The sequence below is a fragment of the Streptomyces beigongshangae genome, assembly GCF_019710745.1.
GTDB lineage: Bacteria > Actinomycetota > Actinomycetes > Streptomycetales > Streptomycetaceae > Streptomyces > Streptomyces beigongshangae.
Map to the genome: position 1 here is coordinate 1 of NZ_JAHKJW010000059.1, position 45,709 is coordinate 45,709.

Annotated in this window: 38 protein-coding genes and 3 pseudogenes; 20 read left to right on the forward strand and 21 right to left on the reverse strand. The window is 71.5% G+C overall.

The genetic code is table 11. The features are described 5' to 3' along the window. The 5 genes and pseudogenes from KM933_RS32005 to KM933_RS32025 all read left to right on the forward strand — a co-directional run. A pseudogene (locus tag KM933_RS32005) lies at positions 1–235 on the forward strand (hypothetical protein); the annotation flags it as partial. 15 nt (positions 236–250) lie between these two features. Beyond that, positions 251–1,198, forward strand: a complete 948-nt coding sequence (locus KM933_RS32010) for a glycosyltransferase family 2 protein (RefSeq protein ID WP_221358833.1) — start codon at positions 251–253, stop codon at positions 1,196–1,198. Then, a complete protein-coding gene (locus KM933_RS32015) occupies positions 1,195–2,478 on the forward strand; it encodes a polysaccharide pyruvyl transferase family protein (protein WP_221358835.1) in 1,284 nt (427 codons plus the stop codon). The genes KM933_RS32010 and KM933_RS32015 overlap by 4 nt, the downstream gene beginning before the upstream one ends. Next, a complete protein-coding gene (gene rfbC, locus KM933_RS32020) occupies positions 2,475–3,026 on the forward strand; it encodes a dTDP-4-dehydrorhamnose 3,5-epimerase (RefSeq protein ID WP_221358837.1) in 552 nt (183 codons plus the stop codon). The genes KM933_RS32015 and rfbC overlap by 4 nt, the downstream gene beginning before the upstream one ends. Positions 3,027–3,033: 7 nt before the next feature. Then, a complete protein-coding gene (locus KM933_RS32025; protein WP_221358839.1) occupies positions 3,034–4,386 on the forward strand; it encodes a glutamate-1-semialdehyde 2,1-aminomutase in 1,353 nt (450 codons plus the stop codon). Between the two features lie 24 nt (positions 4,387–4,410). Here KM933_RS32025 and KM933_RS32030 read toward each other — a convergent pair whose 3' ends face one another. Next, the gene (locus KM933_RS32030; RefSeq protein ID WP_221358841.1) at positions 4,411–5,079 is read right to left on the reverse strand and encodes a phosphatase PAP2 family protein; all 669 of its coding nucleotides are present in this window, start codon (positions 5,077–5,079) and stop codon (positions 4,411–4,413) included. 304 nt (positions 5,080–5,383) lie between these two features. On the opposite strand from KM933_RS32030, the pseudogene KM933_RS39875 reads away from it, so the two are divergent. Then, positions 5,384–5,552: pseudogene (locus tag KM933_RS39875) on the forward strand (IS3-like element ISMyma3 family transposase); the annotation flags it as partial. A gap of 375 nt (positions 5,553–5,927) precedes the next feature. Here the strand turns inward: KM933_RS39875 and KM933_RS32035 are convergent. The 4 genes and pseudogenes from KM933_RS32035 to KM933_RS32050 all read right to left on the reverse strand — a co-directional run bounded on the left by KM933_RS32035 (position 5,928) and on the right by KM933_RS32050 (position 9,390). Then, a complete protein-coding gene (locus KM933_RS32035; protein ID WP_260334462.1) occupies positions 5,928–6,641 on the reverse strand; it encodes a nitroreductase in 714 nt (237 codons plus the stop codon). A 333-nt stretch (positions 6,642–6,974) separates the two neighbouring features. Then, positions 6,975–7,571 carry a TetR/AcrR family transcriptional regulator gene (locus KM933_RS32040; protein ID WP_221358843.1) on the reverse strand — a complete coding sequence of 199 codons (597 nt, stop codon included), beginning with the start codon at positions 7,569–7,571 and terminating at the stop codon, positions 6,975–6,977. A 258-nt stretch (positions 7,572–7,829) separates the two neighbouring features. Continuing rightward, positions 7,830–8,588, reverse strand: a pseudogene (locus tag KM933_RS32045) (NADPH-dependent F420 reductase); the annotation flags it as partial. A gap of 175 nt (positions 8,589–8,763) precedes the next feature. Next, positions 8,764–9,390, reverse strand: coding sequence for a TetR/AcrR family transcriptional regulator (locus tag KM933_RS32050; RefSeq protein WP_221358847.1), 627 nt, complete (start codon positions 9,388–9,390; stop codon positions 8,764–8,766). Between the two features lie 682 nt (positions 9,391–10,072). Here KM933_RS32050 and KM933_RS32055 point away from each other — a divergent pair. Continuing rightward, positions 10,073–11,677 carry a DHA2 family efflux MFS transporter permease subunit gene (locus KM933_RS32055; RefSeq protein WP_221358849.1) on the forward strand — a complete coding sequence of 535 codons (1,605 nt, stop codon included), beginning with the start codon at positions 10,073–10,075 and terminating at the stop codon, positions 11,675–11,677. After that, a complete protein-coding gene (locus tag KM933_RS32060) occupies positions 11,674–13,014 on the forward strand; it encodes an NtaA/DmoA family FMN-dependent monooxygenase (protein WP_308013608.1) in 1,341 nt (446 codons plus the stop codon). The genes KM933_RS32055 and KM933_RS32060 overlap by 4 nt, the downstream gene beginning before the upstream one ends. A 270-nt stretch (positions 13,015–13,284) precedes the next feature. Here KM933_RS32060 and KM933_RS32065 read toward each other — a convergent pair whose 3' ends face one another. From KM933_RS32065 to KM933_RS32100, 8 genes are all read right to left on the reverse strand, one after another. Then, positions 13,285–14,181 carry a shikimate dehydrogenase gene (locus KM933_RS32065; protein ID WP_221358851.1) on the reverse strand — a complete coding sequence of 299 codons (897 nt, stop codon included), beginning with the start codon at positions 14,179–14,181 and terminating at the stop codon, positions 13,285–13,287. A 99-nt stretch (positions 14,182–14,280) separates the two neighbouring features. Next, positions 14,281–16,293 carry an oxidoreductase gene (locus tag KM933_RS32070; protein ID WP_221358852.1) on the reverse strand — a complete coding sequence of 671 codons (2,013 nt, stop codon included), beginning with the start codon at positions 16,291–16,293 and terminating at the stop codon, positions 14,281–14,283. Positions 16,294–16,364: 71 nt separating this feature from the next. Beyond that, positions 16,365–17,099, reverse strand: a complete 735-nt coding sequence (locus KM933_RS32075; protein ID WP_308013609.1) for an ABC transporter ATP-binding protein — start codon at positions 17,097–17,099, stop codon at positions 16,365–16,367. Continuing rightward, positions 17,096–18,934: a branched-chain amino acid ABC transporter ATP-binding protein/permease gene (locus tag KM933_RS32080; RefSeq protein WP_221358854.1), complete on the reverse strand. Its 1,839-nt coding sequence runs from the start codon at positions 18,932–18,934 to the stop codon at positions 17,096–17,098. Before KM933_RS32080 ends, KM933_RS32075 begins: the two co-directional genes overlap by 4 nt. Continuing rightward, entirely contained in the window at positions 18,931–19,800 is an 870-nt protein-coding gene (locus KM933_RS32085) for a branched-chain amino acid ABC transporter permease (protein ID WP_221358856.1), read from the reverse strand. The genes KM933_RS32080 and KM933_RS32085 overlap by 4 nt, the downstream gene beginning before the upstream one ends. 7 nt (positions 19,801–19,807) lie before the next feature. Continuing rightward, the gene (locus tag KM933_RS32090; RefSeq protein ID WP_221358858.1) at positions 19,808–20,968 is read right to left on the reverse strand and encodes an ABC transporter substrate-binding protein; all 1,161 of its coding nucleotides are present in this window, start codon (positions 20,966–20,968) and stop codon (positions 19,808–19,810) included. Between the two features lie 116 nt (positions 20,969–21,084). Next, complete coding sequence (locus KM933_RS32095) at positions 21,085–22,836, reverse strand: thiamine pyrophosphate-binding protein (protein ID WP_221358860.1); 1,752 nt, start codon at positions 22,834–22,836, stop codon at positions 21,085–21,087. After that, positions 22,833–24,335 carry an aldehyde dehydrogenase family protein gene (locus KM933_RS32100; protein WP_221358862.1) on the reverse strand — a complete coding sequence of 501 codons (1,503 nt, stop codon included), beginning with the start codon at positions 24,333–24,335 and terminating at the stop codon, positions 22,833–22,835. The genes KM933_RS32095 and KM933_RS32100 overlap by 4 nt, the downstream gene beginning before the upstream one ends. Positions 24,336–24,548: 213 nt before the next feature. On the opposite strand from KM933_RS32100, the gene KM933_RS32105 reads away from it, so the two are divergent. The 10 genes from KM933_RS32105 (at position 24,549) to pqqE (ending at position 34,125) form a co-directional block, all read left to right on the forward strand. Next, positions 24,549–25,319 carry an IclR family transcriptional regulator gene (locus KM933_RS32105; RefSeq protein ID WP_308013610.1) on the forward strand — a complete coding sequence of 257 codons (771 nt, stop codon included), beginning with the start codon at positions 24,549–24,551 and terminating at the stop codon, positions 25,317–25,319. A gap of 52 nt (positions 25,320–25,371) precedes the next feature. Continuing rightward, on the forward strand, positions 25,372–26,589 hold the full coding sequence (locus KM933_RS32110) for a CaiB/BaiF CoA transferase family protein (RefSeq protein ID WP_221358866.1): 1,218 nt from the start codon (positions 25,372–25,374) through the stop codon (positions 26,587–26,589). Then, positions 26,586–27,398 (forward strand): citryl-CoA lyase, encoded by an 813-nt coding sequence (locus KM933_RS32115; RefSeq protein ID WP_221358868.1) that lies wholly within the window; start codon positions 26,586–26,588, stop codon positions 27,396–27,398. Before KM933_RS32110 ends, KM933_RS32115 begins: the two co-directional genes overlap by 4 nt. A gap of 192 nt (positions 27,399–27,590) precedes the next feature. Beyond that, positions 27,591–29,738, forward strand: coding sequence for an outer membrane protein assembly factor BamB family protein (locus KM933_RS32120; protein ID WP_221358870.1), 2,148 nt, complete (start codon positions 27,591–27,593; stop codon positions 29,736–29,738). Between the two features lie 97 nt (positions 29,739–29,835). After that, complete coding sequence (locus KM933_RS32125; protein WP_221358872.1) at positions 29,836–30,828, forward strand: ThuA domain-containing protein; 993 nt, start codon at positions 29,836–29,838, stop codon at positions 30,826–30,828. 96 nt (positions 30,829–30,924) lie between these two features. Next, entirely contained in the window at positions 30,925–31,068 is a 144-nt protein-coding gene (gene pqqA / locus KM933_RS32130; RefSeq protein ID WP_221358874.1) for a pyrroloquinoline quinone precursor peptide PqqA, read from the forward strand. A gap of 9 nt (positions 31,069–31,077) precedes the next feature. After that, on the forward strand, positions 31,078–31,977 hold the full coding sequence (gene pqqB / locus KM933_RS32135; RefSeq protein WP_221358876.1) for a pyrroloquinoline quinone biosynthesis protein PqqB: 900 nt from the start codon (positions 31,078–31,080) through the stop codon (positions 31,975–31,977). An 83-nt stretch (positions 31,978–32,060) separates the two neighbouring features. Then, positions 32,061–32,753, forward strand: coding sequence for a pyrroloquinoline-quinone synthase PqqC (gene pqqC, locus KM933_RS32140; protein ID WP_221358911.1), 693 nt, complete (start codon positions 32,061–32,063; stop codon positions 32,751–32,753). Further along, complete coding sequence (gene pqqD / locus KM933_RS32145; RefSeq protein WP_221358886.1) at positions 32,750–33,016, forward strand: pyrroloquinoline quinone biosynthesis peptide chaperone PqqD; 267 nt, start codon at positions 32,750–32,752, stop codon at positions 33,014–33,016. Before pqqC ends, pqqD begins: the two co-directional genes overlap by 4 nt. Next, positions 33,013–34,125, forward strand: a complete 1,113-nt coding sequence (gene pqqE, locus KM933_RS32150; RefSeq protein WP_221358887.1) for a pyrroloquinoline quinone biosynthesis protein PqqE — start codon at positions 33,013–33,015, stop codon at positions 34,123–34,125. Before pqqD ends, pqqE begins: the two co-directional genes overlap by 4 nt. A gap of 163 nt (positions 34,126–34,288) precedes the next feature. Here pqqE and KM933_RS32155 read toward each other — a convergent pair whose 3' ends face one another. Then, on the reverse strand, positions 34,289–35,575 hold the full coding sequence (locus KM933_RS32155; RefSeq protein WP_221358890.1) for an acyl-CoA dehydrogenase family protein: 1,287 nt from the start codon (positions 35,573–35,575) through the stop codon (positions 34,289–34,291). Positions 35,576–35,693: 118 nt separating this feature from the next. Then, the gene (locus tag KM933_RS32160) at positions 35,694–36,065 is read right to left on the reverse strand and encodes a four-helix bundle copper-binding protein (RefSeq protein ID WP_221358892.1); all 372 of its coding nucleotides are present in this window, start codon (positions 36,063–36,065) and stop codon (positions 35,694–35,696) included. A gap of 359 nt (positions 36,066–36,424) precedes the next feature. Between KM933_RS32160 and KM933_RS32165 the strand changes: the two genes are divergently transcribed. After that, positions 36,425–37,765 carry a glycoside hydrolase family 43 protein gene (locus KM933_RS32165; protein ID WP_260334470.1) on the forward strand — a complete coding sequence of 447 codons (1,341 nt, stop codon included), beginning with the start codon at positions 36,425–36,427 and terminating at the stop codon, positions 37,763–37,765. A 74-nt stretch (positions 37,766–37,839) separates the two neighbouring features. Here the strand turns inward: KM933_RS32165 and KM933_RS32170 are convergent, their stop codons facing one another. Continuing rightward, entirely contained in the window at positions 37,840–38,652 is an 813-nt protein-coding gene (locus KM933_RS32170) for a pectate lyase (RefSeq protein WP_221358895.1), read from the reverse strand. A gap of 446 nt (positions 38,653–39,098) precedes the next feature. Here KM933_RS32170 and KM933_RS32175 point away from each other — a divergent pair, with 446 nt between their 5' ends. After that, entirely contained in the window at positions 39,099–40,016 is a 918-nt protein-coding gene (locus KM933_RS32175) for a hypothetical protein (protein WP_260334463.1), read from the forward strand. On the opposite strand, the gene KM933_RS32180 is transcribed toward KM933_RS32175, so the two are convergent. From KM933_RS32180 to KM933_RS32200, 5 genes are all read right to left on the reverse strand, one after another. Then, complete coding sequence (locus tag KM933_RS32180) at positions 39,950–40,501, reverse strand: EF-hand domain-containing protein (protein ID WP_221358897.1); 552 nt, start codon at positions 40,499–40,501, stop codon at positions 39,950–39,952. The genes KM933_RS32175 and KM933_RS32180 overlap by 67 nt on opposite strands. A 73-nt stretch (positions 40,502–40,574) precedes the next feature. Further along, a complete protein-coding gene (locus KM933_RS32185) occupies positions 40,575–41,123 on the reverse strand; it encodes an EF-hand domain-containing protein (protein ID WP_221358899.1) in 549 nt (182 codons plus the stop codon). 560 nt (positions 41,124–41,683) lie between these two features. After that, a complete protein-coding gene (locus tag KM933_RS32190) occupies positions 41,684–44,590 on the reverse strand; it encodes a helix-turn-helix transcriptional regulator (RefSeq protein WP_221358901.1) in 2,907 nt (968 codons plus the stop codon). Positions 44,591–44,660: 70 nt separating this feature from the next. Continuing rightward, positions 44,661–44,867 carry a hypothetical protein gene (locus tag KM933_RS32195; protein WP_221358903.1) on the reverse strand — a complete coding sequence of 69 codons (207 nt, stop codon included), beginning with the start codon at positions 44,865–44,867 and terminating at the stop codon, positions 44,661–44,663. A 165-nt stretch (positions 44,868–45,032) separates the two neighbouring features. Then, a partial coding sequence (locus tag KM933_RS32200; protein ID WP_308013611.1) for a lanthionine synthetase LanC family protein occupies positions 45,033–45,709 on the reverse strand: 677 nt, incomplete at its 5' end.

Genomic DNA, 45,709 nt, shown 5'->3' on the forward strand with positions numbered 1-45,709 from the left:
GGCCGCGGCCGGGCTGCGCGCGCTCGCCGCGGCCCGGCGCAGCCTGCGCTGCCAGCTGTTCGCCTCCGCCTGCTACGTCGGCGGCGGGCTCGGCGGAGCCGCCCTGGGCGGCACGGTCGGCTCCGCCTGGGGCGTGGCCGCCGCGACCGCCTGCGGCTCGGCCGCGTGGTGGCTGCAACTGCGCGCCGCCCTCCGCGAGCGCCGTCAGAACCCCCTTCCCGAAGTGATGACGTGAGGACGTGAGGACTCCATGACCGCCCACCCCAGGCTGAGCGTCGGCCTGCCCGTCTACAACGGCGAGGAGTACCTCGCCGAGGCGTTCGACGCCCTGCTCGGCCAGACCTACGAGGACTTCGAGCTGGTCGTCTCCGACAACGCCTCGACCGACGGGACCCAGGAGATCTGCCGCGCGTACGCGGCGAAGGACGCGCGTGTCCGGTACATCAGGCTGCCCCGGAACATCGGCGCCGCGCCGAACCACAACTACGTGTTCACCGAGTGCCGCGGCGAACTGTTCAAGTGGGCCTCGCACGACGACCTCTACGCCCGGGACCTGCTGCGGCGCTGCGTCGAGGCGCTGGACGAGCGGCCGGACGTGGTCCTCGCGCACAGCGGCCAGGCGGTCATCGACGAAGCCGGCCGGGTGAAGGTCCCGTACGAGTACTCGCTGGCCACCGACTCGCCGCACGCGCCGGAGCGCTTCCGCAGCCTGCTGTTCGAGCCCGGCGGCGACGACTTCTACGGCGTGCTGCGGGCCGACGTGCTGCGCCGGGTGAAACCGCACGACAGCTACCATCACGCGGACCGCACGTTCGTCGCCGAGATCACCCTGCACGGGCCCTTCCACCAGGTGCCGGAGCTGCTGTACTTCCGCCGCGACCACCCCACCCGCGCCGAGCGCGCGAACCCCTCCAAGCGCTCCCGGTGCGTCAACCTGGACCCGCGCCGGGCGGGCCCGCTGCACCCGACGCCCCGGCTGCTCGCCGAGTACGTCTGGGGCTTCGTCTCGGCGGTCCGGCGGGCGCCGCTGTCCGCGGCCGACCGGCGCGCCTGCTACCGCCACCTCGCCGCGTGGGCGGCCAGCCGGGCCCGGCCGGGCGCCGGTGAGCGGGTCGAGGACCGCGCCCCGGTCGACCCGGCCCGGCTGACCGTCTCCGTCGACGCCCTCGTCGCGGGCCGGGAGGGGAGGCGGGCATGACGTCCCCGGACACGACGGACAGGACGGACGCGACGGACGCGGCTCCGGTACGCGTCGGGGTGTTCGGCCTGCTCGGCTCCGGCAACCTCGGCAACGACGGGTCGCTGGAGGCCGTGCTCGGATACCTGCGCGCCGAGCACCCGGACGCGGCCGTGGACGCGCTGTGCGGCGGACCCGAGGCCGTCACGGCCCGGTACCGGATCCCCGCGACACGGCTGCACTGGTACCGCGGCGAGTACCGGACCGCGTCACGCCTGGGCGCGGTCGCGGGCAAGGGCCTGGGCAAACTCGTCGACGTCTTCCGCACCGCCGCCTGGGTGCGCCGGCACGACGTGGTGATCGTGCCGGGCATGGGTGTCCTGGAGGCCACGCTGCCGCTGCGGCCGTGGGGCTTCCCGTACTCGCTGTTCCTGCTCTGCGCGAGCGGCCGGCTGCTGCGCACCCGGGTCGCACTGGTCGGCGTCGGCGCCGCCCCGATCGGGGACCGGGCCACCCGGGCCCTGGTGCGCCGGTCGGCGCGGCTGGCCGCGTACCGCTCGTACCGGGACGCCCAATCCCGGGACGCGCTGCGGGAGATGGGTGTGGACACCTCGCGCGACGGGGTCCACCCGGACCTGGCGTTCGCCCTGCCGCAGCCGCAGCCGAGCGCGCCGGCGGGCTCGCCGGGTCCGGTCTGCGTCGGCGTCATGGACTTCCACGGCGGCAACGACGACCGCGCCAGGGCCGAGGAGATCCACCGGCGCTACCTCGACGGGACGACCCGGTTCGTGCGCGCGCTGGTCGAGGAGGGCAGGCGGGTCCGGCTGCTCACCGGGGACGCGTGCGACGCGACGGTGGTCGCCGCGATCCTCGACGCGGTGGACTCGCCGCTGGTCACCGCCACCGGGGCGGCCTCCCTGGCCGACCTGATGAAGGAGACGGCGGCCGCGAGTGCCGTGGTGGCCACGCGGTACCACAACCTGGTCTGCGCGCTGAAGGCCGGCACACCTGCCCTCGCGCTCAGCTACGCGGCCAAGAGCGACGCGCTGATGGCCCGGATGGGTCTCGGCGCGTACTGCCACCCGGCCCGCGAGGTCGACGCCGACCGGCTGCTGGAGCAGTTCCGGGAGCTGGAGGAGCGGTCGACGGAGCTGCGGCGGACCCTCGCCGAGCGGAACGCGGCCGTCACCCGGGAACTCGACGGCCAGTTCGCGGAGTTGACCGCGGCCCTGTTCCCGGAGGCGGGCCGAACCCCTGCGCACGACCACGCCCACACACACGCCGTACGGAAGGCCCCATGAGAGCGACCGAAGTGCCGGCGATCGCCGGCGCGTACCTGTTCGAGCCGACGCCGTACGCCGACGAGCGCGGCTTCTTCTGCCGCACCTTCGACGCCGACGTGATCCGCTCGGTGGGCCTCGACCCGCACGCCTTCGTCCAGGACAGCGTGTCCCGCTCGGCCCGGGGGGTGCTGCGCGGCCTGCACCTGCGCTCCGGCGCCGGCGAGGCCAAGCTGGTGCGGTGCTCGTACGGGAGGATCTTCGACGTCGTCGTGGACCTGCGGCCGGACTCGCCGACGTACCGCAACACGGCTTCCTTCGAGCTGTCCGACGAGACGCAGACGACCCTCTACGTCCCGGCCGGGTGCGCGCACGGCTTCCAGGCGCTGACCGCGACCGCCGACACCTCCTACCGCATCGACCGTCCGCACGACCCGGCCGAGGACGTGACGATCGCCTTCGACGACCCGGAACTCGCCATCGCGTGGCCGCTGCCGGTCACCTCCGTGTCCCGGCGGGACCGGGAGGCGCCGGGTCTCGCCGTGGCCCTGAAGCAGAGGGAGGACTGAGGCCGCCATGGGAACCGAAGGCACCGAAGGCGCTGAAGGGACGCGCGAGTTCGCGCTGCCCCGGTCGAGGGCGGCCAACGAGCGGCTGCACGCCCTGGTCCCCGGAGGCGCGCACACCTACGCCAAGGGCGACGACCAGTACCCCGAGCACCTGGCCCCGGTCATCAGCCACGGCCGCGGCGCCCACGTGTGGGACGTCGACGGCAACCGCTACATCGAGTACGGCTCCGGTCTGCGGTCGGTCAGCCTCGGCCACGCCCACCCACGGGTGACCGAGGCGGTGCGGCGCGAGCTCGACCGCGGCAGCAACTTCGTGCGGCCCTCCGTCGTGGAGGTCGAGGCCGCGGAGCGCTTCCTGACCACCGTGCCGACCGCCGAGATGGTGAAGTTCGCCAAGAACGGCTCCGACGCCACCAGCGCCGCGGTGCGCCTGGCCCGCGCCGCCACCGGCCGCCCGCGGGTGGCCGTCTGCGCGGACCACCCGTTCTTCTCCACCGACGACTGGTTCATCGGCACCACGCCGCTGTCCGCGGGCATCCCGGCGGCGACCACCGATCTCACCGTGGGGTTCCCGTACGGGGACCTGGCCGCCACGGAGGAGCTGCTCACCCGGTACCGGGACGAGGTCGCCTGTCTGATCCTCGAACCCGCCACCCACACCGAGCCGCCGCCCGGCTACCTCGCCGGGCTGCGCGAGCTGGCCGACCGGCACGGCTGCGTCCTGGTCTTCGACGAGATGATCACCGGCCTGCGCTGGTCCGAGGCGGGTGCCCAGGGCCTGTACGGCGTCGTCCCCGACCTCTCCACGTTCGGCAAGGCGCTGGGCAACGGGTTCGCCGTCTCCGCGCTGGCCGGGCGCCGCGAGCTGATGGAGCGGGGCGGGCTGCGCCACTCCGGTGACCGGGTGTTCCTGCTGTCCACCACGCACGGTGCGGAGACGCACTCCCTGGCGGCGGCCATGGCCGTGCAGACCACCTACGCCGAAGAGGGCGTCACCGCGCGGCTGCACGCCCTCGGCGAGCGGCTGGCCGCCGGTGTCCGGGACGCCGCCGCCGCCATGGGCGTCGGCGACCACGTCGTCGTCCGGGGGCGGGCCAGCAACCTGGTCTTCGCCACCCTCGACGGGAGCGGGCGGCCCTCGCAGGAGTACCGCACCCTGTTCCTGCGCCGGCTCCTCGTGGGCGGGGTGCTCGCCCCGTCGTTCGTGGTGAGCAGCGCCCTCGACGACACCGACATCGACCGCACCGTCGACGTGGTGGCCCAGGCGTGCGCGGTGTACCGCAAGGCGCTGGACGCGGGCGACGCCACTCCGTGGCTGGGCGGACGGCCGGTGAAGCCGGTGTTCCGCCGCCGGGCATGACGTGACGTCAGCGGTGACGTGACGTCAGCGGTGCCGGTGCCGCCGCCCGCGCGGGCCGGCGGTCCGGTCGAGCAGCCACGCGGTCGCCGGTACCGATGCCAGCGCGGTGCACCAGCCGCCGAGGACGTCGGTCGGGTAGTGCGCGCCCAGCGACACCTGCGCCCAGCCCATGGCGGCGCCGGCGGCCAGTGCCGCGCCGAGCACGAGTGAGGTGCCGACGGCTCTGCCGAGGCCGGGCCGGCCGGCCGCGAGCAGCGCCGTCGCGAGGGCGAGCGCGGTGAGGAAGGCGGTGTGCCCGCTCGGGTAGGACAGGTTGCCGTCGCCGTGGATCGTGCGCCCCACCAGGAATTTGAGCAGGGTCGCCGTCACCACGGCGACACCGGTCCCGGCGACGGCGAACAGCGCAGCCTGAGGCCGCCGGAGCAGCAGACAGACCGTCACGGCGGCCAGGACCAGCGCCGCCGCCCCGACGGGCTCCCCGAGGAAGTCCGTGGCCAGGGCGACGTACCGCCAGGGCGGGCGCACGCTGTCCGCCGTCGGCGGCACGATCCACCGGTCCACCGTGCCGGGCTCGCCGTGGCCGGCGTACAGGACTCCGAGCGCGGCGACCGTCAGCGCGGCGAGGACCGCGATCAGTCCGAGCGGCGCGCGCAGCGGCGGGGGCAGCACGGGGGACGCCGGCCGGCCGGTCACCCGCCCGTCGCGTCCGGTTCGGTCCGCGGTGGTTCGCTGTGATCGGTGGATGGTGTGCCGTCCCTCCCGTCGTGGCCGCCGGCGCCGTGTCACCCGCCACCGCGCTGCCACGCCCCCGAGAACTGCCCGCTGCCGCCCCGGTCCTGAACCGCAAACGACACCTCTTCCTCCTCCGACTGCCTCCAGCGGCACATCCCCCACCACGACGTCATGTCGGCACCCTTCCCGGAGCGCCACCGGGTCACTCCCCCGTTCCGGGTTCCGTGGAGGCTCCGGACTGTCCCGAGTCGAGTGGGGCCGAGTTATGGCACGTCCCTCCCCGTACCCCGCTGAACTGCGGCGTCGTACGGTTCGTATGGTCGCCGAGATACGCCCCGGCTACGGCACCGAGCGGGCCGCGATGGAGGCCGTCGCGAGCAAGCCCGGGATCGGCACGGCCGAGACGGTGCGCCAGTGGGTCCGCCGGGACCAGATCGATCCCTCCACCTGCCACTCGGCCAGACTTCGCCCGCCGTCGGTGAGATCGAATTCGCTGGCGCACAGGACGCGATCAGTGACTCGTGCGGTCCGTGTGCATATGACTCTCGCGAGTGCCTGATTCGCGATCGCACCAGCTCGTCCGTCCGTCCGTACGAGGGGTATGTGCCCCTATTGGTACGACCGGGTCACACGAGCGCGGGGAGGGAACGGTCCGATCGACTATCCGGCCACCGGCAGCTGAACTGGCGATCTCGTCCTGTGGCGAAGCCACGGCTGCAGTATTGGCGGGGAAATTTCCCTGGAGCCATCGATCCGAAATTTGTCGGCACCATACTGATCGCCCATCCGGTGCCGCCGACCGGGAGGTGCTACTGCTCGTTGAGGACTCCGGGGGTGTCGTGCAGGACGACGCTCTGCTCCAGCGGAGCGCGTCCCATGTGGAAGCCGTTCACCGTTGCGGTCATGTCGGCGGCGCCGAAGGAGATGCCGAACAGCAGTTTGAGCTCCTCGGGAACGTCCAGGAACTCACGGACGGTGTCGGCGTACTGCCCGAGCATGGTCTGCGGAATGCCGCCGAGGCCCCGGGCCGTCAGGGACAGCAGGAAGTTCTGCGCGTACATGCCGATGTCACCGGCCGCCCGCACCCCGTCGCCGAACGCCGGCATGAAGAGGAAAGCGGCGTGGGGGGCACCGAAGAACTCCAGGTTCTCACGGGCGTGCGCGTACCTCGACGCCTGGTCCGAGCGGGATATTCCCACGGACCGGTAGACGGTCGCGGCGTGCTCATGGGCCCGGTCGAGGTAGGTGCCCTTGCCGAAGTCTGCGTAACTGAAGGAAAAGTCGGGGGAGAACCGCTTCTCCTCGTCGGCCTTGAGCAGTTCCCTGCTCAGGGCGTCGCGTGCCGCGCCCGAGACGACGTGCACCGTCCACGGCTGGGTGTTGCAGTTCGACGGGGCCGCTTGGGCGTCTTCCAGTATGCCGAGGATGTCCGACGGGGGCAGCGGGGTGGGCAGGAACTTCCGGACGGAGAACCGGGAGCGCATGATGTCGGTGATGGGCGAGGGTGTGGGGGTGGCGGGCAAGATGATTCCTTTCAGAGGTGGCCGGTTGCGGTGACCGGCCGAGTCTTACGAGGTGGTCGCAGGGCGTGGGGTGGTGCCGGGGGCGTCGGAAGCGGGCGGGCGGTTCTGGGGCGACCGGAGTCTGCGGGAAGGACGGACGGGCGGTCACGGCCGGGCCTCGGACGGCATCGGCCGTACGCGCCGCGTTTCACAGCAGCGCTGTCGGTCGATCGGACTCCCCGGCAGGGCCCGTCCGGGGAATGGCCGGGTGCGGTGTCTGGCTGTTGGTGGAAGGGCCCCGCCGTGGAGCGCCGAGGGCGTCCGCATTCGCCTGCGCGAAGAAGGGCTGGTGGTCTACTCCGGGCCGCCCTGTTCGCAGTATCCGCGCTCGATGAGAGCGCGCAGGCGGTCGAGCGCCTCTTCGTCGTGGGCGCCGGTGCCTTTGGTCCAGGCCAGCCAGACGGCTGCGAGGTACAGGTCGTAGCCCTTCACCGAGGGGCGTGCGTGCCCCACCTGCTGTGCGGCCCGCACGTACTCCTCGGTGGTGGCGATCAGGTCGTCACAAGGGAGCGTGAGCGGGTTGCCCGGCTCCTGCTCCCGGGCCGCGGCCATGAGCGGTTCCGGCAGCCCGCTGAAGGCGCTGAAGTACTCCTCCATGGCCCGCAGCCACTGCCGAAGCCTCTCGGAGGCGTCACGGAGTCCGGCGATGTCCGCCCGGCGGGCCACCAGTTCCGCGGAGCGCGTCTGCAGCACGGCCGCCAGCAGCGCCTCCCGCGTCGGGAAGTGCCGGTAGAGCGTGCCCGGCCCGACGCCGGCCTCTTTGGCCACTCCCTCCAGGGAGGCGCCGACCCCGTCCCGCAGGAAGTGACGCTGCGCCGCCTCCAGAAGGGCCGCACGGTTGCGCTGGACGTCCGCCCGGGGCTTGCGCCCCCGCTGGCTCTCGGCGCTCATGCGTCCTCCCGGTTCTTGCGTGTTTCCATGGCCCCGACGAAAACGGAGGCTGGCTCCGGACAAGCTCGAGCCTAAAGCGGAGGAGGTGTCCGGTCAAGCGGCCCGGCGCCTCCTGGGAGGTCCTGCCGGGTTCCGCGGAAGGGCGGGGGCGGCCGCTCGCCTCCGTTGCCCACCCTTCTCGGCCCCTCTTCGGCCGGATGCCGGTCCGGGCGCATACCGCTCGACGGCCGATGCGCGAGTACGGGGCACGCCTCGGGGTCACATGAAGAGGACCCGGTTCAGACGGACGCCGTACTCCGCGTCGGGGTTGGTCGTGGCGTCCCCGACCCTCTCCTGGATCGCGGCGACGGCCAGGTCGCGCCGCCGGGGCAGGCGCTCGGCCTCCGCCGCCGTCAGCGCGTCCGGCATCTCCTCGCGGGTGAGGTCGGTGCAGTAGCAGGGCGCGCCCGGCTGCTGGCGCCAGGAGTCCGCGAGCGTGCCGGCGTCGAAGGCGTCGAACCCGGTGTCCTCGACCAGTGCCATGGCCGCCTGGCGGTCCTGGTCGCGGTCGGCGGCGACGGGGATGGCGATGCGGCCCGGGCTTCCCGCGGGCCTGTCCTTGGCCGCGAACGAGTGGGAACCGATCGCGTTCCACGCCTTGGCGATCGGCCGGCCCAGCTGCTCGGTGACCCACAGGCTCTCGGCCTGGCCGGCGTCGACGGCCTCGATCCGGCCGTCCCGCGCCGGGTAGTAGTTCGACGTGTCGATGACGGCCGTGTCGGCCGGTACGGCGGCGATCAGCGCCGCGACCTGCGGCAGACGGATCAGGGGAATCGAGAGGATCACGACGTCGACGTCCGCCACGGCCTCCGCCGCGGTGACCGCGCGCCCGCCCGAGGACAGCGCGTCGGCCTCGATCGTGTGCGGGCCGCGCGAGTTGGCCACCTTCACGTCATGTCCCGCGGCACTGAGCCGCTGGGTCAGGGTCTTGCCGATGTGTCCTACGCCCAGAATGCCGATCTTCATGGTGGATCTCCTTGTGCCGGGTCGAGGGGAGGAAGGAAGCCGGTCAGCGGCTGACGTGGCGCCGGTATTCCCCCGGCATGCGGAGGCAACGCGGCCGACCGGGCAGGTCCTGGCCGGTGACGGGTGTCCGGCGGTGAAGCCTTGAGGGACTGTCCTGCGGAAAGGTGTCGCGCTTGTTCGCTTGCGCCTACGGCGCTGGAGGGCCTTCGTCGCCGGCGGACGTCGTGCGCCTCGCGGGCGCCTCCCACCCGGTGCGCATGAGGGAGACGAGCGCGTCGGGCGACGACTCGTCGGCCAGGGCGGCGCCACGGGCCCAGGCCGTGGCCAGCGTGCTGAGGAACAGGTCACGTCCCCGCACCTGGGGATTGGCGTGGCCGTCGCGCTGAGCCGCGCGGAGGAAGTCCTCGGTGGTCGTAACGAAGCCCTGGCAGGTGAGCGCCAGCGGGGACGTACCCTCGGTCAGCGCGACCCGCAGGGGTTCGGGCAGGCCGTCGAAGGCGGTCACCCATTGGTCCAGCGCCTGAAGCCACTGTGTGAGCGCGGCGCGGGAGTCGGTCACCTCGCGCTGGATGGCGACGCGGCGGGCCTCCAGCTCTTCGTCGCGGGCCTGCAGCAGGGCAGCCAGCAGCGCCTCCCGGCTGGGGAAGTGCCGGTAGAGCGTGCCCGGGCCGACACCGGCCCGCTTGGCGATGGCATCCATGGAGCCGGTGATGCCCCGCTCGGTGAAGAACTCCTCCGCGACCTCCAGGATGTGTGTGCGGTTGCGCTGCTTGTCCGTCCGCTGCCGACGCTCGCCGGAGGCTGCCTCACCCATGTGTCGTTGCACCTCTCGTCGATCGTACGGAGATCGTCTCCGCACGATCGGCCATGAAGCGGAGACTGCCTCCTTCTTACTTGTTCCGATGTTACCGCCGCCCTCGGCGGGCATGCGCTGCTCCCGGGGCGGCCGGGCGCGGCACGCGGGCGATCCGCACCGGCGGCTGCCGGGCCGCCGCCCGCCTCGGTGTGGGGCGCCGCCATGGCCGGCTCCACTCCCCTCGCGGGCGCACGTATGAGCGGCGATGAGCCGATCGCCGCCACCTGCCGACTGCGAGCCCGGGGCGCTCGTCGGCCGCCTGTGTCCAGGCACCTTCCGTGGCCTCGGTCACCTCCGCTCGCCCGTCGTTGACAGGCGGAGACCCCCTCCGTATCGTTCTTGTGTGAACGGAGACCATCTCCGTTTCTTTCCGGTTCGTCGAANACCTCCGCTCGCCCGTCGTTGACAGGCGGAGACCCCCTCCGTATCGTTCTTGTGTGAACGGAGACCATCTCCGTTTCTTTCCGGTTCGTCGAAGCACCGGCGAGGCCCTGGTGGCCCCCGCAGATCACCGGCGGCTCACCGCCGACTGACGTCCTCGCGTATGCCGGGTGCCGGCCTGTCCACCGGCCCGGACCCGATCCTGCCCGCCGACGGGCCGGGCACGTCGCGGCGACTGATCTTTTCCACACCTCACGAGATGGCGAGCACGCACATGACCACCCCACCGGCATCCGACGTCGCAACCGCGGCACCGGCATCCCACTCCGGCGATCGGCTCCCACCGGGTGTCGCCCTGGTCATCGGGGTCCTGATGGTCTCGACGTTCATCGTCTTCCTCAACGAGATGCTCCTCGGCGTCGCCCTGCCCACGCTGATCGCGGACTTCGGGGTCAGCCCGAGCACCGGACAGTGGGTCACGACCGGCTTCCTGCTGACCATGGCCGTGCTGATCCCCGCCAGCGGATTCGTGATGCGGCGCTTCCACATGCGAACGATCTTCCTGGTCGCGATGTCACTGTTCCTCGTCGGGACGACACTCGCCGCGATCGCGCCGACGTTCGGCCTCCTGGTGGCCGGCCGGATCATCCAGGCGTCCGGCACCGCCGTCTTCCTGCCCTTGCTGATGACCACGACGATGCGCCTGGTCCCGGCCGGCCGCCGCGGCCGGATGATGGCGATCACGACGGCCGTCCCGTCCGTGGCACCGGCCCTCGGGCCGGCGCTGTCGGGTCTCGTGCTGTCCGTACTGAGCTGGCGCTGGCTGTTCATCCTGATGCTGCCGATCGGGGCCGTCGCCCTGGCGCTGGGCGCGTGGAAGCTGCGCAACACCACCACCCCGGAGCCGGTGGCCCTGGACGTGCCGTCGCTGCTGCTGTCCGCGATCGGGTTCGGCGGCCTCGTCTACGGACTCTCCCTGATCGGCGAGGCCTCTGCCGGGCACTCCCCGGTCTCGCCGTACCTGCCGATCGCGGTGGGACTGGCGGGCCTGGTGGCGTTCGTCCTGCGACAGATCCCCCTGCAGCGCCGCGACAGTGCGTTCCTGGACATGCGGATCTTCCTGCGGAAGTCGTTCGTCCTGCCGATCCTGGTGATGGTGTTCGTCGCGGGCAACGGGATCGGTCTGCTGGTCGTGGTCCCGCTGGTGCTGACCAACGTCACCGGCCTGAGCACCCTCCAGCTCGGGCTCTTCCTGATCCCGGGCGGGGCGGCGATCTCGATCGTGGCGGCCCTGAGCGGCAGGGTCTACGACCGTCTCGGCCCGCGCCCGCTGGTGATCCCCGGTGCGGTCGTCTGGCTGGCCGTCCTGTGGTTCCTCAGCCGGGTGGACGAGAGCACGAGCGTGATCACGCTGATCCTGGCGTGGCTGGTGTTCACCAGCGCGATGGCCGCGATGTGGGCGCCGCTCACGACCAGCGCGATGGGTGCCCTGCGCACCGAGCTCTACCCGCACGGTACCGCGGCCTTCGCCACCGTCCAGCAGCTCGCCGGTGCCGGTTTCGGTGCGGTGTTCATCTCGGCCTACACCATCGGTTCCGGTGCCGGGGACGCCGGCGTGCTCACCACGGCGCAGGCCGAGTCCGCCGGACAGGCGGCCTTCATCACCGCCTGGGCCATCGGCCTGCTCGTGCTGGTGGGCGCCCTCTTCGTCGGCCGGACACCGACTCCGGCCGCCGACGGGACGGTCGCCGACGGAACGCTCGCTGCCGCGCCGGGACCGGCCGGCGACGAGGCCGTCGGCGGCGGGACGATCGGCGGCGCGTCGGCCACCGGCGAAGCGGTCTGCAAGGCGGGGACCCGGTGACCACGGACAGAAAGCTCGTCCTCGGGATGGGGCTGATCGACGGATACGGCGGCCTGCACGGCGCCTGGCGTGCCCCGCACGTGGACCCCGGGACCTACGCCGACGTCGATGCCACCGTGCGTCATGCGAGAGCCGCCGAGCGCGGCAAGTTCGCCTTCCTCTTCACCCCCGACTTCCCCGCCGTACGCGGCGACGTCGAGCACTCCACGATCAGCAACCTCATGGACCCGCTCATCCAGCTGACCGCCGTCGCGCGCGAGACGACGCACATCGGCTTCGTCGCGACCGGGTCGACGACGTTCCAGGAACCGTTCAACACGGCACGCCAGTTCAAGGCCCTGGACGTGGTGAGCCACGGTCGCGCGGGCTGGAACGCGGTGACGACCAGTGACCCCGCCGTCGCCGCCAACTACGGACGGCCCGTCGCCGACCGCGCCGAGCGTTACCAACGGGCGCACGAAGCGATCCAGATCGTCCAGGCGCTGTGGGGCAGCTGGCACGAAGACGCGTGGATCAAGGACCAGGCGGCGAACCGCTTCATCGACCCGACGAAACTGCGGCCCGTCAACCTGCAGGGCCGGTACGTCGCCTCACGGGGCCCCCTGGCGATCCCACCGTCGGAACAGGGCCAGCCCGTCGTCTTCACGTCCGGCGGCCCCAGCCCGCACCTCCTGTCGATCGCGGGCCGCTACGCGAGCGGCTTCATCGCCGAGGTGTGGACGATCGAGGAGGCGCGCGCCCAGCGCGAGCTCGTACGGAACGCGGCACGCGAAGCCGACCGCGACCCCGACGAGATCAAGTACATCGCCGGCATCATGACCACCGTCGCGCCGACCGTGCGCGAGGGCCTCGACCGCCGCCTGACGTACTCGGGCGACGTCATCGAGGCCCGCCTGCCCCACCTCGGCGCGATGCTCGGGATCCACATCCACCCGGACCGGTTCGACGAACCCCTCACACCGGACCAGCTGGCGTCCGCGCACGCCTCACCGCGGGACCCGCGCTCGTCGAACGCTCTGGCGGTGGCACGCCAGGGGTGGTCCCCGCGCGACGTCCTCGCCCACGGCGTGATCGACTTCCATCCCACCGTCGTGGGCCCGGGCGAGCTCCACGCCGACCACCTCCAGGAGTGGTTCGAGGCGGGAGCCGCCGACGGCTTCTGGGTGACACCCGACATCTACGAGGACGGCGTCGACGCATTCGTCGACGAGGTGGTGCCGATCCTGCAGGAACGCGGCATCTACCCCACCGAGTACCCGGGCACGACCCTGCGCGCGAACCTCGGCGTTCCGCACCAGTACGGACCCGACCCCCGCATCACCGCAGCCGAGCAGTAGGACCGTGTCCTACATGGTCAGCTCGAGGAACCGGACATGGGGCTGTTGCCGCGCCGGCCCGGCGAGGTCTTCCAGGTCAGCGGGCGGGCCCGGTCGTCAGCCGGCAGGCGGACCTCTGCGGTCAGCCCGTCCCGGGAGCGCGCCCCAGGCCCGCAGACACCGCGCTCACCACAAGCGGACTCAACTGGATCAGCCTGCGTCCGGCCGCCCTTCTGAACGCCCTTGAGATGTGGCGCGCAAGCCGGGCGAAGACGTGCCGGGACGGTGCGGCTACGTGTGCGCCCGCGGCTCGGCCCTGAGATCGGCGAGGTCGCCGAACATGTGGGAGGTGTGGGGAGTGAGCCCGGTGATGAGCCGGAATGCCGCCGCCGCTTCGTTCACCAGGACGCCGCCGGCGTCGAGAACCCGGCAACCGAGCGCGTTGCCCGCACGCAGGAGCGGGGAGTGGAGCGGATGGCCGTGCGCGTCGAATATCCACAGGTCCTTGTGCAGGTCCTTGTACAGGTCCTCGGACAGTTCGGACCACGGCGTGCCCTGGTCTCCCGTACCGCTGGACGGCAGAGTGTTGACGAGACCGTCGGCCCCCTGCAACCGCACGGGGAGTTCTCCGGCGGGGAATGCCTCGACCCAGTGGTGTCCGGTGCTCCGGTCGAGCTGCTCGGCCAGGGCGCGGGCGCGGCCGGGAACGGGATCCGTGACCCAGAGATGTTCTGCCTTCTGCTCACGCAGGGCATGCGCGGCGGCGATTCCGGCGGCGCCCGCTCCGATCTGCACCACCCGGGTGAGGGGAACTCCGGGCAGCCCCCTGGCCATGGCCGCGGTATGGCCGGCGACATCGGTGTTGTGTCCGACCGTTCGGCCGTCCTGGGTGAAGACGACGACGTCGACGGCCTGTAACCGAGCTGCCGACCGGGACAGTTCGTCGAGATGGGATGCCACGGTGTGACGGTAGGGAGGGGCGACAGCCAGACCGGCGAAGCCGAAGGCGCGGCAGGCTCGCAGAAGTCCGGGCGTGCCTTTGCCGCGGAGGGCTTGCCCGTCGGCGTCCACACGTCGGCAGAGGTAGCGCAGGTTGTGGCGACGCGCCTCCCGTTCATGGAGATCGACAGCGAGCGAGCGAGCGGCGTCCGATCCCATGAGGCCGACGAGGCAGGAACTCCGGACCATGGCAGCTCCACCCGAGTTATGTACGAACTGGTTCGTTATGAATATCAGGAGAGGGGCGCCACGGGAAGGGAACGGGGCGGGTCGATCGGTCACGTGCCTTCAGGGGTCGCGCCTCTTGAGCCCTGCTGGACCTTCGGGAATCCGGTGGCGTCGAGCAACCGCGTGCACCGCCTCCGCTGTCCGCGCGGCGGAGGCGAGACACTGGCGCAGCGAGTCTCCCCGGTTGTCCGCTCCTCCAGTCGTGAACACGCCGAGGTACGGGGCGCGTTGCCGGCATGCGTCGAGCAGCTCGGTCACCGGCACGACACCCCGCGACACGATGAGTGGACCCGGTGCGTCGATCCATTGCTCCGTCGCAGCGGTACGGACCTTTATCCGGTGTTCGTCCACGGCGGTCGGGCCGGCGTTGAGCAGGATGCGAACCTCTGGATTCCCCTGAAGTCGTGGAACGGTGAGAATCTTCGCCCGTCGGCCGACGTCCGGGGCGAGCGAGTTCTGGGCGCCCACGAGGAGCACCCTCGTACCTGCTGCGGCCATGTGGTCGGCCGTTGCCACTCCTTCCCGGTCGGCCCCCCAGATGACACACTGGTCCGTTTCGTCCCCACTCTCCAGCCAGTCGTGGACGTCCACCACGGTGCGGCGCTCGGCACCGGGCAGTCGCAGGTCTGCGAGGCCAGGTCCGCGTACGCCTGTCGCCAGGACGACGGCGTCGGCGTCCTGTGCCGCGAGCAGGTTCTCGTCGACCGCCGTCCCGGTGCTCACCAGCACTCCGAGACGGGCCAGTTCGCCCTCCAGCCAGTGCAGCAGCCGGCTGTAGTCGGGATGCTGGCCGAGTCCCGCGGCGAGCCGGAACGCACCGCCGACCCGTCCCGCCGACTCCGCCACTTCGACTCGGTGTCCCTGTTCGGCGAGCAGCCGTGCCGTCTCCATACCGGCGGGTCCGGCACCGACGACCAAAACCCGCGCCCTGCCCCCTGAGGGCTGTGGGGTGCGTCGCAGGTGCTCTCTTCCGGCGGTCGCGTTGACGCTGCAGCCGATGGGGCGGCCCTGGTGGAGTTCGTCGATGCACAGGTTGCACGCGATGCACGGACGGTAGGGCTCGGCGGACAGCGCCCGGTTCGGAAACGCCGGATCGGCGTGGAGCGTCCGGGCCATGGAGACGAAGTCCGCCTGGCCCGACCGCAGCACCTGTGCCGCCGCTTCCGGGGTGGCGATGCGCCCTGCCACTCCTACCGGGAGCCCGTACGCCGCCCGGTAGCGTGCGGCGTACGGGGCGAGGACCCCCGGCTTCCACTCGCCGGGCTGCACGATCCACTCACCCGCCTCGTACGAGCCGGCCGAGACGTCGAGGAAGTGCAGCCGTTCCAGGGGCACCGCCTTCATGAGATCGAAGGTCTCGTCGGCGCTCAGGCCCCGGTCGTGGCCCTCGTGGGCGGAGATGCGCAGGCCCACGGCCTGATCGGGACCCGCCTCGCGGAGTACGGCATCGATGACCAGGCGCAGGAAGAGGGTGGGGTCGGCGAACTCGTCGGTGCGGTGGTTGGTGGCCTTCGACAGGAACTGGTGGATGAGGTATCCGTGTCCCGCGTGGATGGTCAGGACGTCGGCCCCGGCTTCGCGGCAGCGGCGGGCGGCGTCACCGTAGGACCGCGCGAGCTCGTGGACGTCGGAGGCGTCCAGTTCGTCGGGGACCTCACCGCCGGTGACCGCGCAGGGTACCGGTGACGGGGCGACAGGACGGTGTCCGCTGACGGCTCGCCGGGTGGTCCTGCCACCGTGGTTCAGTTCCGTACCGAGGTGTGCGCCGTGGCGGTGCACGGCATCGGACAGGGCGCGCAGTCCGGGGATGTGCCGGTCGTCGTCAAGGGCCAGTTGACGCGGTCTGCCTCTGCCGTCGGCCCGGACGTACCCGGCTTCGGTGTGGACGAGGGCCGCGCCTCCCGCCGCCCTGGCCGCGAGGTACGCCACGTACCGGTCGGTGACGGAACCGTCCTCGGTGCAGTAGTTGCGCTCCATGGGCGCGGCGACGAACCGGTTCCGCAGGTGCAGAGGGCCGACCTGCAGCGGGGCGCCCAGCAGGGTTCGCAGGTCGGCTGCCTGCATGCCGGTCATCGGTGCGAGGAGTCCTTCCCGTGGTGCGGAGGTTGTCCGGGGCGGGGCGGCATGTGCCGCGTCGCCCCCGGTCACAGCCCCAGGTACACCTCCCTGACCCGGGGGTCGTGGCTGAGCTGCGCGGAGGTGCCGTTCATGGCGACCTCGCCGTTCTCCATGACGATGCAGTGGTTGGTCACGCCGAAGGTGAGCTTGGCGTTCTGCTCCACCAGCAGCAGGCTCAGACCTTCCTCGCGCAGTTTCAGCAGGACGTCGAGGATGCTGCCGACGAGCTTGGGGGACAGCCCCATGGAGGGTTCGTCCAGGACGAGCAGCCGCGGCCGGGTCATCAGGGCCCTGCCGATCGCGAGCATCTGCTGCTGTCCGCCGGACAGCGCGCCGGCGAGCCGCTCGCGCATCTCTTCCAGCACCGGGAACAGGGCGTACACCTCGGCGAGTTGCCGATGGGTGTCCTCGTCCCAGGCTCGTGAGTACGCGCCGAGGAGCAGGTTCTTCTCCGCGGTCAGGCCGGGGAAGACATGGCGCCCCTCCGGTACGTATCCGATGCCGTGGCGCACCATGTCGCGGGCCTTGACGCGGGTCAGGTCGTGGTCGCCCAGACGGATGCGGCCGCTGCTGCGGGGGACGAGTCCCATGAGCGCCTTGAGGGTGGAGGTCTTGCCCGCTCCGTTGGCGCCGATGATGCCGACAGATTGACCCGGCTCGACGGTGAAGCCGATGGAGGTGACGGCGCGGACGCCGCCGTAGTGCACGCTCAGGTCCTCCACGGTCAGGCGCCGGACGGTGTCGGCTCCGCTGACCTTCACGGGGTGGCCTCCTTCGCACGGTCCGGCCGGGCGGCGGACGGGGGTGTGTCGAGGTCGAGTTCGGCCAGGTCGGAATCGCCGAGGTAGGCCTCGATGACCTCCGGTGCGGACACGACCTCCTGGGGGGTGCCTTCCGCGATGACCCTGCCGCTGGACAGGACGGTGACCTTCTCGCACAGGGACATGACCAGGCCCATGTTGTGTTCGATGAGGATCACGGTGGTTCCGCTGTCGCGGATGGAGCGGACGATGCGGATGAGCTGCTGCACCTCCCCGCCGTTGAGGCCGGCCGCCGGTTCGTCGAGCAGGAGCAGCCGCGGGCGGGCCGCCATGGCGCGGGCGATCTCGATGCGGCGCTGGATGCCGTACGGGAGGGAGGAGGGGTCGGCCTCCGCGAAGTCGGCGAGTCCGTAGCGCCGGAGGATGTCGTCGGCCTGGGCGCGCAGCCGGCGTTCGCGCGTGAGGACACCGGGCTGCCAGAGGGCGTACTGCCAGATGGTGTGCGTGCGGGTGCGGTCGAGGGCGACGAGGACGTTCTCCCGGACGGTGAGCTGTCCGAACAGGCGCAGGTTCTGGAAGGTACGGGCCAGGCCCGCCAGGGACAGCGTGTAGGGGCGGGCGGTGGTGGTGTCGGAGCCGGCGAAGCCCACGGTTCCGGCCGTCGCGCGGTAGAAGCCGCTGATGACGTTGAACAGGGTGGTCTTGCCGGAGCCGTTGGGGCCCACCACTCCGCGGATCTCGCCCTTCCGCACGGTGAGTGTCACCTCGTCCAGTGCCCGTAGCCCGCGGAACTGCTGGGTGACGCCCTCCACGGACAGGAGCACGCCGTCCCGGGCGGACCGGTCCTCGACCTCGTACGGAATGAAGGGCCGCAGCTCCGCGCGCGAGGACTGCTGGGCGCGGCGGCGGCGTTCGTACAGGGTACGCAGCCGGGCGGGGACGCCGGCCAGGCCGGTCGGCGCGAAGACGACCATGAGGACGACGACGACGCCGTAGCCGAGCTGGGCGTAGGTGGAGAAGTCCGACAGCCACTCCCGCACCATCGTCAGGCCGATGGCACCCACCACGCATCCCACCAGGGAACGGCGGCCGCCGATGATGACCATGGCCAGCAGGATGAACATGTTGGCGATGGAGAACGTCTCGGGGGCCACATAGCGTATGAGGCCGGCGTAGAGGACGCCGGCCAGACCGCCGTAGAGGCTGGCGAGCAGGAAAGCGGTCATGCGCAGGAACGGGATCTCGGCGCCCATGGCTCCCGCCGCGAGGGCGTCGTCGCGCATGGCGCGCAGGCGGCGGCCGAGTGAGGTGTGGACGACGAAGAGGCCGAAGAGGAGGGCCAGGCCGAAGACGAGGGCTTCCAGGTAGTAGTAGAGGTACTCGCTGGAGAGGTCCACGCCGGGCAGGGCGGGGACGGGGATGCCCGAGATGCCGTCGGCGCCGCCGGTGATGTCGGCGTTGGTGATCCAGTTGATGAAGCCCAGGGCGAGGCCGAGGGTGACGATGCCCAGGTAGTGGGACTGCATGCGCAGGGCGGGAACGCCGACGAAGAGGCCGACGACGACGGTGGCCAGGACGGCGAGCAGGGCCGAGAACCAGAACCCGTGGCCGTAGTGGGTGGTGAGGATGGCCACGGCGTAGGCGCCCACGCCGAAGAACGCGACCTGGGCGAGGTTGATCTGGCCGGACACCCCCATGGCCAGGCCCATGCCGATGGCGAGCAGGGCGTAGATGAGGGCGATGTTGACGACGTGGACGGTGTAGCCGCCCAGGCCGTACGGGAGTGCCCAGGCGGCGAGGACGAGGACGCCGGTGGCGGCGAGGCGGGACTTCATGCGCGGCTGACCGTCCTTTCACCGAAGATGCCCATGGGCCGGATCATGATCGCGATGGTGAAGACCAGGAAGGTGACCAGTACCGAGTAGCCCTGGAAGTGGCCGGCGGCATAGGAGTCGAGGACGCCGATGGCGATGCCGCCGACCACGGCGCCGTGGATGGAGCCGAAGCCGCCGAGCATCGCGGCGGCGAAGCCCTTGATGCCCAGTGCGCCGCCGAGTGAGGCGTCGACGTAGAGCATGGGGCCGACCAGGCCGCCGGCGAGGGCGGCGAGGCCCGCGCCGATGGCGAAGGCGAGCGCGTTGCTGCGGCCGACGTCGATGCCGACGGCGGTGGCCGCCTCGTGGTCCATGGCGACGGCCTGCATGGCCGCGCCGCGCTTGGTGCGGGAGAGGAAGAAGGCGAGGGCGACGACGGCGAGCGCGGCGACCGCCATGACCAGGAGGTCGTAGGTGCGGATCCGGATCCCGAGGACGTCCAGGGGCGCGGAGTCCAGGGGCGACGGTACGGCACGTCCGGTGGTGCCCCAGATGATGATGGCGAGGGCCTGGAGGACGATGCCGAAGCCGATCGTGCCGATCAGCATCAGGTCGAAGTCCTTGTTCTCCAGGGGCCGCAGAACGCGTTCGATGACCAGGCCGATGGCGCCGGTGATGACGATGGCCAGCCCCATGGCGACGGCGAAGGGGAGGTGGGAGGTGAGGTAGAAGGTGGAGGCGGCGTAGGCGCCGATCATGGCGATGTCGGCGTGGGCGAAGTTGACCAGACCCATGGTGCGGTACACCAGGGAGAAGCCCATGGCGACCAGGGCGTAGACGGCGCCGAGGCTCAGGCCGCTGACGAGGGTTTGAAGGGTGTCCTGCACGTCGTTCTCACTTCTGCTCGACGAGCTTGCCGTCCCGGATGACGCCGATGGCCGTCTCGGTGATGCCGACACCGTCGGCGCCGAACTCGAACCGTCCGAGCAGTCCGTCGTAGGCGGTGGCGCGGATGGCGTCGGCGAGTTTCCTGCCGGTGGCGACGTCACTGCTCTTCAGGGCGGTGAGGAGGATGTTCGTGCCGTCGTAGGCCTTGGCGCCGTGCAGTTCGGCCTCTTCGCCGTAGGCCGCCTGGTAGGCGGCCGCGAACTTCTGCGCTGCGGGGCTGATGTCGTTGCTCAGGTAGGGGGAGCTGACGATGGTGCCCTCGACGGCCTTCTCGCCCGCGGTGTCGATGAAGACGGGCGTGCCCTGGGGAGCGGCGCCGGCGAACGGAACGGTGATGCCGAGGTCACGGGCCTGCTTGACGATGAGGCCCGCCTCCACCTCCTCGGAGCCGATGAAGACGGCTTCGGGCTTCTTGGAGCGGATCTTGGTGAGCGCGGCGCTGAAGTCCTTCTGGTCGGTGGTGACGACCTGGTCGGTGACGGGACTGACTCCGAGATCCTTGGCCGCCTTGGCGAAGGCGTCGTGTTCGCCCTTGCCGAAGGAGCCGTTGTTGGTGATCATCGCGATCTTCTTGTAGCCCTTGTCCTCGATGAGGTGCTTGGCCAGGGTGCTGTCGTAGGTCGTGCTGGTGGGCCCGTTGAGGAAGAGGAACGGGCTCTTCTGGTCCACGAGGGCGTCCGCCTGGCCGGAGGTGATGTTCGGTATGCCGGCCTGCTTGAGCACGGGGGCCATGGCGATGGTGACCGCGCTCTCCGCGGTGCCGATCATCGCGATGTAGTTCTCACTGTCGATCTTGCGGGCCAGATTGGTGCCGGTGGTGGGGTCACCCTGGTCGTCGAACGACTTCATCTCGATCTTGCGGCCGTTGACGCCGCCCTTCTTGTTCCACTCGTCGATGGCGAGCTTGGCGCCCTTGTACTCCCACTCGCCCAGCGAGGAGAGCTGCCCGCTGCGGGCGTTGACGACAGCGATCTTGATGGGGCCCGAGTCGGACCCGGCCTCGCTGTCGGACTCGCCCGGGGCGCTGCAGGCTGTCAGGGCGGCGGCCAGGGCGACCGCTGCGACGAGTGCGGTGCGTGGGACGGAGGGGCGGGGTGTACGGCTCATGCGGGTCACCTCGTGACAGATGTGGGTGGGCGGTGACGGCGTGGGGGGAGTCGACGCGTTCCCGCCGGCCCGGCCGCCTTCCGGTCGGCGGAGTCGGTGTGGTGGGTGGTGCCGGGTCAGACGGTGTCGGCGGGGAAGTGTCCGGCGTAGATGTCCTTGATGTTCCAGTGCCCGGGGGTGGGAACCGGCTCGTTCACCATGGGCACGTCCAGCACGGCGGGCCGGCGGCGGGCGATGGCGTCGTCGAGGGCCTTGCGCAGTTCCGAGGGGACGGCGACGGTGTAACCGTCGGCGCCGCAGGACCGGCCGTACTGCGCGAAGTCGGGGCTGTAGGGCCGTCCTTCGGCGTCGGTGAACTCACAGCCGTAGGAACGTCCGAAGGATGACGCCTGCAGGTCGGCGATGGTGCCGTGAGCACGGTTGTTCATGACCACGAAGACGACGGGCGCACCCTGTTCCACGGCCATCGGCACCGCCGGCAGCTGGGCGCTCATGCCGCCGTCACCGATGAGGGCGACCACGACGCGGTCGGGCCGGGCGATCTGCACCCCCACCGCGGCGGCAGGACCGAAGCCCATGGTGGAGGCGCCTCCCGGGGTGATGAAGCGCCCCTGGCCGGGCAGTTCGTAGCACTGGGCGACGCCGTTCTTGTTCCAGCCGACGTCGGTGACGAGGACGGCGTCCTCAGGGAGGGCGTCACGCAGGTCCGCCAGGATGCGCTGCGGGCGCAGCGGGAAGTCGTCGCTGCGCCCGGCCTCCCGTGCCGCCTCGAAGACGCTCGTGCGGGCGGCGGCGATGGTCTCCCGCAGACCGGGGCGGGTGATGGCGGTGGTCTGCCGGGCCCGGACCGACGCGCCGATCTTCCGCAGGGCGAGTTCCACGTCGGCGACGGCGCCGATGTGCACCGGGTAGTTGCGGCCGATCTCGGCGGGGTCGATGTCGATCTGGATGAGCCGGCTGGGTGGGAAGTTCCAGGTGTGGGCGGCGTCCCAGGAGCTGGCGTCCGTCTCGGCGAAGCGGGTGGCCAGGGCGAGTACGACGTCGGCGCCCTTGGTGTGTTCGTGGGTGGTCTCCAGCCCCCAGAAGCCGGGCATGCCCAGGAGCAGGGGGTGCCGGTCGGGGACGACGCCCTTGCCCATGAGGGAGTGGGCGAGGGGGATGTCGAGGTGTTCGGCCAGGCGCAGCAGTTCGCCTCGGGCTTCGGAACCGCGCAGACCGCCGCCGAAGTAGACCAGCGGGCGCTCCGCCTCGAGCAGCGCTTCGGCGATCCGGTCGGCGGTGGCCTCGTCGAGTCCGGGCCGGCCGAGGTGGCCGGGAAGCGGGTGTTCACCGGCGTAGGGGGTGACCTGCCGGTTGAACAGGTCCATGGGGATGTTGATCAGTACCGTGCCCGGGCGTCCGCTGGTGGCGGTGAAGAAGGCCCGTTCGGTGACGCGTGGCAGGTCCTGTACGCGCTGCACCTCCCACGTCCGCTTGCAGAAGGGCCGGTAGACGGCCGTCTGGTCGGCGTCGGCGTGGAGGTTGACCTCCTGGTGCGGGTGGCGGCCGTGGTAGTAGGAGGGGATGTCCCCGGTGATGACGACGAGCGGTACGGAGTCCAGGGCGGCGGTGGCGACGCCGGTGACGGCGTTCATCATGCCGGGCCCGACGTGGGTGAGCAGGACACCGGGGCGGCCGGTGGCGCGGGCGTAGCCGTCGGCGGCGTGGGCGGCGGCCTGTTCGTGGCGGGCGATGACGAACTCGATCGGGCTCGGACCGAGTGCGTCGAGGAGGGCGATGTTGGTGTGTCCGCAGGTGCCGAAGACGTGTTCGACGCCGTAGGACTCGAGCTGGGCGACGAGGGCTTCGGCGGCGTTCACGGTGGTCACGGGGTCTCCTTGGGCAGTTCGCGGCTGTCGCCCCAGACGGACAGGCCGCGCAGCACGAGGGTCTTGACGACGGTGTAGTCGTCGATGAGCCAGCGGGGGGCCTCACGGCCGAAGCCGGAGTCCTTCACCCCGCCGAAGGGCACGTGGTCGAGGCGGAAGTTGGAGGATCCGTTGACGATGAGGCCCCCGACCTCCAGTCGCCGCCAGGCGGTGAGGATGCGGGTGAGGTCGTGGGTGAACAGGCCGGCCTGCAGTCCGTACCGGCTGGTGTTGCACTGCTCGATCACGGTGTCGAAGTCGTCGTAGGGCATGACCGCCACCAGCGCGCCGAACACCTCGTGCACGACCACGGAGGCGTGCGCGGGCGGGTCGGCGACGATCGTGGGCGCGGCCGTGGCGCCGACGCGGGTGCCGCCCCGGATCACGCTCGCGCCCAGTCGCCCGGCTTCCTTCGACCACTCCACCACGCGTTCGGCCGCTTTCTCGTCGACCATGGAACCGATGTCGGTGGTTTCGAGCAGGGGATCACCGATGACCAGGTCGTCGACCTCGGCGGTGAAGGCGTCGAGGAACTCGTCGTAACGGCTGCGGTGGACGTAGACCCGCTGGACGGAGATGCAGCTCTGGCCGGAGTTGCTGTAGCCGGTGCGTGCGCAGGTCTTGGCCGCCGCGGCGGCGTCGGCGTCCTGGCAGACGATCGTGGCGGCGTTCCCGCCCAGTTCCAGTGCGAGCCTCTTGGCGCCGGCCGCTCGGGCCACCGCCGCTCCGGTCGCGGCGCTGCCGGTGAAACTGATGACGCTCACCGCGTCGGCACCGCACAGGGTGGCGCCCACCTCTCCCCCGCCGTGCAGCAGTTGGACCGCCTGGTGGGGCATGCCGCTGTCCAGGAGCAGCGCGACGACGGCGGTGGAGATGCCCGGGGCCTGGGGCGGTGCCTTGACCAGGGTGGTGTTGCCCGCGGCGAAGGACGCGCCCAGTTTGTGCGCGAGCAGGTTGGCGGGGGCGTTGAACGGGGTGATGGCCAGAGCCACGCCGGCCGGCGCCCGGTAGGTGAAGGCGGTGTTCCCGATGCCGGTGTCCCAGCCGGCCACCGGCAGGGTCTGCCCGTCGATGCGGCGGGCCTCGGCCGCGCAGACGGCGAAGGTGGCGGACACCCGGTCGATCTCGGTTCGGCTGTCCTTCAGTGGTTTGCCCAGTTCCAGGGCGAGGAGGCGGGCGAGCCGGTCGCGGTGGACGACGGCGTTGCGCGCGGCGGTTTCGAGGATGCCGGCTCGGGCGGCGGGAGCGAGGTCGGCCGTCTGCCGCGCGTAGCGGCCGGCCCGGGCGACGGCGGTGTCCATCTCGCCGGTCGTCGCGGTGGGTGCGCGGCTGACGGTGCGTCGCAGGTAGGGGCCGGTGCGTTCGAGTGGCGGACCTTCACCGCCCCATGAACCGGACAGATAGGGAAGAGCCTCGACCACGTCGTTCTCGTCGGCGGCTTTGAGGAGGTCTTGCAGCATCACACCTCCAGAAAAAACCATCTGATGGTTTCCATGGACTGCTCTGTGGACTGGCGTGTAACGTACGGGCGCCAAGAGGCCGTGGCAATAGATCGGCCCCAGGAAGTTGAAATCAGCGATTTCCCAACACAGCAGCACTGGTGAAAGCTGTCGCTCCAGGTGTCGCGCCCGCCTACCGGGCTGCGGCGGTTGCCCACTGACGAAGGAGAGAACGTGGACGCGGAGCAAGGACCGGGTGGCGGTGTACGCAGTGTGCGCCGCGCTCTGGACATCCTGTCGCTGCTGACCGAGGATCAGCCCACCGTCCCCCTGAAGGACATGGTCGACGCCACCGGACTGCCCAAGACCACGGTGGTGCGCCTGGTGCAGACCCTGGAGCAGTACGGGCTGCTGTGGGCGACACCGGGCGGCTACACGGCGGGCCCGGGCCTGTGGCGATGGGCCCACCTGGCACACGCCAGCTGGGAACTGCCGCCCGACACGCAGAAATTGCTGCGCGAGCTGGTCGACCGGCGGGGCGAGACGGCGAATCTCATGATCCGCCGCGACGTCCATCGCGTCTGCGTCGCCCAGCAGGAGAGCCCGCAGCCGTTGCGGCACGTGGTGCGGGTGGGGGACGAGCTGCCCCTGTGGGCCGGCGCCTCCTCCAAAGTACTGCTCATCGGCGCTGTCGACGGTCTGCTGCAGAGAGTCGCCACCGGCTCGCCGCACGGAGTGGCCCACGTCGAGCAGTTGCGCCTGTGGGCCGAGGAGGCCGCCACCCGCGGGTACGCGATCAGCCGCGGTGAACGCGATGTCGGCCTCACGGCCGTCGCCGTACCGATCCGTACCCAGTCGGGGGTGGTGGTCGCCTCGCTCTCACTCAGCGGCCCGAGCGCGCGCATCCCGGAAAAGGTCGCCGAGGAGTTCGCGGGCGACCTGCTGAAGACGGCCGGGCGCATCGCGGACCAGGGCTTCCAGCACCCCCTGGGGCTGCGCACCTAACCCAGTACGCCGGCAGCGGCGCCGTGTGCGGCGCCGCTGGAAGGAGACGCCCATGCACGTTCGCCCACTCGACGGAATACGCGTTCTGGACCTCACGAACGTGCTCGCCGGGCCCTACTGCAGCTATCAGCTGATGCTCATGGGTGCCGAAGTGGTCAAGGTCGAACGCCCCGGGCGGGGGGACCTCGCCCGCAGTCTCGGTCCCGACCCCTCGCTCAACCGCGACGGCGTCGGCGCGTCGTTCCTCGCCCAGAACGCGGGCAAGAAATCACTCGAGCTCGATCTCAAGGACACGGCCGACCGCACCCTCTTCGAGGACCTGCTCACCGGCAGCGACGTACTGCTGGAGAACTTCCGGGCGGGCGTACTGGACCGGATGGACTACGGCGCCGAACGACTCGCCCAGCTCAACGAACGCCTCGTCTACTGCTCCATCTCCGGTTTCGGGCACTCCGGCCCGATGAGCGACGCTCCCGCCTACGACCAGATCATCCAGGGCCTGACCGGCATGATGAGCGTCACCGGCACCTCGGAGACCGCGCCGCAGCGCATCGGCTTCCCGGTCTGCGACACCACCGGCGGACTGATGGCGGCGTTCGCCATCAGCGCCGCGCTGCTGCACCGGGAGCGCACCGGTGCCGGCAGCAGACTGGACGTCTCCATGTTGGAGGCGTCCCTGTCCACGATGGGCTGGGCCGTCTCCAACTACCTCGTCAGCGGCATCCCGCCGCAGCCGCTGGGCGACCAGAACCCGACCGCCGCGCCCTCCGGCACCTTCCACGCGGCCGACGGCCCGCTGAACATCGCCGCCAACCAGCAACGCCAGTTCGAGACCCTGTGCCGGCTGGCGGGCGTCCCGGAGCTGATCACGGATCCCCGCTTCGACGAGCGGGAGCAGCGCAGGATCCACCGGGCCGAGCTCAACACCGCGCTGAACCGTGCCCTGGCCGCGCGCCCGGCCGCCGACTGGGAACGCGAGCTGAACGCTGCCGGTGTGCCCTCGGCCCGGGTCCTCACCGTGCCCCAGGCCCTGGAGCAGCCGCAACTGGCGCACCGCCGCTTCGTCACCGAACTGAGCCACCCGGGGCGCGCCGATCAGCCGCTGCGCGTGGTGGGCAACGGAGTGCTGTTCGACGGAGAGGCATTCGCTCCCCCCTCTCCCCCACCCCTGCTGGGCGAGCACAACACCGAGCGGCACCTCCTCGCGCAGCGCTGGTCCACCACGGCCGGCGAAACCACGGTGTCCACCGAGGAGGCCGCCGCCTCATGACGGAGGACCAGAACGAGGCCGCCCTGTGGTGGGCCACGGCGGTCAGCCACATCGAGCCCGGCAGCATCGAGCTGCGCGACCGACCGGTCCAGGAACTCATCGGCAGGACGAGCCTGGCCGGCGTCATCTGGCTGATGCTGCGTGGCGCGATGCCCTCGCCGCCGGAATCCGCTCTGCTCGAGGCGGCGCTGGTCGCCGGTGTCGACCACGGCCCCCAAGCCCCGTCCATCGCCGCCGCCCGCATGGCGGCGACCTGCGGAGTCGGCCTGAACAACGCGATCGCCACCGGGGTCAACATGCTCGGCGACGCCCACGGCGGAGCGGGCCAGCAGTGCGTGGAGATGCTCACCGACATCCGCACCGCTCACGACGACGGCCTCGGCTGGGACGACGCGGCCCGCGACGTCATGGCCGAATGGCAGAGCCGCTCCCGCTACCTGCCCGGGTTCGGGCACCGCTTCCATCCCGTCGACCCCCGGCGCGACCCCCTGCTGGGCCTCGTACGGCAAGCGGTGGCCGACGGGGTGGTCGGCGGCGATTTCCTCCACGCCGCCCTCGCCGTCGAGTCGGCCCTGCGCCGCCGCCGGGCCGGTGCCCGGCCGGTCCCGATGAACATCGACGGGGCGACCGCCGTCATCTACGCCGAGCTGGGTTTTCCCGCGCCGCTGGCCCGTGGTCTGTTCGTCCTCAGCCGTTCCGTGGGCATCCTCGCCCACGCCTGGGAGGAGAGCGGACAGGGCCGCCGCAACAAGGGCCCCGTTCCCCGCAGCGTGCTGCCGGCCCGACTGCCCCAGCCGAAGGACGCGTGAACAATCCGCGTCCCACCCCTTGTCACACCACCGGCGCATCCCTAACGTGGCTTCTCGCCAATCGGCAACCATCGTACGGACCACATGAACCGTACAGCGGACCATGATCCGCCCTCTCCTCCCTCCCCCCACGCAAGACTCCTCAGCCCCGTCACGGACGAGCCCATCAGGCACCGTCACGAAAGAGGGACCATGGACAGACGCAGCTTCCTCGCCTCGACGGCCGCCGGAACCGCGACCACCGTCACCCTGCTCAACAGCACCACCGCCGAAGCAGCCGCACCGGTCACCCTGGCGCGGCCCGTACCCGCCCAGGCCCACGCCGCCACCGGCAGGGACTTCCCCAAGCCCGGCGGCAACCTCGGCAACCAGAACCACTCCTCGCTGAAGGGGATCGACGCCGGCAACGTCCGCGAGCTCGGCGGCGCCTGGCACGTCAATCTGGAGAACGGCTCCACCTCCAGCCACCAGCAGTGCGCCGTCATCGCCCAGGACGGCATCCTCTACCTCGCCACCACCCAGCAGAACGTCTTCGCCGTCGACGGACGCACCGGCACGGTGAAGTGGAAGACGAACATCGGTACCGAGACCACCAACATGCGCGGCCTCGCCCTCGGCAGGGGCCTGGCCTACACCATCTCCGGCGACAACAAGGTCCACGCCCTCGACCAGAGGACCGGCGCCGTCGTCTGGACCCGCGAACTCCTGGTCGAGGACCAGGAGGACCCGGACTGCGACCCCGCCGGCGGCCAGTGCGGCGGCAGCAGGGGCGGCCTGGCCGGAGCCCCCGTGTTCTGGGACGGACTCGTCTACGTCGGCACCCAGGGCAGCACCGCCGGCGCCCGGGGACGCGCCTACGCCCTCGACGCCGCGACCGGCGAGGTCGTGTGGGTCTTCTGGGGCACCCCCGGACCCGGCGAGTACGGACACGACACCTGGGAGGGCGACTCCTGGAAGACCGGTGGCGCGGTGTGCTGGATCCATCCCGCCGTCGACCCCGGACTCGGCCTCGTCTACTGGACGTTCGGCAACCCGTACCCCCGCACCGACGGTTCCACCCGCGGCGGCGACAACCTGTTCGCCAACTGCATCGTCGCCATGGACGCCAAGACCGGCAGGCGGCGCTGGCACTTCCAGTCCGTCCACCACGACATCTGGGACTACGACAACGTCATGTCCCCCGTCCTCGCCGACATCCTGATCAAGGGGAAGAAGCACCGGGTCGTCGTCTACGGCAGCAAGACGGGCATGTACTACTTCCTCGACCGTGCGACGGGCAAGCCCGTGCACGGCATGGAGGAGCGGCCCGTACCGCAGCACGAGGCGCAGAAGACCGCGCCCACACAGCCCTTCCCCGGCGGGGAGCCCTTCGTCGAGAGCGAACCGCGCATCGACAAGGCCACCCGGCCCGTGCCCTTCTACGCCACCGGCGGCCTCTTCGAGGTCCACTGGGACCGGCCCACCATTCTCTACCCCGGTGCGGGCGGCGGCGCCGACTGGTCCTTCCCCTCCTTCAGCCACCGCACCGGCCTCGTCTACGTGGGCTACGGCCTCATCAACTCCGCCTACTCCAACACCCGCGGCGGCCGGGTCAACACCGCCCGCCCGATCGGTGAGTACTTCGCCGGCGGCCTCGCCGCGGTCGACCCCCGCACCAACACCGTCGCCTGGCGCCAGGAGGGCGACTGGTCCCTCGCCCACGGCAACGGCATCCTCAGCACCGCGGGCGGCGTGCTCTTCCAGGGCCGCCCCGACGGCGTGCTCACCGCCCTCGACGACCGCGACGGCACGGAGCTGTGGACCTGGCAGTGCGGCGCGGGCGTCAACACCAGCCCGCTGACCTACGAGATCGACGGCGAGCAGTACGTCGCCGTACTCGCCGGCGGGAACGGACTGCCCTACCCGGACATCCCCAAGGGCGACCACCTGTGGGCCTTCAAGCTCGGCGGGAAGGCCGGACCCGCGCCGGCACCCACACCGCCGTCCAAGCGCAACCAGGTCCGTGCCGCCGCGGTCACCGGCGACACCGCCAGGAACACCGTCACCCTGGGCCGTGTCTGGGACAGCGCCAGGAACGCCCCCGGCACCACCGAGAACCTCGTGGCGCAGAACGCCATGTCACCGCAGCACCTGAGCATCGCCAAGGGCACCACCGTCACGTTCGTCAACCCGGCCGACAACAGGACCGCGCACGGCGCGGTCTCGTTCTTCGAGGCCGAGTTCGACACCGGGCTCCTCATGCCGGGGCAGTCCTACACCTACACCTTCGACACGCCCGGCGAGTACTTCTACAACGACCCGGTCGCCCCGCAGAGCACCGGCAAAGTCGTCGTGAAGTGACGATCCGCCATCACTCGTCGCGGCCGGGCCCGGCACTTCCGCCCTCCTGGTGCCGCCTGACACCACCACACCGGACACACGTCGCAAGGACTGCCCGATGACGACAACACCCGGACAAAGACACCGCCCCCGGCCCCTCACCGCCGCCCTCGCCGGCGTCGTCGGCACGCTCGGTGTCACGGTCGCCCTGGTGGCGACCGGCACGATCAGCGTGGCCCAGGGACGCGTCGCCCAGGGAGCCCAGCAGCTCGGCGACCCCGACTACGGCGTGTGCCGCGGCGTGGACGTGCGCTGCTACCACGACTGGGGTAACTTCGACACGTCCGAGGGTTTCAAGGTCCTGCTGTACACCCGTACCGTCGGTCCCCGCCACGCCAACCTCGGCCCCGCGCTGGCCCCCGGGCTGAACCCGGCGCTCAGCGACGCCAACGCCGTGCAGAAGGCCGTTGTCAAGATGGGCGCCGACAACGGCTTCCAGGTCGACCACACCGAGGACGTCTCCCAACTGTCCTCCCCGGCCACCCTGTTCAAGTACAACGCCGTCATCTTCTACTCCACCAGCCGTGACACCCTCGACGACGGGGCACAGACCTCGCTGCGTCAGTACATACGCGGCGGCGGCGGTTTCGTCGGCGTCCACAACGCCTTCGGCACCGAGTACAACTGGCCCTGGTACGAGGGTCTGCTCGGCAACGCCAACTTCTACGACCACGGTCCCGCCCAGCCCGGCACGGTCCGTACCGTGAACCGCAAGGACGTCTCCACCAAGTCGCTGCCGCCCAGGTGGGACTTCTCCGACGAGTGGTACAACCTCGTGCCCGCCCCGACCCGGGTCCGCGTCCTCGCCGAGGTCGACGAGAGCACCCTCGCCAAGGGTGTCAAGGGCAACCACCACCACCCCGGGCACGGGGACGACCACCCGGTCGCCTGGTGCCAGTACTACGACGGCGGCCGCGCCTGGCTCACCACCCTGGGGCACGATGCCGGGGCCTTCAGCACCGACGGTTCCTTCCCCGGGGCAGCCGAGTACCAGAAGCTGCTCCTCGGTGGCATCGAGTCGGCCATGGGCAGGAAGCCGTTCTGCAAGTGACCTGCGGCTGTCACCGGCCGGGCGGCAGCCACAGGGCCGCGCGGGGCCCGAAACCCGCGGTCTCCCCCCTCACCCACCACGAGAGGCAAGGTCGTCATGAACAGCGAACCGCAGACGCAGCACCGGTCCCAGCCCCAGCCCCAGCCCTCCGAGCAGACCGTCAGCAGCTGGCGGACCCCCGACTTCACGGTGGTCGACACCGCTCTGGAGGTCACCGCCTACTCGCTGCGCAAGCAGTAGGCGACCGCCGTGCTGCTGCGCGTCCTGGGGACAGCAGCCGGTGGCGGCCTCCCGCAGTGGAACTGTGCGTGCCCCGGCTGTACCGGGGCACGCCGGCACCCCTCCCGCCGCCGTCTCCACGACGGTCTGGCCTTCCACGGCGCGGACCCGGACGCCTGGTTCCTCGCCAACGCCACACCGGACGTCGCCGAACAGCTCGAAGGCCAACCTGCCCTGCGGCCCGGGGCAGGAAAGGAACGTACGCCCGTGATACGGGTCGTCCTCACCGACGCGGAACTGGACCACACCCTCGGGCTGCTGCGCCTGCGAGAGGCCGCACGCATCGAGGTCTGGTGCACACGACCCGTGCACGAGGCCCTGACCGTACGTCTGCCCCTCACCGACATCCTCTCTCCCTACACCACGCTCACCTGGCACGACCTTCCGCTCACCGGCGCCGGACGACCGGCCACGGTCGCGGGACTGGAAGTGAGCGCCCTGCCCCTGTCCGACAAGCGACCCCGGTACGCGGCCGGCGAACCCTCGCACCCTGCCTGGAGCACGGCGCTCAAGGTGCACGATCCCGGCACGGGCACGCGCGCTCTGTACGCACCGGCACTCGCCGCCTGGAGCGACCCGCTGGACGACGAGATCGCCGGAGCCGACTGCGTGCTCCTCGACGGCACCTTCCTCGACGAGGACGAACCGCGCCGCACCGGTGTCTCACGCCGCACGGCCTCAGGGATGGGGCACCTGCCCGTCGAGGGTTCCGGCGGCACCGCCGAACGCCTCCACCGGACCGGCGCACAGGTCTTCTACACCCATCTCAACAACACCAACCCGCTGGCCGACCCCGGCGACCCCGCACACGAACGGCTCGCCGGCCTCGGCCTGCGCGCGGCAGAGGAGAACATGGTGGTGCAACTGTGACCACGACCGCCTTCGGGACCGTCGTTCCCACCCCACCGGATCCGGACGGGGCTGCGGATCGCAGTCCATGGGACGCGGAGCGACTGGAGGCCCGGCTGCGTGAACTGGCCGCAGCCCGCTACCACGACCGCCATCCGTTCAACCAACGCATGCACCGAGGTGGACTGAGCCCCGGCGAACTGCGGATGTGGGTGGCGAACCGCTTCTACTACCAGTGCAACATCCCCGTCAAGGACGCCCACATCCTGTCCAAACTCCCACTGCCCGCCCAGCGCCGCTCCTGGCTCCGGCGCATCCAGGACCACGACGGGATCACCGACCAGGACGGCGGAATCGAAAGATGGCTCCGCCTGGGCGAAGCCGTCGGACTCGACCGGCGCGACCTGCTGGCACACCGGTACCTGCGTCCCGGGGTCCGGCTGGCCGTCGACGGCTACGTCAACTTCTGCCGCCACACCAGCGCGCTCGAAGCGGTCGCCTCGTCCCTGACCGAACTGTGCGCGCCCTCGATCATGCTGACCCGGCTGGAGACCTTCCCACTGCACTACCCCTGGATCGACTCCGAGGGCCTGTCCTACTTCCGCAGCCGCGTCCCCCAAGGACGCCGCGACGCGGGCGAGGCACTGTCCTGGGTGAAGGAGTGGGCGGTGACCCGCGACCAGCAGGACCGGGCTCTCGCGGCCCTCTCCTTCAAGTGCGACGTCCTGTGGAGCCTGCTCGACAGCCTGCAGGCAACAGCACGGCAGGGGACGGCACCGCAGGAGACGCCGCGATGAGCGACGTCCTGCCCTGGCGCCCCCGTGTCCCCGCGGCCGCGGTGCTGCGCCACGACCGGGCCCGGGGAACCGACGTCCTGCTGCTGCCCGAACGCGTCGTCGTCCTGCACGGCTCGGGACGCGCCGTTCTCGACCTGTGCGACGGCAGCCGTACCGTCGACGAGATCGCAGGCCTGCTCCCGGCCGGCGCCGACACCACGCGCGTACGCCACGAGGTCTCCTCGTTCCTGCACCGGCTGCGTGCGGAGGGCTGCCTGCGATGACGACTCCCCCACCACCCTGGGCCCTGCTCTCCGAACTCACCCACGCCTGTCCCCTGCACTGCGGATACTGCTCCAACCCACTGGAGCTGACCCGCCGCTCACAGGAACTGAGCGCCTCCCGGTGGGCGGACGTCTTCCGCCAGGCGGCCGGCCTCGGCGTCCTGCACACCCACCTCTCCGGCGGCGAACCCCTGCTGCGCCGGGACCTGGCGGACATCACCCGGAGCGCGGTGGACGCCGGGCTGTACACGCAGTTGGTGACCAGCGGCGACGGACTGTCCGCGCAACGGCTCGACGCCCTGGTGGGGGCCGGCCTGCACAGTGTGCAGTTGTCCGTGCAGCACGCCGATCCCGGACGGTCCGACGAGATCGCGGGCCGCCGCTCCTTCGACGCCAAGCGGGCGGCGGCCCGGCTCGTGAAGGGGCGCGGCCTCCCCCTCGGCATCAACGTCGTCCTGCACCGGCACAACCTGGACGCCGTGGACGACCTCGTGGAACTGGCCGTCGACTGGCGGGCGGACCGCATCGAACTGGCCAACGCCCAGTTCTACGGCTGGGGCCTGCTCAACCGTTCCGCGCTCATGCCGAGCCGGGAACAACTCCAGGAAGCCACCGAGACCGTGGAACGCCGGCGGAAGAGCCTGGCCGACGTTCTGGACATCACATGGGTGGTGCCCGACTACTTCTCCGGCACACCCAAACCCTGCATGGGCGGCTGGGGTGCGGTGTCCCTCACCGTCACGCCCGACGGAACGGTGCTCCCCTGCCCCGCCGCGGCAGCCCTCCCCGGCCTGGACCCGCCGAACGTCGCCGACCGGTCACTGCGCTGGATCTGGGAGGAGTCAGCAGCCTTCAACGCCTACCGCGGCACCGCATGGATGCCCCCTCCCTGCCGTACCTGCGAGCGCCGCACCGAGGACTTCGGCGGCTGCCGTTGCCAGGCCCACGCCCTGACCGGGGACGCCGCTCGCACCGACCCCGCCTGCTCCCTCTCCCCCGACCACGCCGCCCTGGTCGCCCTCACCGGAACCGACGGCTCACCACAGCTCGTGCCCCGGCGCCCCACCCCGCCGCACCGGCCGGCTCCGGCCGGGCACGAGAGGCACTAGCCGACCTCGCGCGTGGCGCGCCAAGTGGGTGAGGGCTGCCGAACGGGCCGAGGGGGCGGGGGCCCCTCCACGTCGCCCCCGCACAACGCCGGTCCCACCGGCAACCTACCTCCCCTTCTGAGGCCAGCGGTATGTGACAACCGGCGTCGGTGGTCACACGAGCTCAGCGCCGTACCCGCGGCATCCCCAGGCCGATCCACGAGATGATCTCCCGCTGGATCTCGTTGTTGCCGCCGCCGAAGGTGAAGATGACCGCCGAGCGGTAGGCGCGCTCCAGTTCGCCGTGGAGCACCGCGCCCGCCGAGCCGTCCTTGAGGGCGCCCGCCGCCGCGACGACCTCCATGAGCCAGGCGTAGGCGTCCCGGCGGGCCTCGGACCCGTACACCTTGACCGCGGAGGCGTCCTGCGGGGTGAGGGTGCCCTCCTGGACGGCGTTCACCATCTGCCAGTTGAGGAGTTTCATCGCGTCGAGCCTGGTGTGGGTCCGGGCCAGGCTCCGGCGCACCCAGGGGAGGTCGACGACCCGGCGGCCGTCGGCGAGCTTGGTCTCCATGGCCCAGCGCTGCACGTCCCGCAGGGCGCGGACGGCCGTGGTGCCGTGGGCGGCGAGGGTGACGCGCTCGTGGTTGAGCTGGTTGGTGATCAGCCGCCAGCCCTCGTTCTCCTCGCCGACGCGCCGGGAGACGGGGACCCGGATGTTCTCGTAGTAGCTGGCGGTGGTGTCGTGCGAGGCGAGGGTGGTGATGACCGTGCAGGAGTAGCCGGGGTCGGAGGTCGGCACGAGGAGCATGGTGATGCCCTTGTGCGGTGGGGCGTCGGGGTCGGTGCGGACGGCCAGCCACACCCAGTCGGCGGTGTCGCCGTTCGTCGTCCAGATCTTCTGGCCGTCGACGACGTAGTGGCCGGTCTCCTCGTCGCCCTCCCTGACGGCCCTCGTCCGCAGGGCGGCCAGGTCGGTGCCCGCGTCGGGCTCGCTGTAGCCGATGGCGAAGTCGATCTCGCCGGAGAGGATCCGGGGCAGGAAGTACGCCTTCTGCTCGTCCGTGCCGAACTTCATGATCGTCGGGCCGACGGTGTTCAGGGCCATCAGCGGCAGCGGTACGCCCGCCTGGGCGGCCTCGTCGAAGAAGACGAACTGCTCCGTCGGCGTCAGACCGCGTCCGCCGTACTCCTTCGGCCAGCCCACGCCGAGCCAGCCGTCGGAACCGAGCCGGCGGACGGTGTCGCGGTAGAAGCGCTTCTGCGCCGCCCGGTCGTCGGCCAGGGCCCCTCCCCCGCCCTCCCCTTCCCCGGGGCTCCGGGAGACGGCAGGTCCGTGAGAGGCGGCGGACCCCGGAGAGGCGGCGGGACCGCCGGGGGCGGTGTGCTCGCCGTCCGGGACCAGCCGGGCGAAGTAGGCGCGCAGTTCGGTGCGCAGCCGCTGCTGCTCCGGCGTGTATTCGAGGTGCACGACGCCTCCCTGGCTCCTGGCCCGCTGCCGCGGCCGGCCGGGCCTGACGGCGCACACCGTAGAACGTGTTCCAGAAATAGGGAATGCCGGTGACGGGCCCGTGTGGGGCCCGCACGGGTCACCTCAGCAGGGCGAGGAACTCCGTGCAGGCGCGGGCGCACGCACGGCACGCCTCGGCGTCCCGCTCGGAACCGGGGCCGAGGTCGAAGGCGTGGGCGGTCTCCAGGCAGACGGCGCGGCACCATTCGACCTGGACCCGCATCACGTCCTCGGACTGCGTGACCTGCTCCGCCAGCAGGCGGCACGTCGCGTCGCAGACCTCGGCGCACAGGAGGCCCTTGCGCCGGACCGGCTGCCGGTCGCCGGGGGCGTCGAGGCCGACGAGGCCCGCCCGCAGGGAACAGACGCGCGCGCACTCGGTACACGCCTGCGCGCAGGCGAACCGGTCTTCTAGGAATCGGACGACTTCCTGCAACTCGGTGACCGACACATGGTCCGGGTAGCCGGACGCACCGGCACCAAACCGGTGGACACACGGGCGTCCGCGCCTCACGGTTGCTCAAGTGGCCCTCGGTCCACAGGTGGTGAAGCGTGTCGATGTTATTGACGCGGCCATGACGGCGTCCTACGTTCTGACCGGCTTGCCGAACCATGTTCGAAATACCGTCATACAGCGACGCAGGGACGCGCCGACAAGGAGAGCCGCACATGACCACGCCAGACAGCTCCGCCGGATCCGCCGCACCACCGGACTCGACACCGGGCGCGGCCCCGGACGCGACCGGCGCGTTCCGGCCCCCGACACCCCACGCACCCTTCACGCCCTCGCGTCGGAGCCTGCTGCGGGCGATGGCCGCCCTGCCCGCCTCCGCCCTCGCCGTGGGCGCGCTGCCCGGCCTGCCCGGCACGGCCGCGGCGGCCGCGCCGCCCGGCGGCTCCGCCACCCGCTACACCATCGTGCCGTTCCTCAACAGCAACGACGGCACGGTGAACGTCTACCAGTCGGACGACGCGACGGACTTCCGGCTCCTCAAGGCGTCCGCGTACACCCCGCCCGCGGGCCGCATCCGCGACGCCAGCATCCTCAGGCACACCGACGGCTACTACTACCTCACCTACACCACGCGAACCTGGCAGGACACCAGCACCACCATCGGCTTCGCCCGCAGCCCGGACCGGGTCAGCTGGACCTTCCTGTACGACCATCCCGTCCCCATCGCGAACCTGTCGCGCGCGTGGGCGCCCGAGTGGTTCGTCGACAGCGACGGCAGTGTCAACATCCTGGTGTCCTGCTCGACCGCCGACAACCAGTGGATCTTCACCCCGTACCGCCTCAGGGCCACCGACTCGGCGCTCACGGCGTGGACCTCACCCACCGTCCTGGCCGGCATCGGCGCCAACCACATCGACACGTTCGTGGTGCGGACCGGCTCGGCCTACCACGCCTTCACGAAGAACGAGACGTCCAAGTACATCGAGTACGCCACGGCCCCGGCGCTCAACGGGCCGTACACCATCAGCAGGACCGGGAACTGGGCCGGCTGGGGCGGCACCCGCGAGGGTGCGGCGCTGATCCGGCTCGACAACGGCGCGTGGCGGATCTTCTTCGACGGGTACGGCGACGGCACGTACTACTTCAGCGACAGCTACGACACCTTCGCGACCTGGAGCACGCCCAGGGCGCTGCCGGGCATCTCCGGTACCGCGCGCCACTTCACCGTGCTCAAGGAGACGGTGTCCGGCGGGGTGAGCGTGCCGAAGGGGGTCACGCGCTCGCTGCGGTCGGGCAACTTCACCACCCGCTACTGGCAGGACCAGTCCGCCCTGCTGAACCTGCCCGTGGTGACCGCCTCCAGCACGGCCGCGGAGAAGCATGCGTCCACCTTCACCGTCGTGGCGGGGCTCGCCGACGGCAACGGCTGCTCCTTCCGCAACGCGGCCGGCGCCTATCTGCGGCACCGGGACTTCCGCGGCCGCTTCGACGCGAACGACGGCACGTCCACGTTCGCCGGGGACGCCACCTTCATCGCCCGGACGGGCAGCGCCGGCGGCTCCGTACGCCTGGAGTCGTACAACCACCCCGGCCGCTATCTGCGCCACTACGACTACCAGCTCCGCGTGGACCCGTCGGACGGCAGCGACCTCTTCCGGCAGGACAGCTCGTTCGTCCTCACCACTGCCTGGGCCTGACCCGTACGCGTCCGGCGGCCGGGCGGACCCCCGTGGGGGGGAAGGAAGGTCCGTCCGGCCGCCGGGGCGACGGCTCACCTGCAGGTGAGGTCCGAGGTGGAGTACAGGCAGTTGGTGCTGTCGGGGCCCGTACCGACCGCCGTGTTGTTGTAGTACTTCTGGCAGGGGACGACCTTGCGGCTCGCGTCGCCGCGGATGGTGATGTCGCGCAGCGTCGCCACGTCGTTCCGGTTGACGTTGATCCCGGCGATGCGTGCCGTGGAGCCCGTCCCGGTCACGTCGATGCCGCCGAGGTTCACCTTGCGCGTGTACTGCGTGGAGCAGTCCCCGCAGGAGCGGTAGAGCGTCTTGAACTCCTGCACCGCGAAGTCGGAGACACTCAGGGTGCCTCCGCCGTTGTGCTGGAAGACCTTGTCCGCGGCCTTCTTCGCGCCGCCGCCGGTCACGGTGTACGTGGCCCCCGTGCCACCGCGGAAGGTGGCGGCGTCCTCGCCGACGTCCTCCCACCAGACGTTCTGCAGCGTGCAGCTGCCCTGACAGTGGATGCCGTCGGCGCCCGGCGCGCCGATGACGACGTTCTTCAGCACCGCGCCGTCGGCGAGCTGGAGGATCGGGTCCTGGCCCTCCTCCTGGCCGTCCCCGGCCAGGTCACCGGTGCCGTAGAACCGCTTCATCCCGTAGTCCTCGGTGCCGGACACCTGGATGGTGGCGGAGACGCCCTCGTTGCTGGTCGGGGTCGGCCAGGTGGCGGCGCTCGCCGGAGAGAGCGTGGCACCTGTCGTGACCATGCCAACCATGAGACCGAGGGCGCCGAGCCCGCCGACCAGGGCCTGCCGGGCGGGGGCCCGGTGGAGCCGCCGCGTTCGCGGCCGCGCTGGAGAGGTCATGTCCCGTTTCCTTCTTCTCTGCCGAGGGTGCTGGGGGCGGGGCAAGGTGAGATGAGGTGAGGTGAGGCCCTTCCCGCGACCGCCGACGACGCCGAAACCAATGGGGGAGGTCTCGGTGACGTCCGCGGGCCGCCACAGGGCCGCAACGACGGTGGTTGCGGGACGGCCGCCCGGGCCGTCGGGGTCACCGGGGAGGGGCACGCGGGGGGCGGCTACGCATGCGGGTGCGTCCCTTCGAGAGCGTTCCACTTGCAGGGCGTACGGCAAGGTGCATTCGGGGTGCCGAACACGGGTCACGCCACTGAACGGGAAACGTAAGGGGTAAGCGCTTTCTGGTCAACGTCCCGCGCAGTACGCAACCGGCCGGCTCCCGCTCCCGGCCGTCCGGGCGGCGGGACCGGCCGGTGTGTAATGGGAGGTCAGACACCGATCCATCAGGAGAGTCCATGGCATCCGACCGGCCCAGACTGCTGTTCGTGACCGATCTGGCCTACCGGGCCGCGGGGCGCCGGTACTGCGACGAGGACATCTTCCTGACCTCCCGGCTCCGCGAGCACTTCGACCTGGCGCTGTGCCATCCGCTCGACGCCGCCGCGCTGCTGGAATCCCCCGGCTTCGACGCGGCCGTGGTCCGCAACAGCGGGCCCGTCCTGCACCACCGGGCCGCGTACGACGAGTTCCGCGAGCGGGCGGCCGAGCGCGGCACACCGGTCTGCACCCAGCTGACCGGCAAGGCGGACCAGGCCGGGAAGCAGTACCTCGTCGACCTCACCTCCCAGGGCTTTCCGGTGATCCCCACCGTCGACCGGTTCGAGGACGTCGGAAGGCTCCCCGACGCGGCCGAGTACGTGGTGAAGCCCAAGCTCGGCGCGGACTCCATAGGTCTGGAGTTCGTCCCCCGGGAACGGCTGCGGGCCCTCGCCCACGACGAGGGCCCCGGCTCCGGCGTCCTCGTCCAGCCGCGGATCGACTTCCGGTACGAGGTGTCGTTCTACTACGTCGACCACGCCTTCCAGTACGCCCTGTACGCGCCCCGCCCCGACCGGCGCTGGCAGCTCGAACGCTACGAACCCACGCCCGCCGACCTGGACTTCGCACGGCGTTTCATCGACTGGAACGACATCGACCACGGCATCCAGCGCGTCGACGCCTGCCGCGCCCCGGACGGCGGGCTGCTGCTGGTCGAACTGGAGGACCTGAACCCGTACCTGTCCCTGGACCTCCTCGACGACGCGACCCGTGACTCCTTCGTGGCGAGCCTGACGGCGTCGCTCCACCGCCTGCTCGGCGGGACCGGTCAGCCGGGCGGCAGCGGCGGGCCGAGCAGCCAGTTGCCGGGTGCCTCGGTGTCGGTGCCGAGGTAGAACTCCTCGATGGCGGTGCGGAACTCGTCGTGGGTGATGGTGCCGCTGCCGTCGCGGTCGAGGCGCCGGAAGGCCGCGGCGGAGGTGGCCGGGTCGATGTCTAGGGCGTCGTACATGCGGACGTACTCGTCGGCGGTGAGCGTGCCGCTCCCGTCGGTGTCCAGGGCGTGCATGAGGGCGTCGATGATGGGCATCACCAGGCGTTCGACGGTCTTCGTGTCGGCGGCGACGTGGGAGCGCATGGCGGTGATGAACCGCCCGCGCTCGATGCGGCCCCGGGAGTCCGGGGCACCGGCCTCGTCCAGGACGTCCCACCAGAGCATGAACGCCTCGCGCAGCGCGCTCTTGTTGTCCTCGTCCGGTGCCACCGCGGCGAACACCTCACCGATCTGCCGGAAGTCGTCACGGGTGAGGTAGCCGTCGCCGGTGCGGTCGAACCAGGCGAACAGGGAGGTGAACTTCTGCTCGGTGCTGTTCTGCGCCATGGGGCCTCCTTGGGCGGAGCTGAGCTGAGCTGAACGGAGTGGCCGGCCGGGCTTCTCCCGTCCTGCCGGTCCCTCAGACGAGACGGCCGAACATGTGGTTGGCCGGCGAGTCGGGGGCGTTGCCGTAGAAGAACTCGGAGACGGCCCTGTGGTACTCGCTCCGCGACAGGGCTCCGGAGGAGTCGAGGTCGAGCGCGTCGAACACCTCGGCGCACTCGGCGTCGGTGGCCCGTCCCGTGCTTCCGAAGATGTGGGTGAACTCGGTGCGGCTGAGCGAATCGTCGCCGTCGCCGTCGGCCAGGTCGAAGAAGCGGTCGGCGATCGGCGCGAGCTCCTCCGGGTAGCGGGCGCGATCGGTGAAGGTCGCGGCGAACGCCCGGGTGAGCTCCGCCGAGGTCACCCTGCCGTCCTTGTCGGCGTCGGCGGGGGCTATCACGGACTCCCAGAATCCGTTCATGGTGTCGTACATCCGCTGTGCCTGGGGCGAGTCGGCGGCGATGCCCCTGGCCCGGACGTAACGCTCGCTCATCATGACGACGTCCTGCCGCGTTATCGCGCTGTCGCCGTCGACGTCCGCGGCGTCGAACCACCGCCTGTACTTGCGTGTACGCAGCTCATCCATGGGCGCAAGGTAAGTGCGTGTCAGCGGTTCGACTAGGCCTATTCCCAGTCGCCGCGGTCACCAGGAGTACTGAGTTTCCTCCGGTCCGATGGGGCGACGGGTTGCCGGTGGGGGCGGGGCCCACGGGCCGTGCACGGCGGGCCTGCCCGACCGCCGCCGCGGTGGCCGGGAGGGCGTCACCGCGGCGTGTCCGGTAACGGCGCAGGTCGTTGACCGGGGCATGAAGCGCGTCTGCACCACGAGCTGTCTCGCTGCCCTCGCCCTCGGTCTGGCCGCCGCCCCGGCCTCCGCGGGGGGGCATCCTGCCGCTCGCGTCGCCGTCCTTCGGCACCTTCTGCGGCAGTCACGGCGCAGCCCGCGCCGGCGGGACGGCAGCCCGTGGCACCGGCGCGGTCGACGGCAACTTCGCCGGCCTGCCCGTCGGTGAGCCCTTCAGCCACTGCGGCGGCGCGGAAGCAGATGTCCTGACGGCCATCGCGAGCGGTCTCGTCGGGGGCAACGGCGGCAACACCTGACGCTTCGCCCGGTCACCGGGCAGGTGGTGCGGGCGGGCCCGGTCGTCAGGTCTGTTCCGCCGCCAGGGCGCACAGCTGCACGCGGTTGAGCAGACCGGTCTTGGCGATCAGGCTGGCGACGTGTTTCTCGACGGTGCGCGGCGAGATGTAGAGCCGGGCGGCGATGTCCTTGTTGCTGGGGCGGTCGGCCAGCAGCCGGAAGATCTCGTACTCGCGGACCGTCATGCCCTTCAGGCGCAGTTCCGGTGGGATGCGGTCGCTGCCGGTGCGGTGCTGGCGCACCGGTGCGCCGATCGCGCGCAGCAGGGTCCGGCAGGCGCCGACCACCGCGGTGGCGGAGGTCTCGCGGAAGTGGTGCTCGGCCTCCCGCAGCCACCTCTCCGGCTCGCCCCAGCCCAGCGCATGGGCCTCCTCGGCGATCAGCCGCTGCCCGAGATGGCGGGCGGTGGGATAGTGCGCGCCGGTCCTCTGGGCGAGCAGGGCCGTGCGTCCGGCCGCCTCGGGCCGGCCCTCCCGGCCGAGCAGGACGGCCTCGGCGAGCAGCACGAAGTGGCGGTTCCACCGCATGCGGCCCGCGGCGCTGGCGGCCAGCCGGTCGAGGTCGGCGCGCCCGGCACGGCCGTCCAGGAGGTCGAGGAGCAGTCCGAGGCCGTGCCGTCCGCTCAGGTGGAAGGTGGTCGGGTTCTCGGCCTCCAGCGCTTCGAGTTCGGCCATGGTCCGGGCCGCCTGTTCCCGGTTCTCCTCCAGGAGCGCGCAGAAGACCTGGGCCAGGCCGAGGGCCAGCGGTTCCTCGGGCGAGCGGCTCCCGCCCCAGCGGCCGAAGTCGGCCAGCGCCTCCTCCATGGCCGTCCGGTCGCCCTGGTGGGCGGCCAGCACCGCGCGGGCCATCAGCAGGTAGCGGGCCACCGACGTCAGCTTCAGGCGTGCCGCCATGGTCAGCGTCTCGTCGCCGCGCGCCCGGGCGTCGGCGAAGCGGCCGTGCAGCACGTCGTGCAGGGTGAGGATGCCGTCGATGCCGTAGACGACGGGGACCGCGCCCAGCCGTCGGGCCTCCGTGCGGGCCTCGTCGAGGGTGGCGGTGCTGCCGTCGTCCAGCCAGCGGATGCCGCCGAGCCGGGTGAGGGCGTACATCCGCTGGAGCGGCAGGCTGTGCCGTTCGGCGGTGCTCATCGCCTGTTCCAGGTAGGTGCTGGCCTCCGACAGGTCGCGTTCGCGGGCGACCACGCCGAGGAGTTCCCACGCCTGGCAGGCGACCAGGGGCAGGCTCTGCCGCTCGGCGGTGCGGAGCGCGGCCCGGGCCAGCCGCTCGGCCCGCTGGGTGCGGTCGGGTCCCGGTGTGTCGAGGCACAGGTACGCCTCCACCACGTCGGTCAGCGCGGTGTGCGCCTCGTCGGGCGCCGTCGCCAGCAGGGCGCGGGCCCGCTCGATCTGGTTGTTGCCGTCGGCCCAGCGGCCCGCCATGTACGCCACGTGCGCCAGTCGGGTGTGCAGGGCCGCCAGCCGGGCCGCGCCGAGGCCCGCCCCGACGAGTTCCCGCAGGCTGCCGGTGAGGCTGAGCGCCCGGGTCAGGTCCCCGGTGTCGGCGAGCGCGGGCAGCAGTGCCTCCAGGGCCTCGGCGCGGGCGGCGGAGTCGCCGCCCTCGGCGAGCAGCCGTTCGGCGCGGTCGAGCAGCGCGACCGCGGAGGTGACCGCGCCGTCGGCGAGGGCGCGGCGCCCGGCCTCGGTGAACAGCCGGCCGGCCCGGACGGGATCGCCGGCGTCGGCGCGCAGGGTCGCCGCCAGCGGGCACCAGTCACCCGGCAGACCGGGGTTGAGCGTCTCGATCGCGTTCGCGGCCTGCTCGGACAGGGCGACCCGGGCGGCCGGGGTGAGCTGCGCGAGCAGCGCCTCTGCGGTCAGCGGATGCCGGAAGGCGTACCAGTCGGGGGCGGGTTCGTCGGCCGCGACCAGCCGGGCGGCGACGCTCGCGTGCAGGTGGCTCAGCAGGCTCCGGTCGTCGACGCCGGTCATCGACTGGAGCACCGACAGGGAGAACCGCCGGCCCAGCACGGCGGCGGCGCTGAGCAGGGTCCTGCCCTGCGGCCCGAGTTGGTCGATACGGTGGATGGCGCCCTCCAGCAGCGCCCTGGGCACATTGCGGCGGAGGTCGCCGACCACCCGCCAGACGGCGCCCTCGCGGACGAGCGAGCCACCGGCGACCGCGCCCTGGAGGAGCTCCTCGACCAGGAACGGGATGCCCGCGCTGTCCTGCCACATCTGGTCGAGCACCTCGGCGGGCATCCCGCCGGGGGCGGTGTCCAGGCAGGAGGCGATCATCCGGCCGACCCCGTCGGCGTCCAGCGGTGCCAGCCTGAACACCGTCGCGCTGCGTCGGCGGCCGGCGGACTCGGCGAGACTCAGGGCCTCGCCGGGATCGGACCGGAGGGTCGCCACCAGCATGAGCGGCTGCTGTTCGAGGTTGTCGACCAGGTACTCGACGACGGCGAGGGTCTCGGTGTCCGCGTCGTGCAGGTCCTCCAGCACCAGCAGGCAGCCGCTCTCGCGGCCGGCGTGGGCGAGCAGCCGCAGGACCGCTTCGGCGAGCACCACCGTCGATCCCTGGTCGGGGGCGCCGGTGCTCCAGCCGGGGACGAGCCGGCCGAGCACCGGGCGGTACGGTCCGAGGTCCGCCTCGTCCGGTGTGACGCCACCGCGGGAGAGCGGCATCAGGGCCTCGGTGAGCGGCCGCAGCAGCACCATCGGGCCGATGGTGCTGCTGCGGCCCTTCAGGACCCGCACGCCGGCGTCGAGTGCCGATCCGATCAACTCGGCGACCAGCCGCGACTTGCCGATCCCTCCTTCTCCGACCAGGAACGCCGTGCCTCCGCGCGACCGTTTCACGTTCCGCAACGATTGGCTGAGCTCGGTGACTTCGGCCTCACGACCAATGAGATGAGCTGTCCGCAGACGCATATCCCCGGATAGTAGTCACTCGTTCACGGGAGGCGCACACCTGCACGGACGTCCCGTGCGTGACGGCGGGTCACATGGGCACCGACACGCTGGTGATGGTCGAGGAGCTGAGACCGATCACGACGCCGCTGCCGAGGACCATTCCGGCCAGCACCCGGTTCCGGGCGCACGCCCCGTTCCAGCGGACCAGCCGGATCTCGCCGGCCGGGTCGGTGACCGCCGCGGGCGCCTGCGCGGTCTCGTCGCGGACGGTGCTGTTCTGCAGGGAACTGGACATGGGGGGTTCCTTTCCGTGGAGCAACTCGTTCTGTGGGGCGGTCGGTTCTGTGGGGTGGTTGGTTCTGTGGGGTGGTTGGTTCTGTGGGGTGGTCGGTCGTCCTTCGGGGAGGGGTCTCGTGGTGCGCGCGCCGCGGGCGGCGCACCGGACGGCGGTACGGGGGCGCTAGCCCCCTTTGCCGTCCTGGGCGGGGTCGAGCAGCAGGACCGAGGGCACGGTGTCGGCGAAGCCCAGCCGGAGCAGGGAGTAGCCGATGCCCGAAAGGCCCGTGAGCAGGCCGGGGGTCGGTACGTGCCCGGGGGTCCCGCAGCGGGGCTCCCAGGCGTGGAGCAGTCCGAGGACCAGGCCGATCCGGCCGGTCAGGGCGGCCCTGGCCTCGGCGTGGCCCCGCCCGGCGAGGGCTGCCACCGCTTCCGTGATGCCCAGCTCGCCGTGGCACGGGCTGAGGTCGGCCACCGGCGGGTGCCCGGCGAGCAGGCGTCCGGCGTCCTGGGCCGGGCCGGTACCCGGCAGCGGACGGAGCCCGGCGTCGGCCGCCGCCAGCAGGACACCGGCCGTACCGGAGCACCAGCCCGTGTCGAGCCGGTCCGCCGCCGCGAGCGCGGCCGTCAGCCTGGCCCGGCCGGCCGCCCCGCTCCGTTCGCCCAGCGGGCCGCCGGTGAACCGGGCGTGCCGGACCAGCGCCCAGCCGATGCCGGCCTCGCCGAAGGCGAAGCCGAGGCTCTCCGGCGGTCCGTCGCCGGGCCGTGCGGCGGGCGCGGACTCCAGCAGCCGTTCGGCGATCCGGTCGGCGAGGGCGGCGGCCTGCGGCAGCCCGCGCTCGCGGTGCACCGCGTGCAGGG

Coding starts and splice junctions, on each gene's coding strand:
- KM933_RS32010 (WP_221358833.1), top strand. CDS start 251: ATGACCGCCCACCCCAGGCTGAGCGTCGGCCTGCCCGTCTACAACGGC.
- KM933_RS32015 (WP_221358835.1), top strand. CDS start 1,195: ATGACGTCCCCGGACACGACGGACAGGACGGACGCGACGGACGCGGCT.
- rfbC (WP_221358837.1), top strand. CDS start 2,475: ATGAGAGCGACCGAAGTGCCGGCGATCGCCGGCGCGTACCTGTTCGAG.
- KM933_RS32025 (WP_221358839.1), top strand. CDS start 3,034: ATGGGAACCGAAGGCACCGAAGGCGCTGAAGGGACGCGCGAGTTCGCG.
- KM933_RS32040 (WP_221358843.1), bottom strand. CDS start 7,571: ATGAGCGCCGAGAGCCAGCGGGGGCGCAAGCCCCGGGCGGACGTCCAG.
- KM933_RS32050 (WP_221358847.1), bottom strand. CDS start 9,390: ATGGGTGAGGCAGCCTCCGGCGAGCGTCGGCAGCGGACGGACAAGCAG.
- KM933_RS32055 (WP_221358849.1), top strand. CDS start 10,073: ATGGCGAGCACGCACATGACCACCCCACCGGCATCCGACGTCGCAACC.
- KM933_RS32065 (WP_221358851.1), bottom strand. CDS start 14,181: ATGGTCCGGAGTTCCTGCCTCGTCGGCCTCATGGGATCGGACGCCGCT.
- KM933_RS32070 (WP_221358852.1), bottom strand. CDS start 16,293: ATGACCGGCATGCAGGCAGCCGACCTGCGAACCCTGCTGGGCGCCCCG.
- KM933_RS32080 (WP_221358854.1), bottom strand. CDS start 18,934: ATGAAGTCCCGCCTCGCCGCCACCGGCGTCCTCGTCCTCGCCGCCTGG.
- KM933_RS32090 (WP_221358858.1), bottom strand. CDS start 20,968: ATGAGCCGTACACCCCGCCCCTCCGTCCCACGCACCGCACTCGTCGCA.
- KM933_RS32100 (WP_221358862.1), bottom strand. CDS start 24,335: ATGCTGCAAGACCTCCTCAAAGCCGCCGACGAGAACGACGTGGTCGAG.
- KM933_RS32110 (WP_221358866.1), top strand. CDS start 25,372: ATGCACGTTCGCCCACTCGACGGAATACGCGTTCTGGACCTCACGAAC.
- KM933_RS32115 (WP_221358868.1), top strand. CDS start 26,586: ATGACGGAGGACCAGAACGAGGCCGCCCTGTGGTGGGCCACGGCGGTC.
- KM933_RS32120 (WP_221358870.1), top strand. CDS start 27,591: ATGGACAGACGCAGCTTCCTCGCCTCGACGGCCGCCGGAACCGCGACC.
- KM933_RS32125 (WP_221358872.1), top strand. CDS start 29,836: ATGACGACAACACCCGGACAAAGACACCGCCCCCGGCCCCTCACCGCC.
- pqqA (WP_221358874.1), top strand. CDS start 30,925: ATGAACAGCGAACCGCAGACGCAGCACCGGTCCCAGCCCCAGCCCCAG.
- pqqD (WP_221358886.1), top strand. CDS start 32,750: ATGAGCGACGTCCTGCCCTGGCGCCCCCGTGTCCCCGCGGCCGCGGTG.
- pqqE (WP_221358887.1), top strand. CDS start 33,013: ATGACGACTCCCCCACCACCCTGGGCCCTGCTCTCCGAACTCACCCAC.
- KM933_RS32165 (WP_260334470.1), top strand. CDS start 36,425: ATGGCCGCCCTGCCCGCCTCCGCCCTCGCCGTGGGCGCGCTGCCCGGC.
- KM933_RS32170 (WP_221358895.1), bottom strand. CDS start 38,652: ATGACCTCTCCAGCGCGGCCGCGAACGCGGCGGCTCCACCGGGCCCCC.
- KM933_RS32175 (WP_260334463.1), top strand. CDS start 39,099: ATGGCATCCGACCGGCCCAGACTGCTGTTCGTGACCGATCTGGCCTAC.
- KM933_RS32180 (WP_221358897.1), bottom strand. CDS start 40,501: ATGGCGCAGAACAGCACCGAGCAGAAGTTCACCTCCCTGTTCGCCTGG.
- KM933_RS32185 (WP_221358899.1), bottom strand. CDS start 41,123: ATGGATGAGCTGCGTACACGCAAGTACAGGCGGTGGTTCGACGCCGCG.
- KM933_RS32190 (WP_221358901.1), bottom strand. CDS start 44,590: ATGCGTCTGCGGACAGCTCATCTCATTGGTCGTGAGGCCGAAGTCACC.
- KM933_RS32195 (WP_221358903.1), bottom strand. CDS start 44,867: ATGTCCAGTTCCCTGCAGAACAGCACCGTCCGCGACGAGACCGCGCAG.